At 38.6% G+C, this 57,671-nt stretch carries 40 protein-coding genes, 1 other RNA gene and 1 CRISPR repeat array (1 of these 42 running past the window's edge); of the genes, 20 read left to right on the top strand and 21 right to left on the bottom strand.

Annotated elements, in window-relative coordinates; genetic code table 11:
* Positions 1 to 1,211, top strand: partial view of an ATP-binding cassette domain-containing protein gene (locus HCG49_RS12275; RefSeq protein WP_168469833.1) — the 3' portion only. Its footprint begins 31 nt before the window's first position; 1,211 of the gene's 1,242 nt are visible here — the last part of the coding sequence; the start codon falls outside the window, past its left edge; it ends in the stop codon at positions 1,209 to 1,211.
* Positions 1,212 to 1,270: 59 nt separating this feature from the next.
* On the opposite strand, the gene secDF is transcribed toward HCG49_RS12275, so the two are convergent.
* Both secDF and mdh read right to left on the bottom strand, forming a co-directional pair.
* Positions 1,271 to 4,240, bottom strand: coding sequence for a protein translocase subunit SecDF (secDF, locus tag HCG49_RS12270; protein ID WP_168469832.1), 2,970 nt, complete (start codon positions 4,238 to 4,240; stop codon positions 1,271 to 1,273).
* Positions 4,241 to 4,404: 164 nt separating this feature from the next.
* The gene (gene mdh, locus HCG49_RS12265; RefSeq protein ID WP_168469831.1) at positions 4,405 to 5,331 is read right to left on the bottom strand and encodes a malate dehydrogenase; all 927 of its coding nucleotides are present in this window, start codon (positions 5,329 to 5,331) and stop codon (positions 4,405 to 4,407) included.
* Between the two features lie 248 nt (positions 5,332 to 5,579).
* Here mdh and HCG49_RS12260 point away from each other — a divergent pair, with 248 nt between their 5' ends.
* Positions 5,580 to 5,726 carry a hypothetical protein gene (locus tag HCG49_RS12260; RefSeq protein WP_168469830.1) on the top strand — a complete coding sequence of 49 codons (147 nt, stop codon included), beginning with the start codon at positions 5,580 to 5,582 and terminating at the stop codon, positions 5,724 to 5,726.
* Between the two features lie 314 nt (positions 5,727 to 6,040).
* Here HCG49_RS12260 and HCG49_RS12255 read toward each other — a convergent pair whose 3' ends face one another.
* The 3 genes from HCG49_RS12255 to asnB form a co-directional block, all read right to left on the bottom strand.
* Entirely contained in the window at positions 6,041 to 7,054 is a 1,014-nt protein-coding gene (locus HCG49_RS12255) for a DUF6588 family protein (protein ID WP_168469829.1), read from the bottom strand.
* Between the two features lie 173 nt (positions 7,055 to 7,227).
* Positions 7,228 to 9,174 carry a DNA topoisomerase (ATP-hydrolyzing) subunit B gene (gene gyrB / locus HCG49_RS12250; protein WP_168469828.1) on the bottom strand — a complete coding sequence of 649 codons (1,947 nt, stop codon included), beginning with the start codon at positions 9,172 to 9,174 and terminating at the stop codon, positions 7,228 to 7,230.
* A gap of 810 nt (positions 9,175 to 9,984) precedes the next feature.
* Entirely contained in the window at positions 9,985 to 11,655 is a 1,671-nt protein-coding gene (gene asnB, locus HCG49_RS12245) for an asparagine synthase B (RefSeq protein WP_168469827.1), read from the bottom strand.
* Positions 11,656 to 11,898: 243 nt separating this feature from the next.
* Between asnB and HCG49_RS12240 the strand changes: the two genes are divergently transcribed.
* The 6 genes from HCG49_RS12240 (at position 11,899) to HCG49_RS12215 (ending at position 19,110) form a co-directional block, all read left to right on the top strand.
* A complete protein-coding gene (locus HCG49_RS12240; RefSeq protein WP_168469826.1) occupies positions 11,899 to 12,438 on the top strand; it encodes a DUF2911 domain-containing protein in 540 nt (179 codons plus the stop codon).
* A gap of 350 nt (positions 12,439 to 12,788) precedes the next feature.
* On the top strand, positions 12,789 to 14,945 hold the full coding sequence (locus HCG49_RS12235; RefSeq protein ID WP_240938691.1) for an FUSC family protein: 2,157 nt from the start codon (positions 12,789 to 12,791) through the stop codon (positions 14,943 to 14,945).
* Between the two features lie 328 nt (positions 14,946 to 15,273).
* On the top strand, positions 15,274 to 16,038 hold the full coding sequence (locus HCG49_RS12230) for a DUF3108 domain-containing protein (protein WP_168469824.1): 765 nt from the start codon (positions 15,274 to 15,276) through the stop codon (positions 16,036 to 16,038).
* A 15-nt stretch (positions 16,039 to 16,053) separates the two neighbouring features.
* Entirely contained in the window at positions 16,054 to 16,395 is a 342-nt protein-coding gene (locus HCG49_RS12225) for a hypothetical protein (protein ID WP_168469823.1), read from the top strand.
* Positions 16,396 to 16,668: 273 nt separating this feature from the next.
* Entirely contained in the window at positions 16,669 to 17,382 is a 714-nt protein-coding gene (locus tag HCG49_RS12220; RefSeq protein WP_168469822.1) for a hypothetical protein, read from the top strand.
* A 90-nt stretch (positions 17,383 to 17,472) separates the two neighbouring features.
* Positions 17,473 to 19,110 carry an ABC-F family ATP-binding cassette domain-containing protein gene (locus HCG49_RS12215; RefSeq protein ID WP_168469821.1) on the top strand — a complete coding sequence of 546 codons (1,638 nt, stop codon included), beginning with the start codon at positions 17,473 to 17,475 and terminating at the stop codon, positions 19,108 to 19,110.
* 52 nt (positions 19,111 to 19,162) lie between these two features.
* On the opposite strand, the gene HCG49_RS12210 is transcribed toward HCG49_RS12215, so the two are convergent.
* The 10 genes from HCG49_RS12210 to HCG49_RS12165 form a co-directional block, all read right to left on the bottom strand.
* Positions 19,163 to 19,771, bottom strand: coding sequence for a YkgJ family cysteine cluster protein (locus HCG49_RS12210; RefSeq protein ID WP_168469820.1), 609 nt, complete (start codon positions 19,769 to 19,771; stop codon positions 19,163 to 19,165).
* Positions 19,772 to 19,979: 208 nt separating this feature from the next.
* A complete protein-coding gene (locus tag HCG49_RS12205; protein ID WP_168469819.1) occupies positions 19,980 to 20,300 on the bottom strand; it encodes a hypothetical protein in 321 nt (106 codons plus the stop codon).
* A 474-nt stretch (positions 20,301 to 20,774) separates the two neighbouring features.
* Entirely contained in the window at positions 20,775 to 22,112 is a 1,338-nt protein-coding gene (locus HCG49_RS12200) for a Gfo/Idh/MocA family protein (RefSeq protein WP_168469818.1), read from the bottom strand.
* A 90-nt stretch (positions 22,113 to 22,202) separates the two neighbouring features.
* A complete protein-coding gene (locus tag HCG49_RS12195) occupies positions 22,203 to 22,973 on the bottom strand; it encodes a DUF1080 domain-containing protein (protein WP_168469817.1) in 771 nt (256 codons plus the stop codon).
* A 373-nt stretch (positions 22,974 to 23,346) separates the two neighbouring features.
* Entirely contained in the window at positions 23,347 to 24,357 is a 1,011-nt protein-coding gene (locus HCG49_RS12190; RefSeq protein ID WP_168469816.1) for an NAD(P)-dependent alcohol dehydrogenase, read from the bottom strand.
* 243 nt (positions 24,358 to 24,600) lie between these two features.
* On the bottom strand, positions 24,601 to 25,047 hold the full coding sequence (locus HCG49_RS12185) for an SRPBCC family protein (RefSeq protein WP_168469815.1): 447 nt from the start codon (positions 25,045 to 25,047) through the stop codon (positions 24,601 to 24,603).
* Between the two features lie 546 nt (positions 25,048 to 25,593).
* Complete coding sequence (locus tag HCG49_RS12180; protein WP_168469814.1) at positions 25,594 to 26,409, bottom strand: sulfurtransferase; 816 nt, start codon at positions 26,407 to 26,409, stop codon at positions 25,594 to 25,596.
* 235 nt (positions 26,410 to 26,644) lie between these two features.
* Positions 26,645 to 26,836 carry a cold-shock protein gene (locus tag HCG49_RS12175; RefSeq protein ID WP_168469813.1) on the bottom strand — a complete coding sequence of 64 codons (192 nt, stop codon included), beginning with the start codon at positions 26,834 to 26,836 and terminating at the stop codon, positions 26,645 to 26,647.
* A 379-nt stretch (positions 26,837 to 27,215) separates the two neighbouring features.
* On the bottom strand, positions 27,216 to 28,970 hold the full coding sequence (locus tag HCG49_RS12170) for a TonB-dependent receptor (protein WP_168469812.1): 1,755 nt from the start codon (positions 28,968 to 28,970) through the stop codon (positions 27,216 to 27,218).
* A gap of 25 nt (positions 28,971 to 28,995) precedes the next feature.
* A complete protein-coding gene (locus tag HCG49_RS12165; RefSeq protein ID WP_168469811.1) occupies positions 28,996 to 32,019 on the bottom strand; it encodes a tetratricopeptide repeat protein in 3,024 nt (1,007 codons plus the stop codon).
* A gap of 145 nt (positions 32,020 to 32,164) precedes the next feature.
* On the opposite strand from HCG49_RS12165, the gene HCG49_RS12160 reads away from it, so the two are divergent.
* The 4 genes from HCG49_RS12160 to HCG49_RS12145 all read left to right on the top strand — a co-directional run bounded on the left by HCG49_RS12160 (position 32,165) and on the right by HCG49_RS12145 (position 35,936).
* Complete coding sequence (locus HCG49_RS12160; protein ID WP_168469810.1) at positions 32,165 to 32,848, top strand: cell division ATP-binding protein FtsE; 684 nt, start codon at positions 32,165 to 32,167, stop codon at positions 32,846 to 32,848.
* A gap of 384 nt (positions 32,849 to 33,232) precedes the next feature.
* Positions 33,233 to 33,835, top strand: coding sequence for a hypothetical protein (locus tag HCG49_RS12155; protein WP_168469809.1), 603 nt, complete (start codon positions 33,233 to 33,235; stop codon positions 33,833 to 33,835).
* A 305-nt stretch (positions 33,836 to 34,140) separates the two neighbouring features.
* Positions 34,141 to 35,178: a sensor histidine kinase gene (locus tag HCG49_RS12150; RefSeq protein WP_168469808.1), complete on the top strand. Its 1,038-nt coding sequence runs from the start codon at positions 34,141 to 34,143 to the stop codon at positions 35,176 to 35,178.
* Positions 35,175 to 35,936: a LytR/AlgR family response regulator transcription factor gene (locus tag HCG49_RS12145; RefSeq protein ID WP_168469807.1), complete on the top strand. Its 762-nt coding sequence runs from the start codon at positions 35,175 to 35,177 to the stop codon at positions 35,934 to 35,936. The genes HCG49_RS12150 and HCG49_RS12145 overlap by 4 nt, the downstream gene beginning before the upstream one ends.
* A gap of 142 nt (positions 35,937 to 36,078) precedes the next feature.
* Here HCG49_RS12145 and HCG49_RS12140 read toward each other — a convergent pair whose 3' ends face one another.
* Positions 36,079 to 39,108 (bottom strand): ThuA domain-containing protein, encoded by a 3,030-nt coding sequence (locus HCG49_RS12140; RefSeq protein WP_168469806.1) that lies wholly within the window; start codon positions 39,106 to 39,108, stop codon positions 36,079 to 36,081.
* Positions 39,109 to 40,024: 916 nt separating this feature from the next.
* Here HCG49_RS12140 and HCG49_RS12135 point away from each other — a divergent pair.
* Together HCG49_RS12135 and ppgK are read left to right on the top strand one after the other, a co-directional pair.
* Positions 40,025 to 40,840, top strand: coding sequence for an NUDIX hydrolase (locus HCG49_RS12135; protein WP_168469805.1), 816 nt, complete (start codon positions 40,025 to 40,027; stop codon positions 40,838 to 40,840).
* 68 nt (positions 40,841 to 40,908) lie between these two features.
* Positions 40,909 to 41,643, top strand: a complete 735-nt coding sequence (ppgK, locus tag HCG49_RS12130) for a polyphosphate--glucose phosphotransferase (protein WP_168469804.1) — start codon at positions 40,909 to 40,911, stop codon at positions 41,641 to 41,643.
* 62 nt (positions 41,644 to 41,705) lie between these two features.
* Here ppgK and typA read toward each other — a convergent pair whose 3' ends face one another.
* Together typA and HCG49_RS12120 are read right to left on the bottom strand one after the other, a co-directional pair.
* The gene (typA, locus tag HCG49_RS12125) at positions 41,706 to 43,505 is read right to left on the bottom strand and encodes a translational GTPase TypA (protein ID WP_168469803.1); all 1,800 of its coding nucleotides are present in this window, start codon (positions 43,503 to 43,505) and stop codon (positions 41,706 to 41,708) included.
* Positions 43,506 to 43,735: 230 nt separating this feature from the next.
* On the bottom strand, positions 43,736 to 44,221 hold the full coding sequence (locus tag HCG49_RS12120) for a DinB family protein (protein WP_168469802.1): 486 nt from the start codon (positions 44,219 to 44,221) through the stop codon (positions 43,736 to 43,738).
* Between the two features lie 187 nt (positions 44,222 to 44,408).
* Here HCG49_RS12120 and kdsA point away from each other — a divergent pair, with 187 nt between their 5' ends.
* From kdsA to HCG49_RS12105, 3 genes are all read left to right on the top strand, one after another.
* Entirely contained in the window at positions 44,409 to 45,227 is an 819-nt protein-coding gene (gene kdsA / locus HCG49_RS12115; RefSeq protein ID WP_168469801.1) for a 3-deoxy-8-phosphooctulonate synthase, read from the top strand.
* A 230-nt stretch (positions 45,228 to 45,457) separates the two neighbouring features.
* Positions 45,458 to 47,395 (top strand): TlpA disulfide reductase family protein, encoded by a 1,938-nt coding sequence (locus HCG49_RS12110; protein WP_168469800.1) that lies wholly within the window; start codon positions 45,458 to 45,460, stop codon positions 47,393 to 47,395.
* A 159-nt stretch (positions 47,396 to 47,554) separates the two neighbouring features.
* Positions 47,555 to 49,168, top strand: coding sequence for a sulfatase (locus tag HCG49_RS12105; protein WP_168469799.1), 1,614 nt, complete (start codon positions 47,555 to 47,557; stop codon positions 49,166 to 49,168).
* Between the two features lie 265 nt (positions 49,169 to 49,433).
* On the opposite strand, the gene HCG49_RS12100 is transcribed toward HCG49_RS12105, so the two are convergent.
* A complete protein-coding gene (locus HCG49_RS12100; protein ID WP_168469798.1) occupies positions 49,434 to 50,663 on the bottom strand; it encodes an NAD(P)-dependent oxidoreductase in 1,230 nt (409 codons plus the stop codon).
* A gap of 277 nt (positions 50,664 to 50,940) precedes the next feature.
* Between HCG49_RS12100 and ssrA the strand changes: the two genes are divergently transcribed.
* From ssrA to HCG49_RS12085, 3 genes are all read left to right on the top strand, one after another.
* Positions 50,941 to 51,338, top strand: a transfer-messenger RNA (tmRNA) gene (gene ssrA / locus HCG49_RS12095).
* A gap of 236 nt (positions 51,339 to 51,574) precedes the next feature.
* Positions 51,575 to 52,813, top strand: a complete 1,239-nt coding sequence (locus HCG49_RS12090) for a site-specific integrase (RefSeq protein ID WP_168469797.1) — start codon at positions 51,575 to 51,577, stop codon at positions 52,811 to 52,813.
* A gap of 424 nt (positions 52,814 to 53,237) precedes the next feature.
* Entirely contained in the window at positions 53,238 to 53,867 is a 630-nt protein-coding gene (locus tag HCG49_RS12085) for a hypothetical protein (RefSeq protein ID WP_168469796.1), read from the top strand.
* 219 nt (positions 53,868 to 54,086) lie between these two features.
* On the opposite strand, the gene HCG49_RS12080 is transcribed toward HCG49_RS12085, so the two are convergent.
* Together HCG49_RS12080 and HCG49_RS12075 are read right to left on the bottom strand one after the other, a co-directional pair.
* Complete coding sequence (locus HCG49_RS12080; protein WP_168469795.1) at positions 54,087 to 55,346, bottom strand: DUF6161 domain-containing protein; 1,260 nt, start codon at positions 55,344 to 55,346, stop codon at positions 54,087 to 54,089.
* 234 nt (positions 55,347 to 55,580) lie between these two features.
* On the bottom strand, positions 55,581 to 56,321 hold the full coding sequence (locus HCG49_RS12075; RefSeq protein WP_168469794.1) for an HNH endonuclease: 741 nt from the start codon (positions 56,319 to 56,321) through the stop codon (positions 55,581 to 55,583).
* A 411-nt stretch (positions 56,322 to 56,732) separates the two neighbouring features.
* Positions 56,733 to 57,610: a CRISPR direct-repeat array (repeat unit 46 nt; unit sequence GTTGTGAATTGCTTTCAGTTCTTTAATTTTAGAGATTATTCACAGG).
* Between the last annotated feature and the right edge of the window lie 61 nt (positions 57,611 to 57,671).

Below are 57,671 nucleotides of genomic sequence, written 5' to 3'. Positions count from 1 at the left end.
CGGATAACAGTTCTAAAAAATCTCATTTTATACATCGTATTTTATCAGCTAATTTTCCGGTAGGATTTGAAGCACTTGCCAATCAAAAGGGTCTTTTATTCTCTAAGGCCATCATAGATCGGTATATGGACGAGGAAGATAGGCACGACACTATTCTTATAGATCAAACAGGACAACAATCGCTACGGACCATGTCTAGCGGCGAACAGAAAAAGGCCCTACTACAATTCCTGATCACTAAAACACCTGATTTCTTAATCCTAGACAATCCCTTTGACAATCTCGATACTGATTCCCTAAAAGACCTAAAAGACAATCTAACACAGCTACAGCATAAAATCTCTACCATACAACTGGTCAGCCGAAGAAGTGATGTATTTTCCTTTACTACTTCTACGGTACGCCTAAGGGAGCGGAATATTATTCCTTACAGCGAGAAGGATACGGCCGAGGGGCAAGTTTTGACGGATTCCTTTTTTCCATCTAAGATTCCAGCTCCCTTACACTGTAAAGATTTCCCGACGGAAACCTTAATAGAATGCAGAAATATTTCTGTAGACTACAGCAGCAAACCAATATTACACGCTATTAATTGGACAATCAAGAAAGGTGAATTTTGGCAACTTATTGGAAGGAACGGCAGTGGAAAATCGACGCTACTTTCCATGATCACAGGAGATAACCACAAGGGTTACGGACAAGAGCTTTATCTCTTTGGCAGAAAAAAGGGCAGCGGAGAAAGCGTTTGGGAAATAAAGGAAAACATAGGGTATTATACCCCTGCAATGACCGATAAGTTTTCGGGCTTACATTCTGCACGGAATATGCTCATCTCTGGTTTAAACGACTCTATAGGGCTTTACTTGTATCCTACGGAGAATCAGTTAAACTTGGCTAAACAATGGTTGCAACTATTGGGAATGTGGGAGCTAAGGAACGTTAATTTCTACGAACTCACCCTAGGACAACAACGTCTGATTATGGCAGCAAGAGCCATGATTAAACACCCTCCTCTACTGATATTAGACGAACCCACAGCCGGATTGGACGATCGCAGCGCTGCCTTATTTGTATCCCTGGTCAATAAAATTGCCGAAGAGAGCCAAACCGCCATCATCTTTGTATCGCACCGAAAAGAACCCGGTCTATTACCGCATCACTTCTATCAGCTCAGCATGACCCCTCAGGGGTCAATAGGAGAAATACTATAACAAAAAAAAGAGCCGCTAATCAGCGGCTCTTTTCATATAACATTATAATGTAATCTTATTTATTCTACTGTTTCTCCTTCTTGAACCTTCTTTTTCAAGGTATCGAACATCACTGGAGTTGCGATGAAAATAGAAGAATAAGTACCTACAATTACCCCTATAATCATAGCGAACATAAATCCTCTTAGCGATTCCCCTCCGAAGATGAAAATAGCCAATAATACTACCAAGGTAGTCATAGAGGTATTCAAGGTTCTACTCAAGGTACTGTTTATTGCCAAGTTGGTATTTTGACCAGCACTCCAACCTTTTTCTGCAATGATTTCCCTAATACGGTCAAACACTACCACTGTATCGTTCAAGGAATAACCGATCACCGTTAATATTGCTGCAATAAAGGCCTGATCAATCTCCATGTTAAAAGGCATTATTTTACCTAGCACAGAGAATACTCCCAATACGATTAAAATATCGTGGAATACAGCTACCACAGCTCCTAATGAGAACTGCCATTTACGGAACCTAAGAAGGATATATAGGAATACTACCGCTAGGGAACCGAAAATCGCTAAGAAGGCATTCTTTTTAATATCATCTGCGATGGTTGGACCTACTTTTATAGATTGCATGATACCTACAGATTTCCCAGTGCTTCCTACTGTAAATTCGTCGAAGCTAGTACCGTCTGGCAAATACTTTTGCAGGGAAGTGTATAACTTCTCTTGAATTTCATTATCTACTTCAATACCTTCTACATCTACCTTATAAGGTGTTGTAATTTTAATTTGATTTGCATCACCAAATGTTTTCACATTGGTTCCACTACCAAATACAGTATTTAATTCCGAAGCAATTTCAGAAGGACTCACTACCTTCTCGAATCGGACCGTGTAAGAACGTCCCCCTACAAAATCGACCCCTTGCTGTAAACCTGGTCCAAAAAACAAGGAGAACAATCCGATAGTCACAAAAATAGAAGAAACGATATAAGCGATCTTTCTTTTTCCTAGGAAGTTAATATTAATGTTCTTAAACAAACTTTTAGTGATGTTTGTAGAGAAGTCCAAACTTTTCCCCTTACCAGAAACATACCAATCTACGATCAGTCTAGTAATGAAAATAGCCGTGAACAACGAAGTTACAATACCTATAAGTAAGGTAGTAGCAAATCCTTTTATTGGTCCAGATCCAAATACGAATAATATTAATGCCGTAAGACCTGTTGTGATGTTAGCATCCATAATTGAAGAAAGAGCGTTTCCAAAACCGTCAGCAATCGCCTGGCTTTGTCCTTTTCCTTTCGCCAATTCTTCTTTAATACGTTCAAAGATAAGTACGTTAGCATCTACCGACATACCAATAGTTAAAACAATACCTGCAATTCCCGGCAATGTCAACACAGCATTTAAGCTCACCAACACCCCAAATATTAATAGGATATTCAACAATAGCGCAACATCAGCAGCTATACCAGCTTTCCCGTAATAAAACACCATCCATACCAAAACAATCATCATGGCAATCATAAAGGAAGTAAAACCACTATCGATAGCTTCTTGTCCTAATGACGGTCCAACAATTTCTGATTGAATAATATCTGCAGAGGCAGGTAATTTACCAGCTCTTAAAACATTGGAGATATCTTTAGTTTCGTTAATAGTAAAGTTTCCAGTAATCTCAGAACGTCCTCCTGAAATTGGACCTGAAGAAACTCCCGGTGCGGTATATACCTTATTATCTAAAACAATAGCAATACCCGTTTGGTTATTAAAAGCATCACCTGTTAATTTTTCCCATTCTTTAGCCCCTTTTGTATTCATGGTCATAGAAACCGCAGGCTTATTAAACTGGTCAAAAGTATCGGTAGCATCCGAAACAACATCACCACTAATTCTAGGAGTATTGTCTCTATTAGATTTTAATGCATATAGGTCTACGATCTCTGCCCCTTCACTTGGACGTTCCCAAACGAATTTCACAAATTGGATATCTGCAGGGATCAAACGACGAATTTCTTTCATTCTTAGGTACTCACCAATTTTGGCAGTATCTTTAATAGCAGCACTTACCAATGCATTTCCGTTAGGATTTGTAGGTAGCAACAAGCTAAACAAAGGGTTCGCCTCTTGTGAGAAATCTAGTGAATCCTGAGACACATCGGACAATAAAGAATCTAATTCAGATTCTGGCTTAGCGTTAACCTCTGGTTTCTCTACTGTAACGATTGTTTTTAATTTTTCGTTAGCAGCTTGTAAAAAAGCACCTAAGCTTGGGTTGCTTTGTTTATAAGTTTCCCAAAACTCCAATTGTGCAGTACTCGATAACAAATCCTGTGCTCTAGCGATATCTCTTGCCCCTGGCAATTCTACTAAGATACGACCAGAATTTCCTTCTCTTTGGATGTTAGGCTGTGTAACTCCAAAACCATCGATACGCTCGCGCAATACTTCGAAAGCAGAGACAATAGATTGGTCTATCTTGGTTTTCAAGATAGGCTTCACCTGCTCATCGGTCATTTGGAAGTTAATTACATCACTTAGGCCTTTATTGGCGAAAATGTCTGGAGAAGCTAATTTAGTGTCCCCTTTAATTTTATCAAAGGCTTCAAAAAACAAATCAATATAAGTAGCATCACTACTTTTTGAAGCTACATCTGCATCAGCCAAGGCCTTATTGAAGACGGCATTTTTGGTATTCCCAGCCAAACCTTTTAAAATATCCTTTACAGATATCTGTAGGGTTACGTTGATTCCACCTTTTAAATCCAGTCCTTTGTTAAGTTCCTTCTTTTTAGCTTCGTGATAAGTGGTATATCCTAGAATAGAGTTATTTCCTATGGAATCCAAATACCTGGCTTCCAATTCCTCTCTTTTTTCGATATAATTTTCTTCTGATTCTGGAATATTGTTGGTAGCAAAGACAGTAGCTTCCTTTTCAACCTTATTCGTAATAAAAGTGTAGGATAGCTGATAAATACTAACTAGCCCAAACAAGAAAGCAAAAAGCTTTATAAGTCCTTTATTCTGCATTGGTTATATTAATTTATAAATGGTTTTCGTGAATAGCGTGCAAATATATTATTTCCCTAAGGAACTAACAATTATATTTTTTTCAAAACCAAGGCACCCGTCCCAAGCTGATTTTCATCAGTGGCTATGGTGACGGATGCCTTAAATTTCAATCTCATTAAAGCTTATAATTCCAAAAGAGCATTCGTTTTTCTTACTCCTTCTGCACTTTGTTGCATTTTGTTTTTCTCATCTTCGGTCAATTCGATATTGACAATTTTCTCGATGCCATTTTTCCCTAAAATTACAGGAACACCAATACAAATATCATTTAAACCGTATTCTCCTTCCAACAATACAGAGCAAGGGAACATTTTTTGCTGATCGCAAGCAATAGCATGTACTAGTGAAGACACGGCTGCACCTGGGGCATACCATGCACTAGTACCCAATAACTTAGTTAGGGTAGCACCTCCTACTTTAGTATCTTCTGCTACTTGAGACAATCTTTCTTCTGACAAGAATTCGGATACCTTAATACTATTTCTAGTAGCATGGGCCGTTAAAGGAACCATCCCTGTATCGCTGTGACCTCCGATAACCATACCGTCGACATCAGAAATAGGGGCCTCTAAAGCCTCTGCCAGCCTATATTTAAAACGGGCACTATCCAAAGCTCCACCCATTCCTATAATTCTATTTTTAGGCAAACCTGTAGTTTTGTGTACCAAATAGGTCATAGTATCCATAGGGTTACTTACAACTATCAGGGTCACATTTGGTGAATGCTCTAATAAATTAGCAGAAACTGTTTTTACGATCCCAGCATTTATCCCAATCAATTCTTCACGGGTCATACCTGGCTTACGTGGAATACCAGAGGTGATAACCGCAATATCGCTTCCTGCTGTTTTGCTATAGTCATTAGTAATTCCTGTGATTTTGGTATCAAAACCATTCAAGGAAGCCGTTTGCATTAAGTCCATGGCCTTCCCTTCAGCAAAACCTTCCTTAATATCTAATATTACTACTTCCGATGCAAAATTCTTTATAGCGATGTATTCTGCGCAACTTGCACCTACAGCACCTGCTCCAACTACGGTAACTTTCATTATAATGTTAGTTTAAAATTATTTTTAATCTCCCAAAAATACAGATTTTTGATAGAACAATATCGACTTTAAATAAAGTAAAAACAAAAAAACCATAAATAAAGGGTCTAAAATCCTTCTTTATAATGGTATTCCTTACATTTTTCCGACTAAGCCATAATTATAGGCCCCTTTTGACCGGTTTATTATAATAATCCTTGGTCCTAAAACGTTAAACATATAAGATCCATTCATAAAACAACTTCAATATGAAAAGATTATATTGTTTCTTAGTCATTATGGTTATTCTATTAGGGAGTAAATACACCAGAACAACAGAAAGCCATGAGACCGTTAGTGAAGCACATTTTAAAAGCTCAAATTCCGCCACTGCGATCTTAAAATACGACCCGTAGAAAATTTAAGATTATCAGTCCTATAACCTTAATAAAACAGTACTACACAGGCTATCTACTTCCTGTATTTCAAAAAAAACACCTCCAAACCCCCACCCTTTACATCTTTATTCGTTTCAGAATTGGCACATTGCCTTTAAAATCAATAAAGGCACCAATTTCATTAAGATTCTTATAACTAAAAAATCCGTCTTGAATTGAAAAACCAAAGCTTTTCAGGAACGAAAAGGCTTTAAGTCGTTGAATCCAAGGCGGAATATTTAAGTACTTCTTTAGAACAGCAACTTTCTTATGATGCTATTATAAGGTGAGATTTATCTAAATCCAAAATTAACACCAACGGTAAGGTTGTTAAAGTCTGCAATGGCATAATCGACATTTAGCCTAAAAAAGCCTAGTTTCAATTTAGCCCCAATGGTAGCATTCATCCCTTTGGCGTCCTTTTTCATAGAAAACGGATCGACATAGGTTTGTTGAAAAGGCCCGCTTTTCACGGTATAGGTTCCCAACACATCGGTATTAGACTTACCGGAAATATACCCTAGCCCACCATAAAAGTTAATTATTTTCAACCTAGTGGAGGCCACCGCCTGAAAAGACCATACGTTCATATCTATTTCTACCCTTTGGTTTTCACCATCTACAATAATAGAATTGGTAAAATCATAGGTTGCATCTAAATGCGTAAACCCGACAACTCCGGAAATAGCCACTGGCAAAACATCCTCTGCCGGTAAAAGGGACGTAAAATCGTACTGCAATCCAGCGCCATACAAGCCTAAAGCCACTTCTTCGGTGTCTATTTTCGGTAAAAACCTGGCCTTTATCTCCATTCCTTTAACAAGTCCAAAACTTAGCTGCAAAAAGGCCGTTGGGATAAAGTTTATCCCTTCGGAAGCGATTCCGGTAGGCAACTCAAATTCTTCCTTAGTATTAACTCCAGGCACCACTTCGCCCTCCACATAGACTCCGATTCCCTCTATATCTCCCAGCGCGGTAGACACGAATTTAGAGGCACTTCCATCTTGAAATTTCAGGTTTTTATAGTCGGCCGTATCTAGATTGAATTCCATTTTATCTCTCTTATTCTTAAAAGAGGTCATGTTTCCTATCAAAGAAATTTCGAATCCGCCTAAAGGTTTCGTCTGAGCAGAATTATACCACCCATTAGAGAGCCCATAGATAGCCGCTTCCGAAACTGGCGAAAAATAACTGTTTGAAAATTTCTCCGTATCCTCAATCCCGGCAGCAAACACCTCGTTAATATTGGACTGGGAATACAGCACAGGTCCACAAACTAAAAAAACAAAAGCAATTACATTTTTCATAGAATGGTTATTTATATTTAGTAGTTATCTTTTTTCTTCTCCATTTATTTACTTAGCCTTGCACTAGCAAAGGATACAAATGTGACGCAACAAGATAAGGAATCCCTATATGATCTAAAAACAAAAAACCCGCACCAAGGGTACGGGTTTTTTGTTGTTTTTACTATTATTTCCTATGCATCAATATTTGCATAGACTGCATTTTTCTCAATAAATTCTCTACGAGGTGGTACTTCATCTCCCATTAACATAGAAAATACCCTATCGGTTTCTGTGGCATTATCTATGGTAATTTGCCTTAAGGTTCTAAAATCAGGGTTCATTGTTGTATCCCACAACTGCTCGGCGTTCATTTCTCCAAGACCCTTATAACGTTGAATAGAAACACTACCGTTAAAAGTAGCCGCAATTTCATCGCGTTCCTTATCGGACCAGGCATATCTTTTTTTAGTTCCTTTTTTCACCAAGTAAAGTGGCGGTGTAGCAATATACACGTGACCTCCTTCAATAAGTTCTCGCATATATCTGAAGAAGAATGTCAATATTAAGGTTTCGATGTGACTACCGTCAACATCGGCATCACACATAATAACTACCTTGTGATACCTCAACTTATCTAAGTTCAGCGCTTTGCTATCTTCTTCCGTCCCAATGGTTACCCCTAGTGCGGTATATATATTTTTAATCTCCTCATTTTCAAAAACCTTGTGTTGCATGGCTTTTTCCACGTTCAGGATCTTACCTCGCAGGGGTAGAATTGCCTGAAAGGCTCTATCTCTACCTTGCTTTGCGGTACCACCCGCCGAATCACCCTCGACAAGGAACACTTCACAAAGTGCAGGATCTTGTTCTGAGCAATCGGAAAGTTTTCCTGGCAATCCGCCCAAGCTCATCACGGTTTTACGCTGTACCATTTCACGGGCCTTTGTAGCGGCGTGACGGGCCTGCGCTGCTAAAATCACTTTTTGTACAATGATTTTGGCATCATCTGGATTCTCTTCCAAATAATTCGTCAACATTTCTGAAACGGCCTGACTTACTGCGGCAGAAACTTCCCTGTTTCCTAATTTGGTTTTTGTTTGTCCTTCAAATTGAGGCTCTCCTACTTTTACGGATATAATAGCAGTTAAACCTTCTCTAAAGTCATCTCCTTGAACTTCGAACTTTAATTTGTCCAACATTCCAGAGGCATCGGCATACTTCTTTAAAGTAGTGGTTAACCCCCTTCTGAATCCGGATAAATGCGTACCCCCTTCATGGGTGTTGATATTATTTACGTAGGAGTGTAAGTTTTCGGTATACGAAGTATTGTAGACCATGGCTACTTCTACAGGGATATCGTTCTTCTCCCCTTCCATGGCAATTACGCTGCGTATAAGCGGCTCTCTGTTTCCGTCCAAGAATTTTATAAATTCCTTTAATCCTTCTTCAGAAAAGAACCTTTCACTTACGAAACCACTTTCACTATTCTCGTCCTTTTGTCTTCTGTCGGTAAGTACGATCTCTAGCCCTTTATTTAAAAAGGCAAGTTCGCGCATTCTATTGGACAAAGTTTCGTAACTATACTCTACTGTTTGGGTAAAAATAGTGTCGTCTGGAGTAAAGGTAACGATCGTTCCTCTATAATCTGTTTCTCCTATTTGTTTTACAGGATATAGCGCCTTACCCTTGCTATATTCTTGTTCCCATATTTTACCATCTTTATGAACGGTAGCTCTAAGATGCGAAGACAAAGCATTTACACAAGAAACACCAACACCGTGCAATCCTCCGGAAACTTTATAAGAATCTTTATCGAACTTTCCTCCAGCACCAATCTTGGTCATTACTACCTGCAAGGCAGAAACACCTTCTTTCTTATGGATATCTACCGGTATTCCCCTACCGTTATCTTTCGTGGTAACAGAATTATCTTCATTGATTGTTACTTCAATAGCATCACAATGACCACCCATTGCCTCATCGATAGAGTTATCGACCACCTCATAAACTAAATGATGCAATCCACGTACTCCAACATCCCCAATATACATGGATGGACGCATGCGCACATGCTCCATTCCCTCTAGTGCCTGAATACTATCGGCAGAATAATTATATTTTTTTGCTTCTTCGCTCATAAACTTATACTTGTTTCATTATAATTTTAGCAATCCTACAAATATAAGCAATACCCTATAAAATAAGGGATTGATGTACACTAAAGTTATGAAGTTATCAACAACTTATTTAAAAAATACGGAAACTCCCCTAAAAAGACCCTATTATCTTAGAATCGCCTTATTTCCACTAGGTTAAATTTCTAAAGTTTAACCATTGTTTAGAGCAAATAATAACTACCAATCCTTACTTCTAGAAAACATTTTATTGATAAAAGGACCACCCGATAATGGCTATTGACCATATTAGGCCCCTTCCTAAAACATCAAAATAAACGCGTATAGCAAGAAAGAATAAAAATCGACATACCTATGCCACCAACAGGATTATCCTTCATAGGATCTGCTAATAAGAAGCATTACCTCGCTTTCCCAAGACAGTCCTTATGCTCTTCTACCGTAGACCCATTATTCTTATAGTTTCTTTACCAAACCTGCCTAGAGCAGCAATAGGCTTATTTTTTGCGTTAGGGATGGCGGCGGCATCCCCGCAGCAACGCAAGGGATATAGCCAAGAGCCCGACCGCCCTAGGCGGGAACGCCCAAATTAATATCCTAGGGGTTTTAAAAACCTAAACGCCACCACGGCCCTTCCCTACATTGCACCTACAGCAAATTCAATTCTATTTTATGACCCGAAACCTCCTTGTTTACAAACCAAAAGAAGCACCCCAGTACCGAAATTGCTTCGATACCCGTGGGTGCTTCTTTAAGACTAATTTAACTAAAAACTGAATAAACAGCATTTTTTGTTTCCGAATGCTATCGGAATTATTTTACGTATGCATCCGAGTGCACTTTAGACACGGCCCTACCAGATGGATCGTTCATGTTTTTGAAAGCCTCATCCCATTCCAAGGCAATCTGGGTACTACAGGCCACAGAAGGCTCTTGAGGCACGCACAAGGCAGCGGCATCTGAAGGGAAATGTTCTTCAAAAATTGAACGGTAATAAAACTCTTCTTTAGAAGTTGGGGTTTGCAACGGAAATCTATATTTGGCATTTGCCAATTGCTCGCTAGTCACCTCTTTATCGACCACTTCTTTTAAGGTATCGATCCAGCTATACCCAACACCGTCAGAAAATTGCTCTTTTTGTCTCCAGGCAACACTCTCTGGCAACATATCTTCGAAGGCTTTACGTACCACCCATTTCTCCATTCGCTCCCCGTTGATCATTTTATCCTGAGGGTTAATACGCATGGCCACGTCCATAAACTCCTTATCCAAAAACGGCACTCTACCTTCAATACCCCAAGCTGCCAAAGATTTGTTGGCTCTTAAACAGTCGTACATATGGAGCTTACTAAGTTTACGTACGGTTTCCTCGTGGAATTCCTGAGCGTTCGGCGCTTTATGGAAGTATAAATACCCTCCAAACAACTCATCTGCACCTTCGCCGGACAACACCATTTTAATACCCATAGACTTAATTACCCTTGCCATAAGATACATAGGCGTAGAAGCCCTTACGGTAGTAATATCATAGGTTTCCAAGTTGTATATTACATCTTTGATAGCATCCAATCCTTCTTGGATGGTAAATTTTATTTCGTGGTGAATGGTACCGATATGATCTGCTACTTTCTGAGCTGCGGCAAGATCTGGAGACCCTTCCAACCCTACAGAGAAAGAGTGCAATTGTGGCCACCATGCATCGGTAGTATCGTCTGATTCTATTCTTTTTTGGGCATATTTTTTAGCAATTGCCGAAGTTACCGAAGAATCCAATCCTCCCGAAAGCAATACCCCATAAGGAACATCGGACATTAGCTGACGGTGTACCGCTGCCTCCAACGCTTCTTTTATTTCCTGGATACTAGTTTCGTTTTCCTTTACAGCATCGTACTCCATCCAATCGCGGGAATACCATTTCTTGAATTCGCCATCTTTGCTTTCCATATAATGTCCCGGAGGAAACAACTGAATTTTTGTACACGTTCCTTCCAAGGCCTTTAGCTCAGAGGCTACATAAAAGGTACCATTGATGTCCCAACCTATATATAAAGGAATAATCCCCATATGGTCCCTAGCAATAAAATACGCGTCTTTTTCGGTATCATAGATAGCAAATCCGAAAATACCGTTCATGTCATCTAAAAAGTCAGCCCCTTTTTCTTTATAAAGCGCTAAAATCACCTCACAATCAGACTCTGTTTGGAAATTATATTTTCCTTCGAACTGTTTTCTAAGTTCTCTATGGTTGTAAATCTCACCGTTCGCGGCCAAGACCAATTTTTTATCTTCACTAAATAAAGGTTGCTTTCCAGATGCAGGATCTACAATCGCTAAACGCTCATGGGCCATAATAGCCTTTTCATTCGCGAAAATACCACTCCAATCCGGACCTCTATGTCTAATTTTTTTGGACATTTCTAATAATTGAGGTCTTAAAACCTCTGTACTTTCCTTAACGTCAAAGGCACAAACTATTCCACACATACCATCGTTTTTATATCAATTACAAGGCAAAGATGCGATTAATGTTTCAATTATAAAACACATATAGCTTTATAGATTACAGTTTAAAACCCAATATAAACATATTGTTATATACTAACACTTTTACACTAAATATCCTGCTTCAAATCTGTCATTATGTAAGTAGCAATAAATTATAGTGTCTTTATATAAGGAAATCTAGAAATACTATCTAAATTTGACATTTAGAAAAACACACAAAACATGAAAAATTTATTTACCACTACTCTAATGATCATTGCTTTGGCATTCACAAGCACGGTACACGCCCAAAAATTCAGCGGTCTAGATAAGAGTCCGGCCGACATTGCTTCCTACCCTTCTGACTATAAGGTTTCACAAAAATCTATGCGTGTTACCTACAGTAGGCCACAATTAAAAGGAAGATCTATTTCTGAGCTTGCCCCTGCCGGTAAGGTTTGGAGAACAGGAGCCAACGAAGCCCCAGAAATTGTATTCTACAAAGATGCAACCATCGGAGGAAAAGTAATCCCAGCAGGTTCTTATGCTCTTTTTAGTATCCCAGGCGAAAAAGAATGGACTATTATTTTCAATAAAAACTTAAACCAATGGGGAGCTTACTCCTATGATGATACTGCCGATGTATTGAGAGTACCTGCCAAGGTAAGCCAGGCACCGGAATCTTTAGATGCTTTTTCTATAGCTTATAAGGAAGTTGAAAAAGGAGCACATATGGTGATAGGTTGGGGCAACACTAGAGTGTCCTTACCAATTTCCTTTTAAACATTCCCAGAATTTTATAAAAGCCGAAATCATAGATTTCGGCTTTTTTTATATCCCTTTGCCATTTTCCGCGGCCCTATTTCCCAACTTCTCCGAGCCGTCAACAGCCATTTTTCTCTTCCGCCGAAACCATTACATCCCGGTCGGCACCTATGTAAACTCTTAAATAGCAAAGAATTTTCTTTTAAAACCAATTCTGTAAGAAATTCTAGTCTTATAATTATATTAGGGACCAATAATGAATGTATTTTTGTAGCATGCTAAAGGAACGAATCAACTCACTCTATCTGTTTTTTAAAAGCTCCAACTTTTTTCGAGGATTAATCGTCACCATAGCTATTTTAATTCCTTTGACCACACTAATCCCGATGGGCCATTCGGACTACGCCATCTCCATTGCGATAGGAATCTTATTGAACGCTCCAAGTGATATTCCCGGGAGTTTAAAACGAAAGATCAATAGTATTTTAATAAGCATTGCCCTCACCATGGTGGTGACCTTTATTGTTGCAATAAGTCACCCCTATTTTTGGGTATTGCTAGCTGTCATAGCTGTGCTCTCCTTTGGCATATCGCTTTTATCAGTGTATGGCTTTCGTGGCTCTTTAGTTTCCTTTTCTGGACTAATGGCCATGGTGTTAGGTTTGACCACTAAAATTTCGGACACCCCTTTATGGATTCATATTCTATGTATTGCTATTGGCGGGCTATTCTATCTCTGTATCTCGCTTGTCTCTCATTGGATATTGCCTAAAAAGGACGAGGACCAATTATTGGCCGACACCCTTGATTTAACCGGCGACTACCTTATTGCCCGCGGAAAGCTGATTACCCAAAAAAATGCTAGGGAAGAGAACTTTAAAAATGTATTTCAGCTACAGACCCAGATCAGTGAAAAACACGAGCTACTTCGGGAGCTTTTGTTAATGGCGCGAACAAAATCGGGAAGAACACATTTTGATGAAAAACGCCTACTGATATTTATATCCTTAGTAGATATTTTAGAATTGTCCTTGGCAAACAATTTGGAATACAATAAAATTGACACCCTGTTTAAGGATCACTCTCAACACCTACAAAAATTCATCGATGTCAATTTCGTTTTTGGAAACCACTTAAAAGAATTGGCAGAAACCATCCTAAAAAAGGACAAAATCCACAGCAAGGATAGCTTACTACTTGTTCTGGATGCGGCCAATAATGCCATTGCAGAATATGTAGCAATAGTTACCCTACCCAAAGCACGGGAAGGTGCTATAATTTTAAAAAACCTCTATGACTATTTAGAGCTTCAGCTGCAAAAGATCAGGGCCATACGACGGGTATTGTCCAATTCTGAACTCGCTTCGAGAACAACTTTAAAAAGTAGTGAGGCCCAGCAGTTTATTACTACCCAAGACTACAGTTCCAGAATTATTTTGGAAAACCTAAGTTTTAACTCACCTATTTTCCGGCATTCCTTACGCTTTGCGGTAACGGCAACCATTACCTATTTCTTTGGTACCCTTTTAGAAATTAAAAACACTTACTGGATTATTCTAACCTTATTGGTGATAATGCGACCAAATTACGGGCTTACCAAGGGACGCTCTATCAATAGAATAGCGGGTACTTTAATTGGTGCCGTTATTGCTGCCGTCATTATATTTATGACCCAAAGCACAGCTGTTTATTCAATATTGGCAGCCATTTCATTAACCTTTGCCCTTTCATTAACACAACAGAACTATCGTTGGGCGGCCGTATTTTTTACTACCACCATCATTTTTTCCTATTCCCTTCTTACCCCCAATGCTTTTGAAATAATACAATATAGAGTATTAGATACCGCCATTGGAGCCTTACTGGCCGTAGTGGCCAACTACTTGCTATGGCCCAGTTGGGAGTTTATGAATCTAGAACGATTCTTGGTGGCTGCCATCCGTTGCAACACGGACTATTTATTGTCGATAAAAAAGTTTTACCGAACCAAGGAGGTGATGGACGTTTCCTATAAGGTAACCCGTAAACACGCATTTTTAGCCATTAGCAATTTAAATGCTGCTTTTCAACGTATGACCCAAGACCCTGCATCTAAACGAAAGGCTTGGGAACCGGTCTACGAGATGGTCACCCTAAACAATACCATCCTTTCTACCTTGGCATCTCTTGGCTCTTTTATTCAACACCACAAAACCACCGAAGCCTCTGATAATTTTATTACGGTAGTAGACCATATTGAAAATACCCTATTGGAAACCCTAAAACTATTGGATCAAAAAAAAGAAATATGTCCTCCCCAACAAGAAGGGCTTATCCTTGCCCAAGAAAAATTAAAGAACTCCTATGAACTTTTGGTCGAAGAACGCGAGAAAGAATTAAATTTAGGACACAGCCCAATTAGGGAGGAAATGCTGCTTAACCTTCAGGAAGCACATTTAATATACAATCAACTAATATGGTTAAAGAATTTGGTCGAGAATTTAAAATCGACCACCCAAAAATACAGCTCGCATGTTACCGAATAACAAATTGATGTCCTAGTTGCTTTTCATATAAAGCAAGTAATTTTATTTGTAAACAAATCAGATCAACACGCCAAATTTAAGACTGACACTTCCTTTCCTAGAGAGTTTTTAGACCCGCACACAGTCCCTATTATACCTTCTTTCCCCTACTTTTAAAATCGAAAAATAATATTTCACAACCAATCCTTTTTAATAATACATTTGTCGGCGAAAATCGGCTCATACTTACTACCATGTTAAGAATTGGGCATAACCAAAAACTGGTCGTAAAATGTATTTAGCTATACTGAATTACATAGGACCTTTAAAAACCAATAAATAGCGACCTATGAAATTACGACTATCAACACTTTTATTCTTCTGTTATATTCTTGGGATTTCACAAGAAAACACCACTATTAAAAGCGGCGAAAAACTAGTGTACGCTGCCTCTTATAATATCAGCGGCCTACTAACCCAACTGGCCCAAGTAACTATGGAGGCCCAGGAAGTAAAAACTTCTAAAAGCACCATGTTGCATTTAAAATGCACTGCTGCGACCTTTGAGAAATGGGATAGTTTCTTTAAGATCCGCGATTTATACGAGGCTTACGTAAACCCTAAAACCTTAAAACCCGTACTGTATAAGCGCGATGTTTATGAAGGGGGCTATATTAAAAAAGAAAAATACATTTTCAACTATACTAAACGCACTGTAAAAAGTAGTGTCTCCAAAAAAAACGGCATTGTAAAAGAAACTATAGTACCCATAGATTACAATACCAACGATGTTATATCCACGCTGTACCAATTGCGAAACATGGATATATCTAAGGCCAAGCCAGGCGACAAATTATCGTTAAAAGTAATATTCGATAATACCGAAAAAAACGTGGCCGTTAAATATATAGGCAAAGAAGATATTGTTCTAAAAGATTTGGGTAAAACAAGCTGTTATAAAATTTTGCTCTTGACCCAGGAAGCAAAACTAAAAGGCAAAGGGGAAAACATTATTTATCTAACCGCCGATGCTAAAAAGCTACCTGCCCTAATAAAATTCAGCATTCCCGTGGGGAGTGGACAATTAACCTTGATTTCTTCGAAAGGAATCTAAAAACCATTACTTATTATGAGAAGCATTTTTATTACTGTAGCCTGTGCCGCTACTATCTTAGCCATTGTTTTTTTAATTCTCCCTTTGGGAAGTCTCCTTATGATCCCTGCCATAGCAGCGCTATTATTTGGCTACTTAGCCTACAGAAGTTCTGATGAATCCAAAAAGAAATTTCCAAAATATATTTTGATTGCCACGGCATTAATTTGTCTGGCCGGAATTACAAAGCTGTTTGTTATAAAAGATAAGGTAGTAAACGATACCAACTTTGAAAACCGCATAGAGACGTCCAAAGAAGATGCTATTAAGGAGCTTGATGATATCGAAAGCGAATTGGAAGAAGATTTAGATTTTTAAGATCTAGATTTAACCATATCGACTACGGATAGCCAAAGCAAAATAAAAAAGCTGTATCATACCACAATACCAGATCGGACTGTGTAAAATACGGCGACCCGATTCAAAAAAATACGGCTCTAACAGCTGTATTTTTTTTTATCTTATAAAATCATTTTATATTAAAGGATCTAAACATATCCGTTCGTACATTTTCCAACAGCCAACATTGCCTAAGGGAACACCCCTTAATTTCGTTTTTTGGACTGTTGTTTCCGATAGTTTTTTTGACTCATGAACCACGAAAAGCTCCCCAGTATTCCAGCTTCCGATCCATCTCTTTTACAAGGGAAGATTGATAAACTTACCGTAGAATTGCGGGAGGTATTACAAAAGGTTGCTGCCTTTGAAAATATCCTCCGTGCCTATGTTGCAGATGAGATTATAGCCGAACAAGAGCTGAGCTTACTTTACAAGCAACAAAAGAAAGCGAAGAAGGAAAAGCGTTTATCACAAAAAAAACGCGGTAAAAATTTTTCGGCTCCCCAGGGGCTTCAACCTTCCAAACATACGAAGCCTATCCAAAAGAATCCTGAAGAGCAAAAAGAGAAAAAACGATTGTACCGAGAAGCGATGCTTTATGTGCATCCGGACAAATTTTCCATGCAAGAAGAAAAATTAGACTTGGCCACAGAGGTTACCTCTAAACTTATCGACATTTACCAATCTGGCGATTTGGCTACCCTGCAGGCGTATCACGCCCATATATTTAGTGGTCATGCCCTTATTGCTTCTGAGCCTTTATTAAAGCCTACTGCTATGGACGGTAATGCCTATTTAGAAATGGAATTACAAGCATTACAATCGCAATTGGCAGAGGTCAAAGGCAGGTATACCTATAAAGTGCTCACCACCTATGCCAACCCCATGAGTTTTAAGGAAGAATTAAAAGCTTACTACACAGACCGACTTGCCAAATTAAGAAAGCGCACCCGCACAAAAGCATAAAAACAAAACATGGAAGTCTTGGTTAAATTATAATAATCCTACTTGGTACGTTCCTTTTATTTAGTTTTGCACTTTTAAAATATAAGCGGTATGATTTCAGTAGATGCAATTGCAGTAGAGTTTAGTGGCGATACATTGTTTAGCGATGTTTCCTTTGTCATCAATGAAAATGATAAAATTGCCCTCATGGGTAAAAATGGAGCAGGAAAATCCACGATGATGAAGATCATCGCTGGGGAGCAAAAACCTACTCGAGGGCACATCCGTTTCCCTAAAGATGCGGTCATTGCCTATTTACCCCAGCATTTATTGACCGATGACAATTGTACTGTCTTTGAGGAAGCCTCCAAGGCTTTTCAGGAAATATTTACGATGCGCGATGAAATAGCGCGTTTAAACAAGGAATTGGAAACCCGAACAGATTACGAGTCCGATGCCTACATGAAAATCATAGAAAAGGTATCTGATTTAGGTGAAAAATTTTATGCCTTGGATGATATCAACTATGAGGCCGAGGTAGAAAAGGCCCTTGGTGGTCTTGGCTTTAAACGGGAAGATTTTAATAGACCTACCAGCGAATTTAGCGGGGGTTGGCGAATGCGAATCGAACTGGCTAAAATTCTTTTACAAAAACCAGATCTTATTCTTTTAGATGAGCCTACCAACCACGTGGATATAGAATCTGTAATATGGCTGGAAGACTTTTTATTGAACAAGGCAAAGGCTGTGGTCGTTATCTCACACGACAAAACCTTTATTGACAATATCACCAACCGCACCATCGAAGTAACCATGGGCAAGATCTATGATTACAAGGCCAATTATACTCATTACCTACAATTGCGCGAAGATAGAAGAAGCCACCAGATAAAGGCCTTCCAAGAGCAGCAAAAATTTATTGCGGACAACCAAGCCTTTATCGATCGCTTTAAGGGTACCTATTCCAAAACTAACCAAGTAACCTCGCGGGAACGGATGTTGGAAAAATTACAGATCATAGAGATCGATGAAATAGATACTAGCGCCTTAAAACTGCGCTTTCCACCGGCAGTACGATCTGGAGATTATCCGGTAACCGCAGAATCTTTGTCCAAATCCTACGGCGATCATGTAGTCTTTAAAGATGCCAACCTTTCTATTTCCAGGGGCGAGAAAGTTTCTTTCGTAGGTCGGAACGGAGAGGGAAAATCTACCATGATCAAAGCGATTATGGGCGAACTGGACTTTGAGGGTACATGCGAACTAGGTCACAATGTAAAGGTGGGCTATTTCGCACAAAACCAAGCTTCCCTATTAGATCCGGAACTCACCATATTCCAAACTGTAGACGAAGTAGCTCAAGGTGATATACGTACACAGATAAAAAATATTTTGGGCAGGTTTATGTTCAGTGGTGATATGTTGGACAAAAAGGTCAGTGTGCTTTCTGGAGGAGAAAAGACCCGTCTTGCAATGGTCAAATTGTTGTTAGAACCTGTAAACCTTTTAATCCTCGATGAGCCTACCAACCATTTGGACCTTAAATCCAAAGACGTGCTTAAAGAAGCCTTGTTAGCTTTTGACGGTACCCTTATCCTAGTATCTCACGACCGTGACTTTTTACAAGGACTATCGGAAAAGGTTTTTGAGTTTAAGGACAAACGTGTCATTGAGCACTTTGAAACTATTGACGCCTTTTTAAAGCGCAATAGAATCGAAAATTTAAAAGAAATCGATTTAAAATCCTAAGGGGTAATAGACTTCTATAGGGGCAGAATGCCCCTATAGAAATTCTTTTATTTTAAGCTGTAGTTTTATGGCCTTCTGGCAACGGTCGGTACGCATAATAATGCAATACTTCTTCGATCGCTATTTTCATAGCTTTGTTAATAGGCACAATGGTATTCCCTAATCTAAAGTCTATTTGATTAAGATGCATGTAATAATCGGTAAAAATAGGCACATAGAGACCTTTCTTCATCGCTTCAACTGTTTTTTCAAAGCTCTCTTTCTGATTTTCTTTGATAATTTTACAAGTCACCAACCGCAGTTCTCCCAATTTATCCCTACTGGCACCATACCCAAAAAGGCGACAAATTAATCCACGATATTTATATTCACTGCAACTGCCATTTTCCTTCTCTATTACGGAAACAGGCTTATAAAGATGGCAGACCGCAGATTTCCCTGCATTTAATTCTTCCAACACTGCTAGGGGATCTCCGTTTAAAAAGAGATGGAATGCCCAAGGCAAAAATTCTAATGGGGACGCATTTATTTCAGGATGGTTACAGCATTTGCCACAACCTGCTTTACAAGATAGGGAGGATTCTGACTGAAAGGTCGCAATATCTTCCTCTAAGCGACCAAATAAACGTTCTATTTCTTTAACTTTACGTTCTATAGACATTAATTTTTTTACGAAGGTACGTCAAAAAAAAATATGCTTTTTTAATTAATTTTAACAAATTATAGCAGCTTCACTTTTTCCTAGTTTACTTCTTTTATTCTTACAAGAAATTGTTATTAAAAGACTTATAACTAATTTAGCTGTTAAGACTGCATCCAACGAAGGTTCTATCGGCTCCTTCCCATGTTCTTTTTATGGTATTAAATCTTTAAAGAACGACTAGACGCTTCTGTACCGTTTCCATATGGCGTATAAAATTTCTCAGTTCCTTTTCCTTAACCATTATTTTTTGGGACAACTCCCGGATACTTCGGGCTACCCTATGAAGTTGAATGGCGCAGGATTGTTTTTGTCTGTCCTGAGTATGCACAGCGGTCGTGGAGATCGCTTTAGCCGTGTTCCACTTAAATTCATCCATTTTTTTCAGCAGCCTAACTTCTTCCAACTGTTCTCTGGACAATTCGTTATTTAAATCGGAAAGCTCATTTTCCGTCCTTATTATTTTTGATCGCAACGCTACTTTTTCCATTTTACACCTTTTTATTTTTAAACAATTAAGGCGGCACAACCTCTCAATCTACCGTCTCCCCATATCTTTTTCACCATAACTTCAGCTACTACAATATAAAAAAATAAAACGAGATTTTTCCGATTTTTTAAGGTCACTTACTTACATAATTGAAGTATTGATAATCGGCATAAAGTAACGTCTATGCCTAATTTTTATAGGTATAGAAAAAATAACTTGGGCGTTCCCTCCTGCGTCGGTCGGGCCCTTTGCTATATCCCTTGCGCTGCTGCGGGGATGCCGCTTCGGTCCCTAACGCAAAATACACACACATGGAGCGTAGCGGTAGCAGTTCATCTACTAGGCATGGATTCATCAAAGCCCCGTTCTGCCCCGATTCCATAAAAAAACCCTTGCCTTCCACGGTATTATCCGTGGACAGGCAAGGGTTTCACTTTATCTTGATACTTATTTTCTGAACCGGGCAATGGCTGTTTAGAAATCCCTATACGGGGCATCTAAAAACTTATTGGCTTCCGGCTCTAAAAACTGAGCGGTTTTATTGTCCCAGTGCAATGTTTTATTCGGGAAACGACCGGCAATTACCCCTAAGAGAATTGTTTCTGTCAGTCTGGCCGAATAAGAGAATGGCGCGCTGCACTCATCCTTGCCCAAACAGCTATCTACAAACTGATGGTAGTGCATTTTTCCTTCCTTGTCGTAATCTCTCAAAGGAGCCCCGATTTTCCCACTGCGTTCTAATTCGGTCACATCGAGCTCTTGGTATTTCCCATCGACAATATGCCTTGGCAATTCCATAAAGTGAGGCAGTAACAAGCGTCCCTTTTCACCTATAAACATGGCTCCTTGTTCTGGCAGCTTTTCATTGTTGGGCAGTTTTAAATCTTTATGCTTTAAAGGCGCATTCTTTCCGTCGTACCAAACCCATTTTAAAGTTTCTGCGGTATACTTGGTTCCCGGGAACTCGTAGGTTACGACGTTCTCTTCCGGGAATCCAAAGCCTGTTGGTTGTCTACAGCTATTTTTTATGGTTCTAGGCACATCCAAGGCTAGGGCATTGTAGGGGGTATCAAAAATATGCACTCCCATATCCCCTAAAGTTCCACAACCATAGTCTAATACTTTTCGCCAATTTCCAGGATGGTATGCCCCTTCTTTATAAGGTCTTTCTGCCGATGTTCCCAACCACAGGTTCCAGTCTAGATGTTCCGGAACCGGATCCGATCCTTGAGGTGCTGGTCCGTCGTAGCCCCAGTTCTTTGGCGACCATGCCCTTACTGTTTTTACTTTTCCAATGATCCCGGACTGTATCAGCAAGGTGGCCAATTTATAGTCGTAAAAAGAATGTACCTGAATCCCCATTTGGGTCACTAAGTTTTTCTCTGCCGCCAATTTCCTCATGGCCCTAGCCTCGGAAACGTGATGGGTCAGCGGTTTTTGACAGTAGACAGCTTTTCCCATATCCATAGCCATCATAGAGGCCGGGGCATGGGTATGATCTGGTGTAGAAACCACTACAGCATCGATATCACTGCCCATTTCACTAAAAAGAAGCCTGTAATCGGCATATGTTTTTGCATTTGGATGCAACTTTTTGGCGGCTGCCAATGCATTGGAATCTACATCGCAAAGTGCCACAATATCTACAAGCTCATGAGAGGAAATAGCCTCTAAATCGGCAGCCCCCATACTGGAAACCCCTATTTGTACAACCCTAAGGCGTTTATTATTGGTCATTGACCACACAGACCCTGGTAATAAGGCTACCGTCGCCAATGCAGCGGTACTTTTAAGAAAATCTCTTTTTTTCATCTGGTTATTAGGTATTTTATATTCGTATGTTTTTTAAAACCTAGGCGCTGTTGTATATGGTGTCGAAAAACCGCTACCCCTAGCCTTCCTTTAATTTTTTATTCTTCTTATTTTAATATTTCTAAACCATATAGGGCTAGAGTGGTCTTGGAAGCCAATATACCCGGTTTTAAAGCGGCCATAGTCGGGGGCATTCTTCCATTTCCCAAAATTCTTTTTCTCATACCAATCCTTGGACCATGGCACAAACTCCAATACTTTTCTCCCATTTAACCAATGCTCTACCCGCTCTGGTGTAAATACGATTTTAGTGGTATTCCACTCCCCTACCGGGTGTAGAACTTTTTCCTTAGGATCTGCCGTATGCATGGCATAATCGGAGGCTGTTTGTTGTAAAGGCTGTAATTCTTCTGGATTTTCGGTATTCCCAAGACTTAGATTGTAGTCGGTAAGGTCGTGTATTTTGGCATAGTTGGCGTCGTCAATAAGCTGGTATTCTGGCGAAATCCTCGACGGTGGGGTATTGGGTATCCCCTCCTTTAAATGGTAAAAAATTCCACTATTTCCACCCTTTGGCAGTTTCCATTCTACGTAAAATTCAAAATTATCAAATTCTTCAAGGCCGTAAATAATGTCTTTCCCTCCCTTGTAATTTTGCTCTAGTCCTAATTCCGTATCAAAAGTTAAGACCCCATCCTTGGCTACCCATCCTGGTGGCAAGGCATCTCCATTGTAGGCGCGCCAGCCTTCGGTAGTACGTCCATCAAACAAATAGGTCCAGTCGTCCGTTGTGGTTTTAGAATTGGATTTACACCCGTAGAAAAGGGTGGAAAGCAGCAAAATTGTAAAGATTTTTTTCATCTATCGTTAAAAATTTTAAGGTACTTACAAAAACAATGGGTCAGGCCTAATAGTTTTTTTTGACCAGTAGTTACATATACTTCAATAACAAGGGTAAAATATACGTATAACTATCGATTTTTTATGAAGTTTTAAGGATTTTTATCAAGTATTGCCAAAAAGGATAGAAACTTAACAGAAGGAAAAATGACAAGACAGGGCTACAATAGCGACCTGATATGACTTTTTTTTAGAATTTTAAAGAGAGCACTAGCAGCCCATAACCATTCTGAAAATATTTATTTTCATTGGTAGCTATTTTTGCTTTGTAGCGGTCATATCTAATTCACCTAGTTGAATGCATAAATGGGAACAGTTATCGGTCATACTCATTTCATTTTACTTTTAAAACTATCCGAAACCTCGCCTTTCCCTTTTCCAAATGCTCCATAGCCTCATTTACCTGCGATAATGGAAATTCTTCTACAATGGGGTATATATCATGACGGGTACAGAATTCTAACATCTTCCGAATGGCTGCCGGACTTCCTGTGGGACTCCCAGTAACCGATTTTTCGCCCATGATCAGGGAAAAAGCGGGTATGGCCATGGGCTCCAATACTGCCCCAACCGTATATAAGGTCCCTTTGGGGGCCAAGCTTGTTAAATACGAATTCCAGTCTAAACTTACATTGGTGGTATTTAATATAAAATCTAGACTTCCTGCAATCCCCTCCAATTCCTTAGGATCTGTAGAATTGATTACTTGGGTGGCTCCCATGGCCAAGATCTCCTTCTTTTTTTTAGGATTAGAACTAAAGGCGATCACCTCGCACCCCCATTTATTCAAGAATTTTAAGGCCATATGTCCCAAGCCTCCTATCCCAATGACCCCTACCCGATCCGTGGCCTTCACGCCGGCCAAAAGAATAGGGTTAAAAACGGTAATCCCCCCACATAAAAGCGGTCCTGCTTTTTTTAAATCAATTCCCTTAGGCAATTGTATCGCCCAAGACCAATGTGTCCTTATATAATCGGAAAAACCGCCATGCCTCCCTACTATGGTCCCTTCAACGGTAGTACATAGATGGTGATCACCTCCCATACATTGATTACAATGCATACAGGAATTGGCATTCCAGCCCACCCCTACTAAATCTCCGACAGCTAAATTATTTACGGCCCCACCAATAGCCATGACCTCGCCGATAACCTCATGGCCAGGAACCAATGGATATTGAGACATTCCCCAATCATTATTGACCATACTTAAATCTGAATGACAAATTCCGCAATAATGAACCTTTATATCTACTTGGTCAGCCTCTATTTTGGGAAGTTCATAGGTGAAAGGACTAAGTTTTCCGCCAGCTTCACTGGCTGCATAGGCATGTACTGTTTTCATATTCTGATTTTTAGACAGTATGTAGCCCACACTCTAGCTCCATAAGGGAATATAGGCTTACAGACTGTTGTTCATAAAAGAGGGAAGTACTCTAAGGTAAGAAATAATAGGGGTTTTTTAATCTCAAAAGAAAGTCTTTTTGCGCTTTCTATTAAAATTAGATTACGGAACAACAATTATTTAACAACTGATTATTGTTAGAATTGGTAAAGATAAAAAGATGAGGAAGCGTAAAAGTTAAGCCTAGTTACTGTTCGTCGTTTCTAAGAATTCTTTGAGCCTGCCTTTTATAAAATATTCCCATCCAGCAATACCACTCTCTCTAGTAAATTGGGGAATCGCCGATGGAAAACTTTCAATACCGTAATGAGTGAGTTTTAATTTGGTTTTGTCTTGTTGCTGAAATAATTCGAAGCTTACCACCGAATCCCCCGGATAACCCCCGTATTGCCAGTTACAAACCAGCTTTTTCATAGGAACTACTTCGAGTATTTCCCACAGATGCAAAAACACCTTTTGATCTGACACTACCTCAAACTGAGTTTTAAATCCAACTTCTGGTGTAAAGGCGGGAATGTTTTCAAAAAACCATAGGGACATTTTATCTAATGCTGTTATAGCCTGCCATACCTTGTCTATAGAGGCATGGTAGACTTCTTCGACAATTACCGGTTGGCCTTGATCTATCATCTTGTTTATTTTTAGTTCTATATTACGACATATCACTTCATTTGCCTATATAACACATGAATCCTGTATTTAAAGAAGTATAAACTATTGAAAAAAACTTCGTTTTACGTATAAAAGTTAAGATTTGCCATTTCGATGCTACCATAAAACACCTATAAATGAGGTGTCCATGAGTTTCTTTGTTAATCAAATGCACTGGCGTTCTAAAAAAGTTGTCCCTTAAGGAAAATATAGACAACTTATAACCCTCCGGGTTTTTAGCTAGAAATCAACACCATATCCGAATAAAGATAAAGTAATGCGATGGCTACCACCAAGAGAGAAAGTAATATAAACACCCCGATAACTTTTAAAACATTCTTCATAATTGTGAATTTAAGTTCAGTTTATGATACTAAATGTCATTAACTTTTTAACGCTGTAGGTGGGGTTAAAAAAGTGATGTTCTATAAGTTATAAAATATTTTCCAATCTTAATAATTTTTCAGATTTAGGGAGTATTTTAGCTATAAACCGATTCATACAACGGATATTTTTAAACTCTTTTTAGTTTTCTAACTGGGCCCATTCTGTCCATGAACCATCATAGACCGATTTCTTATTTTCCTGAATTAGTTCGCTTGCCAAAAGCACTATACAGGCTGTTATTCCAGATCCGCAACTAAAAACCAAGGGTTGATCGTTGATATTTCTTTCCTGAAACAATTTCTGCAATGCTTTTTTAGATTTATACTTCCCCTCTTCCAACACTTCCTCATAGGGTATATTCACGGAATTTGGAATACTACCACTTCTGAGGTCTTTTCTAGGTTCAGGTGCCGTTCCATTAAACCGGCCACTAGACCGTGCATCGATCACCAGGGCATTATTATCCACAATATTGGCTTTAACAAACTGAAAGTCCTTCACCATTTCTGGTCGTATCCTGGCCTTAAAATTCCCATCTAGAGAAGGGTGATCTATTTTTTCTTCCGTCTCATATCCATCTTGGCTCCATTGGGGAAGACCTCCATCGAGCACAAAAACGGCATCGTGCCCCATAGTTTTAAACATCCACCAGACTCTAGGACTGGTATACACCCCAAGGTTATCGTATACCACTATAATACTATCCGAATTGATGCCTAATTTTCTGCTTTCTGCTTGGAACTGTTCCTCGCTTGGCAACATATTGGGATATGGACTGTTCTTATCGCTAAAACTATTCTTTAAATCAAAAAACCGAGCTCCTTTAATTTGTAGGGAATCGAAATCGGATGTTATACCTCCTATATTGGTTGGTTGACTCGCATCTAAAATAACCAAATTTGGATTGTTTAACTCTTCTTTAAGCCAATGGGAAGACACTATGGGATCCTTCATTTTTTAAGGGTTTAGTTTTTATGAATACGGTAAGACCTCTATAAATCTCTAATTAGATATCGTAAGCCCTACCTTGTTTTGAATCGGCCGAATTGTTTTTAAATACTTAAAAATAGCATTTAAAAGAGATAGATACTAAGCTTGTAAAATATTTGTAGCTTTTAAGAATAGACCAAAAAAAACAAGACCGCCTTTGTAGACGGTCTTAATTCTTAAGTTTTTAAAAGGTATTTATTTAGATAACTCTTACGTTAACTGCATTTAATCCTTTTTTACCGTCCTGTAGTTCAAATTCAACGACATCGCCTTCACGAATTTCGTCTATTAAACCAGAGATGTGCACAAAATGCTCTTTACTTGATCCTTCTTCTACGATAAATCCAAACCCTTTGGCGTCGTTGAAAAATTTTACTGTTCCTTTACCCATTACTAAAATTTAAAATTAATTACTCGTTATTACTCAAAGATAGCCCAAAAGTTTGAATTACAATACCATATTACCCTACAAATTTTTAACACTTTTTATCATAATGAAATCATAATAAAATAAGGCCTTAGCGCCTGTTTTCATTCGACAACCAGAATTAATCACATCGAATTTTTATAGTATTGTCCCTAAAATCCAACACATTAAAGCTTCGATCAAGGGTCGTACAAGGAAGAAATGACATCTTAGAAAACCGAGTATCCTACCATTGCACCAGTAATATTAGTGCCATAAAACCGGGAGCCTTCTCATGGGCAAAAAAAAATCCCCGAAACCCCTTCTTCAGCAAGGTTTCGGGGATATAAGCAGTATAATGGGATTAAAGATCGAATTTAAAAGTAGCCCCGGCCAACACCTGAAATCCTTGCACCTGGTAGTTGTCCCAACGCATATAAGTGTTATTGGTAATATTATTGGCTTTTGCAAAAACCGACAGTTGATTATTGATACGGTATCCCAAATGCGCATTCACATCAATATACCCGTCCAAGGTCACTGCTGTAGTAGCAAATTCTTCTACTGTTGCACCAGCAGCCGCCACCGTATATAAGTCGTCTCGTTCGCCTACATAAAAGATATTGGCTCCCATAAACCATTGCTCCCCTATTTGGTAATCCATAAACAAGGAAGCGGTAAGGCTAGGCAAGTTCCATGCCGGGTTATCGGTTTCTGTATCGTAATCGTACACCTCGGCATTGACGCCCAAGGTAAAATTATTATTAACCGCTAGATGCATTTCCCCAAAGAGACCTAAGGTTTTTACATCGTCATAAAACAATTGGAAGGTATTCCCATAGTAATAACTCTTGTCGTCATTTCTAGCCGTGTTTTCCGCATTGTGAATAAACAAAGGCTTTCTATTTTCTGCCATATAGGACCCCTTGATATTATAACTAAAGTTTGGCGATAATTGCCCTTTAAGGCCAATATAAGCATCGTATTGTTGATCGGTAGGCTGAATGGACAAGGTTGGGGAAACATAAGGGTTTTCGGCTACAAAGCCATGAAATGAGTTCTGTTTCAGATCGCCCTCTATACCTCCATAAGCAATGGCCATTTCTTCCATCAATTTATAGGAAGCCGTCACCGTTGGATAAATATAAAAATTGTTCTCACTAAGCTCCATATCCAAGCCATAGACCACATTTAACCCTAAATTCAAACTAAATTGATCGTCCGAAATTTTAAGGCTCGGATTAATTCCTGCCTGTAAAAAGGAATAATCGATTTGGCCATCATTGGTTTCAGAACTTACGGTTTCATTTTTAAAACTACCCCCTACATAATCGGCCTTTACTTTAAAGGTCAACACTTCCTCGGACACCGGGATTTCGAAAACGGGCTTAAACACGGCTCTGTTTTCGCCAGAATTGGTAGCATCCCAAAAACGTCTTACCAATACATCGGCACGTTTAAAGAAATTATTTTCCATGGACAGGTACCCGCCTGCTTCCACATTAAAGTAGTTTTGTTTCACATCCATACTATTAACCGTCTCTTCGGTATAATAGCCGTTTTTAATGCCGTACCAATGATATAACTGATGCTGTGCCGCTATATTGGCTCCCCATTTAAAATCTCTTCCAACTTTAGAATAATCGGCGTTTAACTTGGTGTTGTAAAAATCATTGTCCAAGGCGGTACCTTTTATATTTCCGCGAGACGAAAAGTGGTTTAATCCAACATCTAATCGTTCGTCCCTATTGAAGGCATTACTAGCAAAGAACTCTGCCAAGGCATTGTTATAATTCCCTAGGCCTATTGTTGCCGAGGAATTAAACAATTTTGGGGCCGGTGTCCTTTTTACCGCCGTTGCCTTCCCTTTACTAGGCGTAAAAGTAGAAGCAACCGGTACGGAGAAAATGCTATAGGTAATCGGTTTTTTCTGTAGTGCCAAGGAATCGTTTAAACTTGGAACAGACTTTATCTTAAAAGCATCGGAAATAGTAGGCGCATAGGCCTTTACTACGGTTACAGTTTCTGTACCGATACCTTTTTTTTCGTCCTCTTGGGCCAAACCGACCTGCAGAAAACCAACAATAGAAAATAGGGTTATTTTTATGTGCTTGTGCATATACTGTTCTTTTTACTGGGAATTTTTAATTTCCTTGAGGATTTACGGAAGAATTGCGTTTTGCTTCTTTGGCCTTCATAACGGACGACTCTCGTTTAGCTTCTTCTACAATTTTAGGAAATTCTGAAAAATTAGAAATCACACTATCCAAAATATAGGTTGCTTGAAAAGCGTCACCAAGGGCATAAAAGTTTTTGGCCATCAGTATTAATCCTTTGGCACTCCACTCCTTATAGCCTGCATAATCTTTGGCCAATTTCTGCACGGCGAGGTTAGACCCCTCGTAATCCCCTGCTTTATTTTTAAAATAGCCATCGTAATACAATGCTTCTGCCGCCAAGGCCCCTTTTGCTATTTTTAACACCTCACCATAAGCCTTTTGGGCTTTTGGCTCGTTATTGGTTTTAATAGCCGATCTGGCAATCATTATATGAGCGTCGCTCTTAATACGATCATCAATTTTGGAAGTCGCTAATACCTTTCCGGCATATTCAATAGTCTTATCGTAATTCGACTGCTCGTAATACCCTTTCATTAAATTTGATTGGGCAAAGGTAACGTTCTGTTGTATTTCTGCTTTGGCTTCCAAAAGCTTCAAATATGGGATAGCCGTCAGATAATCGTCCTTACCCACATATATTTCGCAAACCCTTGTCAGTGCCTGTTCTGTATATTCATTTCCGGCATTATCGGCCACCTTCTTAAAGTATGGCAATGCCCTATCTTTATCGTTTTTACCAAAATATAATTGCGCCAAGTTAAAATTAGCTTTCAAGGTATTCAGCCCATTGGGGAATTCCTTAAGATAGCTTTCATAACCTTTGATAGCAGCGTCATTTTTACCTTCCATGAATTGCTTTTCTGCCGATTCAAAGGTCGCGTTATCCAATTCTACATCGGTAACAGCTACAAAATCTAATCCTTGTACCCATTGGGCATATTCGTTCACCCTTCCAAGGTCTACATAAATAAGTTTGGCGGTAGTCACCGCCTGTAGTGCTTCTTGGGTATTGGCATAATCGCGAACCACAGTCTTAAATTTTGCCAAGGCCTGCTCATTCCTGTTGGCATTATAATGTACTAAGCCTTGACGCAACATCGCCTGGGGCACCAAAGAGCTCCCCTTGTAATTCTGGATTAGTTTGTCATAGCTTTGCAGCCCCTTTTCTATATTGTTTTCGCGCACATAGGAATTACCTAGCTCAAACAATACATCGTCATTTAGCTTAGAATTGGGATATCTGGAAATAAACTTTTCGAGTTCCTCAATTTTTGTTGCTCCCCTATCTATAAATCCATAACAAAGCGCCTTCTGAAAAGCAGCGTAATCTTTTTCCGGACCGTTTGCTGCAATGACCTTGTTATAGGTTTCCAATGCCGGCCAATATTTACTGCTTACAAAATAGCTATCCCCTAAACGCAAATAGGAATCCTGAAGTTTAGCGGCATCGGTAGCCGTAGACTCGCCATAACGATTAAAATAGGTAATGGCGTTGTTGTAATCCCTCAATTTAAAATAGGTATAGGCTAAATTATAATCGAGGTCCTTATATTCAGAGGTTGTTTTGGCCGCAGCATTTTGTTTAAATTCTAGATATGCCGCCAAGGCATCTTCATAGCGGTTATTGGCATAGTCCGCTTCGGCCTTCCAATAACTTGCCCTTGCTTTAAAGGAAGCATTTTCGGCATTGTCCAACGATTTTTCAAAAACCTCGGAAGCCGCTTCAAAATTGTTGTCAATATAAAGTTCTACCCCTCTGTAATAAGCAACCTTTTGATAGGTAGCTTTACTGGCATAATTTCTATTTTTTTCTAAAAGTTCTAAGGCTCCCTTGAAATTTTTGGACGTAATATAGGAGTCTACCAAAAGCGCCTGCATTTCTTCCTTATTTTTATCGTTCGGATATTTTTCCAAATAATCTGTCAACACCTTTGGAACACTTTCGTAGGCATTTCCTATTTCATAACTAAGGCGAGCATAATTAAGGTTGGCGTCCTTTTGTATGTCAGCACTAAAATCCATTTGGGAAGCATTCCTAAAGGCATTTAAGGCTTCTTGCTTTTTATCTATTTTAAGATAGCATTCTGCCAAATGGTAGTAGGCATTTTGAGAAACACTGCTGTTCCCATCAATTATTTTATTGAATTGCTGTACCGCCTTGGCATATTCCCCTTGTTGGTAATGGCTATATCCCAATAAATAATAATCGGTATTGTTCCATTTTCCCTTTTTCCCTTTGTACTCCTCCAAATAAGGGATGGCATTCCCATATTGTTTTAGGTTGAAATAGCTTTCCCCAATAATTTTATTGAGTTCGGAAAGTTCCGTTCGGTCTGCTTTGGCCAGTTGTTTTTTAGCCAAGGCAATGGCTTCATAAAAATTGCCCAGTTTAAAATTCATATCGGCCTGATAGTAAGAAAGTTTTTCTTCCAAAATATCTTGGTCTATGATCTGATCGAAACGTTGGGTAGCCCCGGCAAAATCGTCTTGTTCATAAGCGATATAGCCCATATAATATTTGGCTTGTGCCCCATAAGCTACTGAGGTAGTCACCAGATTAAAATATTGCTCTGCTTCTTTTGGCTTCTTGGTAGAAAACAAACAGTAACCCATATTAAAATTAAAACGCTCGGTTTCCTTTCTGGACAGGGCTCCCTTTTCTACTTTAGAATACCATTTTAAAGCGTTGGGATATTTCCCGGTCTCAAAATAATAATCGGCCACATCCATATAGGCCGTATTTCGTTTGGTAGAGGTAGGATGTCCCTCTACAAAATCTTCCATAAGCCTATCGGCCCCTAGCTGATTGAGCCTAATGGCAGCATTGGCGGCATAGTAAGCACTGTTGGCTTGCATCTCCATATCCCTGGAGTTGTTCTTTACCTTTTCAAAAATAGTCTGAGCTGCTTGATACTGGTGATTATTGTACAACGCCACTGCCTTTTGATAATCCTTTTGGTCGTGGGTGTAAATTTTGGATTCTTGAGCCCTACCGTAAAATATAGACCCAACAACACACAGCATTACAGCGGTTTTTTTTCTTAGCATAATGTTCTCTAATAGTTAAGAATTCCCCTAATAAACCCAAGAACGATAAAAATGGTTCTCAAGTATGTGTAAAGTAAAAGAATTATTCAGTAGAATTCTTTTATTTCAGCAGGAACTTATTACATTTATATCAACATTTAAAATTATGAGCGAAAACATTTTGCAACTCACGGATGTAGCCGTATTTCAGGGAGAAAATTTAGTACTTAACGACATAAGCCTGGAGATAAAAAAGGGTGAATTTGTATATCTTATCGGGAAAACTGGTAGCGGAAAGAGCAGCTTAATGAAAACCTTATATGGCGACCTTCCATTACGGGAAGGCAGTGGGAATATTGTAGACTTTGACCTTAAAACACTTAGGGAAAAAGACATCCCTTATTTACGAAGAAAACTAGGCGTCGTCTTCCAAGATTTCAAATTACTTCCAGACCGTAATGTGAACAACAACCTGCTCTTTGTACTAAAGGCGACCGGGTGGAAAGACACCAGCCTGATGACCGCTAAAATAGAAGAGGTTCTGGACAAGGTAGGCATGAAAACCAAGGGTTTTAAATTCCCTCATGAACTTTCTGGTGGTGAACAACAGCGAATTGCTATTGCCCGGGCCCTTCTAAACGATCCAGATTTAATTTTAGCCGACGAACCCACTGGGAACTTAGACCCACAGACCAGTGTAGAAATCATGAAAGTACTCCAAGACATCAATCAAAATGGAAGAACCATTCTTATGGCCACCCATGACTACGCCTTAATTTTAAAATACCCGTCCAAAACACTGAAATGCGACGGCAATAAGGTTTTTGAAGTAGTCCAAAGAGCCATTTAATACCATATACATTAATATAAAATAACGCTAGTGGGCGTTCCTTGTTTTTAACATAAAAACGAACCAACAGGATCGCCTATGCCCCTAATCCACCCCATCAACTTCTTGTCCCGGAACGTTTTCCCACAGGAACCTCTACACCAACCCTTATCACTAGATATCAGACAATTAAAACACTATCACATCTTAGATATCGAGACTTACTAGACCAAAAACCCTCTTTTTTTCCTTTCCTTATAATCCCCAAATACAGTTCAACTTTTTCCTAGTACGTTTCACTTGCGTTTATGCACGGTTCACCCAAATACTCCCCAAAATACCCGATTCCCATAATATCTTTGTACCTGAAACAAATACTAAGAATCAGATTAAATAATAAAGGACATGAAAAAAATAAATCTAATACTCGGAGCTGGGATAGTTTCTTTTCTATTACTATCCTTTAACGTAACAAATAATTGTGAAAATACAGATGGCCCTTGCCCTACTTTATTGACACCAACAGAAACCTATAGTCTTTTTGAAGATGCATTATTAAAAGATGAGGCTATTAGAAGTCTTTCCCTTAATGAAATTAATGTAATTGAGGAAGAGGAAGAAGTTGTTTTGGATTTTGACACAACAAAATACCTTCCACTAGGTTTTAACCCTTATACCTCCTCGAAACTTAATCTTAACGACATAGTTCTAGTAGAAATAGAAGAGGAAATTGTGCTGGATTTTGACACTACAAAATATCTTCCAATAGGTTTTAATCCTTATGCGAAACCACAACTTGATCTTAATACCATAGTGCTAGTGGAAATAGAAGAGGAAATTGTGCTGGATTTTGATACATCAAAATACCTTCCCATAGGTTTTAACCCTTATTCGAAACCGCAACTTGATCTTAACGATATCAAAGTAGAAGAACTGGAAGAAGAAATTGACCTTGGTTTTGACGTCCTTCACTACCTTCCTAAAGGATTTGACCCTTACACCAAGTAATGATTAGTTAATAGGTTAGTTAATTTTGTTAGGCCTTTGGCAATTTGCCAGGGGCTTTACTTTTTTTTAGCGCTCTATAGAATCCTACCGAAGACTCCTAATAGACCGACAACTTCCGAGAACATGGAACTAAAATACACTGTTGCCCCATTCCATTGCTATTGGTTAAAGACACTCCTATTTCGGGATTATCAAAACCAGAAAACCTAACATTTTACAATTCCTTTCAATAAGAATGTAAACGAAGTTACAGATCACCCAAATTTTACTTTAAAACGGTATCTTTAAAAAATTATAATATAAATATGCAGCGATTAAAACAGGTTAAATTACAGGAAATTTCCAAGATTGCGATTCTCATATCCGTATTGATAACGCTACCCTTGACCCTCTCCCTATTTAAGTCTGTTTGGTTGTCCGATGAACTTTTCTCCAGAGACCTCTTTAACGATCTAGTTTTAAAACTATTGTTTTTCTTCCTTTTCTCATGGACCGCGTTACAATTTAACACTAATTGGATATATAACATCCGAAGTAAGAAGAAGTGGATTGATTTGGGCATACGGTTTTTGGTTAATTTGACTATACTCATCACATCAGCCTCCATTTTTAGTTATATATATCCCTATTTTGTAGAAAAGACAATTTCCGACAGAGAAGCGGGATTTGTGATTTTTATTTTTATCATAGTCCACATCATCATTTTGTTTATTTCTAGAATCCTACGCCTCCAAATCATACAGCGCGAAAATATTTTAGAAAACGAATATTTAAAACAACAAAACCTTGAAAATGAACTTACGGCTCTAAAAAATCAGATAAATCCCCACTTTCTTTTCAATTCTCTAAATTCGCTCAATTACCTTATCCGTGACAATAAGGAGGCCACCATGTTCGTAAAAAAGTTGTCCTTCATGTACCGTTATATATTACAGAGCGGAGATCGGGACCTGGTCCAGCTAAAAGACGAGCTTAAATTTTTAGAAAGCTATATTTATTTAATAAAAACAAGGTATAGAGACCGTTTTCAAACAGAAATAAATATTGACGAAAAATATTTAGAGCGGAAAATTCCTCCCTTGGCACTGCAGTTATTGGTAGAGAACGCCGTAAAACACAACGAGATTTCGGAGACCAATCCATTAAAGGTCATTATTTACTCTAAGAACGAATCTATCTATGTAGAAAACAAGGTCAGGATAAGGACCACTTTGGCCGAAGGTACCGGAAACGGTCTTTTAAATTTATACAAACGCTATTACATGATTAGAAAGCAACAAATTGTAATAGACAGAAAGAATGAATTTTTCCGTGTAAAACTCCCACTGAACAAAATGCTATGAAGGTTGTAATTGTAGAAGACGAATTAGCGGCAAGTGAAAACCTTGCCTTTTTGCTAAAAAATTTAGAAGATTCCATTGAGATATTGGCCGTTTTAGATTCGGTAAAGGCTTCGATTGCCTATTTTTCTAAAAACCATGAGGCAGACCTAGTTTTTATGGATATTCATTTGGCCGATGGTCTTTCATTTGAAATTTTCGATTCCATCAAAATAGAAGCGCCAATAATCTTTACTACTGCTTATGATCAATACTCCCTACAGGCCTTTAAGGTAAATAGTATTGACTACCTATTAAAACCTATAGACGAGGACGAACTGGCATCTAGCCTGGAACAATACAAGGGCCAATTTAAAGGAAAAGGCCTGTACAACGACCAGGTAACCGGACTTTTAAATTTAATGAACACCAAAAAAACGACCTATAAATCCATGTATTTGGTACCGCATAGGGATGAGTTAATTCCGTTAAAAACAGAAAACATTGCCTATCTGTACATTGATACCGGTATTGTTAAAGCGGTCACCAATGACAATCAGACCTATATCATGGAGCAAAATCTGGAGGATTTGGAAAGCGATCTGAACCCCTCGGAGTTCTTTAGGCTAAACCGTCAGTTTATCGTAAAAAGGGATACCATTAGCGGGATAAAGCAATATTTTAACGGCAAGCTTATCGTCAACGTTAATCCACCGTCCCCAGAAAAAATTGTAGTCAGCAGGGCAAAATCGCCAGAATTTAAAAATTGGATGAACCAATAGATTCTTGGTTCCACCCCAAAAGCTACTTTTCCTAATATAAACGACCGACCCAATGAACTATAACAGTTCCTGGATCGGTCGTTTTTTTCTTCAACAAAACACACCTCAACTACTTCATATTTTTAACAACTGCCTTGGTTGCCTATTTAGAAGCATCAGATTTTTTTCCGTTTAACACTACCGAGGCTGTTCCCGTTAATGGTTTTACATTGTTCTCTCCCTGATCGGTATAGGAGGCTGTGATTACCATAACGTTTCCTTTATGCGCTGCCGAGGGCACTATTGTTCCTTTCGCCGGCAAGGATTTTTGTTTTACGCCAGTATCTGCCAAAGATTGGATATAGGCCGTAATCTGCCTAGCCTCATCCTGGGTCATTTTAGGATGGGCAGGCATGGTTACCTCTCCCCATACACCACTACCACCAGAAATAATCTTTCCCTGAAGGTATGCAGCCGCCTGTTTATCCATTTTATATTTTTCTGCAATCTCTTTGTACATTGGGCCTATAGATTTCTCAAGCTCCTTATGACAGGTTCTACAGTCCAAGGCCTGGGTAAGTGCTTTACCTGTTACGGCAGCTGACACCTCTTGATGACCGAGGGAAAGGGACGCCTCATCCATACTTTCCAAATAATCTACAGAAACAAAAATATTCTCCGCTTTAATCGGCGAACCGTCAGGGTCGCTCACCGTAACCTGATACTTTACCGGTACACCAGGCCTAAAAAAAGAAGCATCGCCACCCTTTAAGTCGATGCTTACCAAGGGTCTAGAATTCCCCGCCACTACGGAAACAGCATTGCTCTTAGCGGAGGCATTATTACTGTCCTTCACTTCCACAGAAATAAAGTAATCTCCCGCCTCCTCAAAGACATAGGATATTTCCGGTACGGTAGTTTCTTTAGTCTCTCCGTTGCCAAGATCCCACAAATAAGTCATCTTATCATTCTCACGATCTCCGGCGGTTACCGATGCCTTTATGGCAAGAGGCAATTTGCCAGAGGTAATATCTACTGTCATATTATCTACCAACGGAGCACGGTTCCCTCCATTATAGTTGATAAAACTAAGAGCCGAATTATCATTTTTAGAGAACCATCCGCTACCGTATTCCAAAAGGTATATCCTTCCGTCTGGTGCCACTTCCATATCTATAAGGTTGTTTAATTTGATTTGGTCGGCAAAGGGCTCCATTTTGTTAAAATCCCCATTTGGAAATAAGCTAACGGCTTTCATCCAGCCCCTTATCCAGTCGTATACAAAAATCTTCCCGTCATAATATTCGGGCAATGCATTTTCTCCAGAATAGTTATCGGAATAATAAGTGGGCCCCGCCATGGCATTTCTTCCCCCTGTGCCCAGTTGTGGAAATTCCGGAGATTCTACATAAGGGTAATAAGCATAAGCCGGCATGGCCTTGGGAAGTTCCCTAAGCCCTGTGTTGTTTTTAGAATCGTTGATCGGATTCTCGGGGTCAAATGCCGCTCCGCTTTTTCCTGTAGCATAATCGTAGCCACGATATGGCTGGTTATCGGCAATAAAATAGGGCCATCCGTAATTCCCAGCTTCCTTCGCCTGATTTAATTCATCGTATCCCCTTGGCCCCCTGGTCTGCAAGCTATCATTTCTGGCATCGGGACCTACCTCGCCCCAATACAAATAACCGTTCTTGGGATCTACAGAGATCCTATAGGGATTTCGGTGCCCCATGGTATAAATTTCTGGCCTGGTCTTTTCAGTACCCTCAGCAAACAAATTCCCTTCAGGAATGCTATAGGAGCCATCTTCATTTACTTTAATCCTCAATATCTTTCCTCGTAGGTCATTGGTATTCCCTGAAGATCGTTGGGCATCGTATTGTTCGCGTCCAGGAAGATCGTTCAATGGGGCAAACCCACTGCTTATATATTTGGCATCCTTCTCGTTAAAGGGAGTTGCATTATCCCCTGTGGACAGATATAACAAATTATCGGGTCCAAAAGCTATGGATCCTCCAGTATGGCAGCAGATTTCGCGCTGGCTATCCACTTCTAAGATAATCTGTTCGGTATCCATTTGAAGGAGATCCTTTTCAAATTTAAATCGAGAAAGCCTATTGACCCATTTATCCCCAGACGGACTATAAAAGAGGTATATCCATTTGTTATTGGCAAAGTCGGGATCTTTTTGGATTCCCATTAACCCCTCTTCCGCGTTTACTCCTGGCGTGTTCAATGTTTTATGGTACACATCTAAAAATCCTACTTGGCGCAATTCCCCAGTAGCATCTTTGTACAACATCACCTCTCCCCTTCTTTGGGCTACCAGCACATCCATATTAGGAAGTATGGTCATTTCCGTAGGCTCAAAAAAGCCGCCTACACTTAAAGGCTCCTTGGTAAAACGATCGGCATCTGGCGGAATCTGTGAAGTAGCCTTCTCATAAGTAAGCTTTTCATTCTTCCCAATAGCATATTGTATGCCACCCAATAGGTGCTTTAAAAACAATTCTTCAGAAAAACTAGCTTCCGAATGACCCATCCCGGTGTAGAAAGCACGGCCGCCATCATACTCATGGTACCAGCTCATAGGGTGATGGGATCCGTTTTCACCACCTTTGTAACTCTTTTCATCAACCGTCATCACCACATGGACATCGGAATTTATTTTCTTATAATTATATAACTCATCGGCACGTCTCCATATAGAATCGGCAAACATATTGGTTGCTATAAACCCAGGGTCTTTGATTATAAAATCGGCTTCCGGTGTCCCTGGGGGGTGACTTTGAAAATAAGCACCCACCAATTTTCCGTACCAATTCCAATCGTACTCGGTATCTGCAGCGGCATGTACACCAACAAAACCACCACCAGCTTGAATATACCGTTCAAAAGCAGCTTCTTGTTTGGCATCCAAAATATTTCCGGTAGTACTCAAAAATATAATGGCAGAATATTTTTTTAGTTCCTCATCGGTGAATAAATCCGCATTTTTGGTGGTATCGACCACAAACTGGTTTTCGCTGCCCAATTTTTGAATGGCAGCAATTCCGGCAGGAATAGAGGCGTGTTTATACCCCATGGTTTTAGAAAACACCAATATTCGCGGTTCCCCCTCCCGCTTCTTACTGTCGCATCCTACAAATAAAATAAAGGACAGGCATAGAAGAAAGGCAAAATAGTTTTTCATTTATAAAATATTAAAATGGTTATTTACTAGGTTTTTGTTTCTATTATACTCCCAAACGGGATTGGCATATTAATGTAAAATCATTGTGAAATATATCATTAAAACCACCAAAAATCATGGTTTTCACATAAAACCATTCAAATGTAGCTATTTATTGTTTTTTAACGATCATATGTAAGTGGCATAACTGAATTCATATATGCCAGCAGTTCCCGATCATGTTCATTTTATATATAGATTTAATTATAAAAATTTGATCTGCGAGGTACTGTATTCTGATAGGATCAATCTTTAGGCGTCTAGAAATATTCTAGCAAATTATAACTCTCATTACTCCTCCTTACCATAGACCAAAATAATATATTGTTACTTAGGATAGCTCAAGATTTCCATCAACATCGAAAACCGCTCCAAGGATAGCCACTTTTACTTAAACACGCTCTCCTTGCCGGGCACACTCGTTTCATCTATCGTATTATTTCTCATAAATCATCTATTACGAATTAAAAAAAATTAGAAATAACGTTCTAGAAAACTTCGAGCCTATCATACATAAAACCTTATCATGTAACCTTAGTTAGACCCCTAGCGAATATATAGATATATTTATAGCATCCATCAATTTCAACAAGAAGCGAAGAATTAAGAAACACTTACTAGAATTCTTAACACACGACTAAAGACCTGACTTAAAACCACATAACAACATCAAACTAAAAATTTAAAGATCACGAAAGCGTTTTCGCAAAATCTATGTAAAAGGTCGATTGCTTAACAAGCCTTTCCCGTGTTCATCCCATAAGCTTATGTAATCAGCATTTAATACACCTACTCTTTTCACTATTTAAATGAATGTAGATTAAACAAAACCCTGTACTTTAATCAACAATAATAGTATTACTTAAAACGTACACCTATGATCCTTAAAAAACAAGTTTTTATAGCAGACAAAAAGGTCAATCCCTTAATAGGGATGCTATTATTCCTCATTTCCGTGGTTTTATTCATAGCTACGGTGCCCCTAGGTTTTGTCTATGGACTACTTCAATCCCTGTATAAAAAAGGCATCATAGGCATTGGAGAATACTTATTACAAATGGCTATTTCTATAGATCAATTAGGTAATGTAGCCATGCAGCATTTATTAAATATTCTTTGGATAAAACCCAGCGGATACAAATTTGGCAACAGGGACGAAACTATTTCCAGTGCCTTGGGAAGGAACCACAAACTAGGCACCTTAACAGGCTTTGGAAAGCTTATTGACAACTTTCTGAATAGAATCGATAAGAACCACTCTTTAAATTCTATTGACTACTATATAGAGCCTACCCCCGAAATATTGGATCTATTATGCTGGATACACATAAAGGACTTTAAGGTGCTCGTTTTCTTTGATAAGAATAAAGGCACCTATAGCCTTCCCGCTACAAAAAAGATCAAAGGGGAACCAGACGCCGAGGGGCTTTATAAATATCTTATGAAAACACTAAATATTGTCCTTGAGTTTCCCAGTTTTGATTTCCTAGGAATTTTTGAGGCACAGACCGGTTCACAAAAACCAATAATTATAGATCGAAAAACCTGTTACACCTCTAGGTATACCGGAAGTATCACCTCAGATGCAGCAAATGAAGAAGCCATATGGCTAGACTATGGCGACAGAGAGAAATTAAATAAGGTAGACCAGTTAATTTTTAATTACCTTATGGATAGTGATTATATACGTTAACAAGGAAGCTTATTGCGCAACAAAAGGTTTTTTTTGTTACTTTGTCTACAAATACTATAATCTTATACATGGAAATTTTAGGAATTGATATTGGAGGATCGGGTATTAAAGGAGCCTTGGTTAATATGGAAACAGGTGAAATGACTACGGAAAGGTTTAGGATACCTACTCCGAAATCGCGAAAACCGAAGGCTATGGCAAAAGTAGTTGCCGAAATTGTAGCGCATTTTAACTACAAAGGCCCTATCGGTTGTGGCTTTCCTACGGTCATTAAAAATGGGGTTTGCAAAACCCCTGGCAATCTTCACAAAAAATGGAAGGGCGTAAAAGTGGACGAACTCTTTAGTGAAGCTACCGGATTACCGGTAACCGTAGTAAACGATGCCGATGCTGCCACTCATGCCAGTATGAAATTTGGCGTTGGAAAGGATAAAGATGGCTTTGTAGTCATGATTACCATTGGAACCGGATTGGGGAGTGGTGCTTTTTTAGACGGCAAATTAATTCCCAATATGGAACTAGGACAGCTTCCCTACAAGAAATACGATAAAATAGAATTGTGGGCAGCCGCTTCTGCCAAGGAAAGGGAAAACCTCAGCTACAAAAAGTGGGGCAAACGTTTTAATGTATTTTTGGAATACATAGAACTCATAGTATCTCCCGATCTAATAATCCTAGGAGGGGGCACCTCTAAAGACTGGGATTCCTTTAAAGAATATATAACTATCGAAACCCCTGTAATTCCGGCCACCTTACAAAACAATGCCGGTATCATTGGTGCTGCCGCAGCATGTAAACTATAAATTACTCCAAAAAAAAAATCCCCAAACTGCTGTTTGGGGATTTTTACTTTTATAAGCTAGGCTTAAGCGATTTTATTACGCTTACGCTCATTTTCTGTCAAGTAAATCTTTCTTAGACGTAAATGCTTAGGTGTCACCTCTACATACTCATCTTTCTGAATGTATTCCAAAGCTTCTTCCAAAGAGAATTTAATAGCCGGAACTATCTTCGCTTTATCATCGGCACCTGAAGAACGTACGTTAGAAAGTTTCTTCGTTTTGGTAATGTTCACGGTCATATCATCTCCTCTAGAGTTTTCACCGATCACCTGTCCTTCGTAAATATCTTCACCCGGATCAACAAAGAATTTACCTCTATCCTGTAATTTATCGATAGAATAAGGAATAGCTTTTCCTGTTTCCATAGATACCAAAGAACCATTTTGTCTTTGAGGAATATCACCTTTCATCGGCTGGTACTCCAAGAATCTGTGAGCCATAATAGCTTCACCTGCAGTAGCAGTCAACAATTGGTTTCTAAGTCCGATAATCCCACGAGAAGGAATCAAGAATTCACACAACATACGGTCACCTTTAGCTTCCATAGTGGTCATTTCTCCTTTTCTCATAGATACCATTTCAACAGCTCTACCAGAAACTTCTTCAGGAAGGTCAATCGTTAAATGTTCAATTGGCTCACATTTAACACCATCAATTTCCTTAATGATTACCTGTGGCTGTCCAATTTGTAATTCGTATCCTTCGCGACGCATAGTTTCTATTAATACCGAAAGGTGCAATACCCCACGACCAAAAACTAAAAACTTATCAGCACTATCAGTTTCGTTTACCCTAAGGGCCAAGTTCTTCTCTAGTTCACGCTTTAAACGGTCATTGATATGTCTAGAAGTTACAAATTTACCATCCTTACCAAAGAAAGGACTATCGTTAATGGTAAACAACATACTCATAGTAGGCTCATCGATAGCAATCGTTTTTAATTGCTCTGGATTTTCGATATCAGCAACAGTATCACCAATTTCAAATCCTTCCAATCCAACGATAGCACAGATATCACCAACAGCAACTTCTGTAACCCTTAATCGTCCCAGACCTTCAAAAACATATAATTCCTTGATCTTGGATTTTACGATAGAACCATCTCTTTTTACCAAAGAAACTTGCTGTCCTTCTTTCAATCCACCTCTTTGAAGTCTACCAATTGCGATCCTTCCTGTAAAAGAAGAATAATCCAAAGAAGTAATCAACATTTGCGTATTACCTTCTTTAGGCTCAAATGTAGGAATGTGCTCAATCACCATATCCAATAACGGCTCTAGGCTTTCTGTTTGCACTTTCCAATCTTCACTCATCCAGTTGTTCTTTGCAGAACCGTAAACAGTTGGGAAATCTAACTGCCATTCTTCGGCTCCCAATTCGAACATTAGATCGAATACTTTTTCATGTACTTCTTCTGGAGTACAGTTTTCTTTATCAACCTTATTAACAACCACACAAGGCTTTAAACCAAGGTCGATTGCTTTTTGCAAAACAAAACGTGTTTGCGGCATTGGTCCTTCAAAAGCATCGACCAATAGCAATACGCCGTCTGCCATGTTCAATACTCGCTCTACTTCACCACCAAAATCGGCGTGACCAGGAGTATCGATAATGTTAATCTTTGTTTCTTTGTAGATTACGGAAACGTTTTTAGAAGTAATGGTAATACCTCTTTCACGCTCTAGGTCGTTATTGTCCAAGATTAAATCTCCAGTGTTTTGATTCTCTCTAAATAACTGACAATGGTACATAATTTTGTCAACCAAAGTGGTTTTACCGTGGTCAACGTGGGCGATAATAGCTATATTTTTTGTTGCTGCCATAAATGATTTTTATTTGCACTTAAGTAACTTAAACGCGGGCGCAAAGATACTCATTTTTTTTACGCCAACTAGAAAAGCTTTATTTTTCTTATCTAATTGATACTGAATATGTTTAAGACACTTTATATACTGGTTTAAGGCCAGTACCCCTCTAAAACCAGCCTACACAAATAAAGATAACACTCTGTTTTACAGCAACTTAAAAGCTTAGGAATTATTTAACAAAAATACTATTGTTCATCTGCCGAAGGTCCGTAAGTAGCAGGAACCGATTCGCCCAACAAGCGCAGATAGACCCCCAATTGTGCTCTATGGTGTGGAAATTGATTCAGGACCATACCTCGTAAAACCCGATATTTAGGCATTTCCATCACCGTTTTTCCTCCTTGGAGCATCTTCCAGTTTTTATCGAATTCCTTATTGGCTACATGAAGCGATTTTTTGGCCTCTTCAGCGCTCTTTTTCAAGGTATCGACCATTTCTTGGACACTTTCATTGATAGGCGGCTTATACGCGTCCATGCTCATTTCGTCCTGGACCATGGTGCCCGTGACCCAGCTTGGTATTTCGGCCAAATGGCTGCCCAGCTGCTTTATAGACATTGATTTAGGATGGGGACGCCAGTCTAGTTTATCTTTGGGAATACGTTTTAAAAACTTTTCGGTGAGCGCTACTTCATGCTCCAATTCGGGAATTAACATTTCTTGAATATCCATGACTTTTTGTTTTAAAATTTCTCCCTTTAATGTACGATTTTCTAAGACATAAAACACTGATTTACAGCATTGATATCTTCATATAACATCATAAAAAACAATAGCTCTACTGCCTTGGCCCAATAATTTATAGGGAGACTGAATTCTTCTTGTAAAACCATTATCTTTGCACGATAAATATCAAGTAATGAAGCTAGACCTTATACCCCAAATAAAACACGCCGATAGCAATAACTTCTTTTTACTTTGTGGCCCCTGTGCCATCGAAGGCGAAGATATGGCCATGCGCATTGCCGAAAAAGTTGTTAGCATCACCGATAAATTAGGGATCCCTTATGTATTTAAAGGGAGTTTTAAAAAGGCCAACCGTAGCCGTGTAGATTCTTTTACGGGGATTGGCGATGAAAAAGCCCTAAAAATCCTAAGAAAGGTTTCCGAAACCTTTAAAGTTCCTACCGTTACCGATATCCATGAGATAGAAGATGCTTATAAAGCCGCAGAATATGTAGATGTATTACAGATTCCGGCCTTTTTAGTAAGACAAACAGACTTAGTTGTAGCCGCTGCTTCGACCGGAAAAGTAGTCAACCTAAAAAAAGGACAGTTTATGAGTCCAGAAAGCATGAAACATGCGGTGCAAAAAGTGATGGATTCCAATAACGAGCAAGTAATGGTTACCGATAGAGGTACTATGTTTGGCTATCAGGATATGATCGTAGACTTCAGAGGTATCCCTACCATGAAACAATATGCCCCTGTTGTCCTAGATGTTACCCATTCCCTGCAGCAACCTAACCAGGCTTCTGGCGTTACTGGTGGTAGACCAGACATGATAGAAACTATTGCCCGTGCCGGAATAGCAACAGGAGCAGACGGAATTTTTATAGAAACCCATTTCGATCCGGCAAATGCCAAAAGTGATGGCGCTAATATGCTACACTTAGATTATTTGGAAAAATTATTGACCAACCTAGTAGCCATACGTAAAACTGTAAATAGTTTATAATTTACAATTAATCGTTAAAGCGTTTTCTTTAATACATTAAAAAATGCCATGCAATCTTGTATGGCATTTTTTTATAACCAACACCCTCTTAAGCACTTGTTTTTTACCGATCTTTCCTATGCTTTCAACCTTAGAAAAAAGGATTTAGTTTTAAAAACCACCGCAGTAGTATTTCACTTACATATTTTTTCATATATTTAGAAGACTAATAATCAATATTCTATAATATTATGAAAAAAACAGCCTCTGTTCTAGTGGCAGGTTTTGCCATGTGCTTTATCTCCTGCAAAAACACTACTTCCAACGCAGACACCTCCAAAACGATGGGGCTACTGCAACTTTCGAATGGCACCCCTACCCCTGGAGACTCCCTGCTAATAAAGTATAGTTCCGACACCAAAATGGCCGATATAGAAGCGTTATTTTACTATATGGTACAGGATAAACCGTACCCAGAAGACATTCACTTTAAAGACAACAAAACCGATTTGGAAGCCACCATCCATATTCCAGATTCGGCCACGGCCTTGACTTTTCTCTTTAAGAACGACAATAAAATAGATGATAATAAGGAAGCGGGCTATGTATTGCCATTATATACGGAAGACCAACAAAGGGTGGTTGGAAGTGGGGCTAGTATGGGATTATTCTATTTACAGAGAGCAAAAGCTCATGGTATTACGACCGTAGCAAAAGATTCGGCCCTGACTTTAATACAAAAAGACCTCGAGGAGCATCCCGAGCTAAACAATGAATGGGAGCAAACCTATGTTAGGTACTTAGAGCCCCACAACCAGGAGAAGGCTAAAAAATATATGGAAGCGCGAATTGCCCATTACAATAGTATAAGCACCCCTACCGAAAAAGAATACAATTCCTTGGTAAGGCTACACCGCTTAAATAGGGACAAAACAATCCAAGACTCCCTAATATCCGTGGTGGTTTCTAAATTTCCCATGGGCACTTTGGCAAAACAAGAAGCCAATTATGCTTTTTATAAAACCAAGGAGTTAGACGAAAAAAAGGATATATTGAAAGCCTATGAAGCTTCTTTTGGCAAAGAAATCAGGGAACGCGATTATATGATGATCGGTTTGGCGCAAGAAGCCATAAAAGAAAAGGACTACGAGACCGCTTTGGCCTATTTTAACGATTTAAACGATCCTTCCAAGGCTGTGGGTACCCTCAATAATGTTGCCTGGGAATTGGTCGAAAAAGGAGAAAAGCTCGATTTTGCCGAAAAACTCTCCAAAAGATCGCTGGATTTGATCTCCGAAAATTTACACCATTTGGACAAAAAACCCACCTACCTCTCTCGCAACCAATATAAAAACTCTTTAGAAGCCAATTACAGGATATATGCCGATACCTACGCCCTAATCCTATTTAAGCAAGGCAAGGTAAAAGAGGCCATATCCTATCAAACAAAGGCTATAGGCGATGGTAAAAGTACCGATGTAAACGAACGATATCTCGATTTCCTTATGGCAGACGAACAATACAACACTGTGGTGCAGAAGGCCAGCGAATTTGTAAAAAACAATGCGGCCACGGAAAAAATCAAAGAAGCTCTACGCCAATCCTATATGCAGATAAACAAAGAAGACAAGGCGGCTAAGGCCAACTTTGCCACGCTTCTTACTAACTTGGAAGCTGCTGCAAGAGCCACTACCCTTTCCGAAATCAAGGCTAAACTGATAAACGAAGAGGCTTATAATTTTAGTTTGCAAAATTTGGACGGCAAAGAAGTATCCTTGGCGTCACTGAAAGGAAAAACCGTCATCTTAGATTTTTGGGCCATTTGGTGTGGTCCATGTAAGGCTTCCTTCCCGGGAATGCAACAAGCAGTAGATAACTTTAAAGACAATTCGGACGTGGTCTTTTTATTTGTAAATACCATGGAAAATGGCTCCTTTGACCAAAGAAAGGACAAGGCCGACAAGTTTATAAAAGACAACAACTACACTTTTAACGTACTTATTGACCAGCCCGATGCTGAAGGAAGTAGAAACTTTATCACCTCAAAAAACTACGATATCAGCGGTATCCCTACCAAAATTATTATTGGTCCCAATGGAAAAATAAGGTACAAGTCTGTGGGGTACCATGGCAACAATGCTAAACTGGTGCAAGAACTAGAATTGTTAGTGGAGGTGTTAAAAAGTTAAACGTAGGAGTAGCACTGATAAGATTAAAAATCCTAATTGCCTTTCACAACAAAGCAATTAGGATTTGTTTTTTTGAATACACCCCTCCTAATTTCCTTGTAATTCATTTTTCTTATTGTCTATATTTGGTAATAAAAAAATAAAGCAAAGAAAAGTAGTATGAAAATTGTCCGAAATTCAATGGTCCTATTAGGGTGTATCTCCCTACTATTTACCGCCTGTAAATCAAATCTCAAAAAGGAAATTGAGAAGAAAAAGCCCAATATTATTTTTATCATGTCAGACGATCATGCCTATCAGGCCATCAGTGCGTATGACGATAAGCTAATTCAGACCCCTAATATAGATAGGATCGCCAAGGAAGGAATGCTATTTACCAATGCTAGTGTTACCAATTCTATTTGTGCCCCTTCACGTGCCGTGATCCTTACCGGGAAGCACAGTCATATTAACGGAAAAATAGACAACCTTTCACCTTTTGATACGACCAATATTACCTTTCCTCAAATCCTTCAAAAAGCAGGTTACCAAACGGCTATGTTTGGAAAATTACATTTTGGGAACAACCCAAAAGGATTTGACGAGTTTAAAATTCTACCTGGACAAGGAGATTACTACAATCCTAAATTCATCACCCAAAAAGGAGACACTACCATTACAGGCTACGTAACCGACATTATTACGGACCTTACCCTAGATTGGTTCAAAAACAGAAGGGATACCGAAAAACCTTTTATGTTGATGTATTTACACAAGGCCCCACATAGGTCTTGGCTACCGGCAGAACGCCATTACACCGAATTTACGAATAAAACCTTCCCAGTTCCGGCTACCTTATTCGAAGATTACAAAGGCAGGGAAGACATCGCAGGGAGTGCAGAAATGAATATCCTTAAACATATGGGACTGCAGTACGACACCAAGGTGTATCCTGAGGTTATTGAAGAATTAGGGATCAAAGACCTTAACTACTACAACCCTATTGGACGTATGAACCCAGAACAACGGGCTAGCTGGGACAAGGTATACCAACCTATCAACGACGATTTTAAACAGCGATATCCACAAATGAACGATTCTACCTTAATGCTGTGGAAATACCAACGCTATATGCAAGACTACTTGGGTACCATTGCTGCCGTTGACGAAAATGTGGGGCGCGTTTTAGATTATTTGGACGAGGAAGGCCTGGCCGAAAATACGATGGTAATATACACCTCTGACCAAGGGTTCTACCTAGGGGAACACGGCTGGTTCGACAAGCGTTTTATGTACGAGGAATCTTTTAAAACCCCTTTGTTGATCAAATGGCCTAATGTTATCACGCCTGGAACTACCGAAGAAGAAATGGTTCAAAACTTAGATTTTGCCCAAACATTTCTAGAAATTGCTGGAGTAACAGCTCCGGAAGATATGCAAGGAGAAAGTTTGGTCCCTCTTTTAAAGGGAGAAAAAGAGAAATGGGATCGCGATGCCGTGTACTACCATTACTATGAATATCCGGCAGAACACGCGGTAAAACGTCATTACGGTATTGCAACCAAAGAATATAAATTAATCCATTTTTATTACGATGTGGACAAATGGGAATTGTACGATCGATTAAAAGATCCGCAAGAATTGAACAATGTTATCGACGACCCAAAATACGCTGGCGTACTTTCGGAAATGCAAGAAAAAATGAAGGCGGTACGGTTAAAATATAAAGACTCAGATTCCTTAAGCAACGGTTACATCAACCTATACAAGGAAAAAGGATGGATCAAGGAATAATACCGCTCCAACCACATAGCACCACAAGCAAGAAGGCTGTCATTTTAGACAGCCTTCTCTATTTATACCCCCCTTAGGTTTTTCGTTCGATACATTGTCGCATTCTAATTTGGGCGTTCCCTCCTTCGTCGGTCGGGCACTCCGCTATATCCCTTGCCTTGCTGCGGGGATGCCGCTGCGGTCCCTAACGCAAAAAACACTCGGTTTGTAGCGTATAGTTTCGGATAGCGATACATTATATATATGCTATGCCCATGGTCCTTTCCTAGCTTTCCAGATGTGGCAAATACTTTTCTTTTCCGTCAACATAGTCCTGTAAATAGGCAAATCTAGAGGTCAGTTTTCCGTTTTTAGTCATCCTTGCCCTTTGTAACACACCATTTTTATCACCATCGAAAAAGGCAGGAATCACATGTTTTAAGAAGGCCTCCCCAAAACCGGTGCTGGCATCCCGTGGTAATTCACAAGGTAAGTTGTCTACTGCCATCACCGCTATAGCCTTGGGATCCATAAAATCTGTTTCCGATTCCGACAACGGATCATAGCCATAAATAGGATCGGCAATGGTGCTGGGTCTTATGGTAGTAGCCACAGGTCCGTCAATATCGCAACTGACATCGGCAACTACCTTTATGTTAAAATCTGCCGCTTTGGCATCGTCCCTGGTAAATAAATAAGGAGCCCCATCACCATAAAAATGTCCCGCTATATAAAAATCGGTCACTTTGGCAAAACGAAGAAAATCCGTTTCGTATGCTTCGGGCTGATTTATAAAATGGACCATATTTCCATCCTTCTTGTCTTTCCGCTTATTGTAATCCATAGGATCTATCTGGCAATACACCGGATAGTCAAAATGTTCGCCCAAATACTCCGCGACGCTCACTTCGCGTATATCCATGGCATCTAGCATTTCCTTGGCACCGTTGGCCACCCTTCCGTTGCCGGTCAATACAATTTTAATGTTGGGGACTTCTATAGTATTAAGTTCGTTTATCAGGGCATGCTGGTCTTTTAAGGTTTCTGCCTTTGGGAGCTGGAACAGATTAAATTTCAGCCCATAGGCTCTAAACCCGTTATAGGCGCCCACAATCCCGGCATACCTTCCAAAAGCCACAAGGCGCTGTCCCTTGATATCGGTGATCACTTCGTGATCGTAGAGCTCAATGTTCTTGGCTAAGACAGCTTTCAACAGTTCGCGGTTATAGGACTGTTTTTTAATGGTATGGGAGAAAAAGAAATATTGTTTATTGGGAATCAAATCGGCTATAGGCACTTCTTTGACCCCTATAAGCACATCGCAACTATCCATTTCCGAGGCAACCCTTACCCCTTTTTCCACATATTCGGCATCCTTATAAACCCGTATTGGCGAAGGTTCTACAATTACTTGTGCCGATGCAAAAGTATCCAACAGTTGTTTACATGCTTCCGGACGTAACACAACCCGTCTGTCTGGTGGATTTTTTCGTTCTCTGATGATTCCGAACTTCATATTCAATGTATTTTTATAACTTTGTTTAGTGGTATCGTTGTAAATGTAACATTTGATAAGAAGACACGCAAAACTTTTTTTGGAATACTTTTTGCAGTACCTTTGCTGTCGCGTTTGAGTAAAGAGTGGCCTCATTGTCCCTCGATATTCTTGGAGACTTAAGGACTTTAAAAACCCTTAAAACCCAAACAACAAACGCCTTTACCACTTATAATGGTAATAGATCTTTGAAAAAAATCATTGAGTAGAGAAATCCTGGATTTCCTATTTTATTGAAGGGGCCGACTGGTTTTGACAGCGAGATCAATTGGAATGTAAGCATGCCGAGCGCTGGGCTACAGCTCGTAAATCTCATTTTCCACACTTTTTAATTGGCGAAAATAACTACGCTCTTGCCGCTTAATCTGAATCATAGTAAGATTAGCCTCGTCCCTACAAGGTAGGGAAGCGAGATGTTTCTGGGATGCCCTTGTTGACGGCGACCCAATCAGAAGCACCAGAAAAGTCGACATAAGGATGTTGTTTCTTTGCCAACATCACGAAAACTTAAAAAGATAAGGATGCATTAGGCCGTTTCTGGTCAGGTGTGTTTCGAAAATCAAGCAGAAACTAAGCATGTAGAAAGCATTGTAATTGCTTGTTTGGACGAGGGTTCGAATCCCTCCGGCTCCACTTGTTGACTATCAAATTAACACAAAAACCCTGTAAACCCCTAGTTTACAGGGTTTTTTGTTTTATTCAATATCATCAAATATCATATAATACCACCTAAAAAGTGACCTATTCGGTGAGTGTTTCAAATCTCCAAAAACACTCACCGAATGGCTTGTAAAAGCCTGATTTTAGGGGGTTTGTGATTTTTTTTTCTTTTCTTTTTTGTATCTTTATTTAGGTATTTAAAGACATAAATAATGGGGCATTCTTTTTCACAGCTATTTTACTTGAAAGGAAAACACTTCCAAAAAGACGTGAAAGTCCCGATATACTTGCGTTTCACGGTAAATGGACAAAGAAGCGAACTAAGTATTTCACGCAAGGTTGACCCTGAAAAATGGAGTCCTCGATCCGGAAAAATGGAGGGAAACAACCTAGAAGCGAATGAATTAAATTCGTATTTGGACGCTATTCGAAACAAAATAAATAAGATCCATGCTCGACTTGTGGACGAGAACAAACCTTTTACTTCTGGGGACATCAAAAACTTGTACATAGGGAAAGGCGAAAAACCTAAAATGCTGATCCACCTCTTTGACGAACACAATCAGCAGATGAAAAAACTGGTCGGGATCGAATTTGCCTTGGGCACCTACAAACGATACCATACTAGCCGAAACCATGTCGCAGAATTCATCAAGTCCGAATATGGCAGAACGGATATTCCCCTAAGGGATGTCAATCTAAAATTTATTAAAGGATTGGAGTACTTCTTAAAAGTCACCAAGGAATGCAATCATAATTCGGCCCTTAAATACGTCAACAACTTTAAAAAGATAATTCGCATGGCCGTTGCCAACGAATGGATCTCCAAAGACCCGTTTTACAATTACAAGGTAAAATTTAAGACGGTTGAGCGAGAGTTTCTTAGCAAGGAGGAGCTACAGCGTTTAAAAGACAAAGAAATCGAAGGAGAGCGCTTAGGAGTTGTCCGGGATATGTTTGTCCTCTGCTGCTATACCGGTTTGGCCTATATAGATGTTCAGACCTTAACTCCCGATGAAATTTATCAGAATAAGAATGGTAGCTACTACATAAAATCTAAACGCTCTAAAACGGACACCAACTTTACCATTCCCCTGTTGCCCACGGCATTGGCCATCATCGAAAAATACAAGGACCATCCCAAAGTAATACACAAGAATTGTGTCATTCCGGTGCTGAGCAATCAAAAGTCAAACGCCTATCTTAAAGAAATTGCCGATCGCTGTGATATCAAAAAGAACCTGACCACCCATTTAGCACGACACACCTTTGCCACCACCGTTACCCTAACCAATGGCGTACCTATTGAAACCGTAGGGAAAATGCTAGGCCATAAAAATCTACGTACTACCCAACATTACGCCAAAATAATCGATTCCAAAGTAGAAGAAGATATGGCGATATTAAAAGAAAAATTGGCAGAGATGGCTTCTAAAAAGGAAAAGGATTAAGCTTATTGGAATTGGTAAGCGCTAGAATTGGGCCCGTTCTAATTAAAGTCCCACCTTGAGATGAGTAATATTAGCTCAAAATTGTACGCTTTCCGGGAACTGATAAAAATAAACCCCTCAAACCTCATAAAAACTAAAGCACAAGTCTTGGTGGAGTACTCCAAACCCTAGTACCAAACACTCTTAAAGCTGCAGTGGTCATAGCCAATCCCTATGAACCGGGCATTAACTGTAGTATAGAGGAATTTTGATCTTTATCAATTTTCTTATTCACCTCATTAATCCACCTATATTATCACCAAACGTCCTGATATTTAGTAAGTTTTCAACAAAACATTTGCTTGTTTGAAAAACAAAAAATAAATTTACGAAAAGCCTTACAACGATAAATCGTTTAATTCCTCTAATTTTAAATAGAAAAACAATGTTTAGAAGACTATATATTTTAACAGTTTTGGTTATTATCAATCTCGGATGTAACGGAGAAAAATCTGCAAATCAGAAGTCCTATGAATGGTATGAAAATTATGCTAATGAGGAGATTAAACGATTGGGTTTAAATAAGGATGAACCGTTTAGAAAAACAACCTTTGATTTCAATAAATTCCGTCAGATATCCAAAAATATGGAACATGATAGTATTATAAAGACTATCCATGCCTCATTAATGGAAATACAACAGATCCGACAATTTACAGATAAAGAGACCCTTAAAAAGGCCCTCGTACTCATCAAAATTATTGAAGAACATGGTTTAATGGAGAAAGAGACTTTTTATAAAGATTTGATAAATGCCCAAAATGATAATGAAAGGTTATCTCTATATCAAAAAGAAGAATATAAAAGGGTGCAATATATTAGGGATATTTCCAATAAATCAATATCTCAAGAAGCGTTTGACAACATTTTATATCTTCCAGAAGAAGTAAGTATGGAAAGTAATATTAAGTCAACTAATAAACCACTAATAATCCCTAAGTACGATATTTCTGTTCCTGAAGAAAAGGTTGTTAAATTGCACAAAGAAGTTGACGCTTATTTGAAAGAGCGTTAAATTATATTCAGTTCAATGAACTGGGGAATCATCATCAAATAGATCTTCTTTTTTCATAAAGTGCAAAAATTAAAATTAAACAAAAAATAACGGGGGTCATGACCCCCGTTATTTTTTGTTTACACACTTTATAAGATAGTCCCTCGTAAATACGACCACGCCTTTGTTTAAGCTCCATTCCGCCCTGTATTTTTTATACATTGTTACCTGCTGGCTTTTTTATTTACTCATAAATTTCCCAACAATATCATTAGGCATTGTTGGAGAGGAATCATCTTTTAAAAGTCCCGTTTCAGCTCTACTAAATAATGCTTGCATAATTAGCTGTTTATCTTCTTTATCTACTGTGGAATCTTTTAATAATGACAAATAGAAATAAGTCAGAGTATGTCTCTCTTCACAGTCTCGAGCCAAATGAAATGAACTAAACATAACTTTTGTTACTGCTCTAATTGCAAAAGCCATAAATGAAATAAACGTAACGTAAATTATAGACCACCGTATTGCAGCACTTTTATCTCCGTGAAAAAATGATTCATAAATTTGTTCTGGTGTTGTCCAAAGTAATTTTCCTAAAGAGATTACCACAATGAGTACAAGACCTACTAAAACAGCTAATGCAATCCATCCTTGTTTTTTAAGTTTTACCGCTCTTTCTGACCAATATTTTGCTGGTTCTTCAAGCTTTAACTTCTCTTTATATGTGTTTTCAAGTTCCTCTAAACGATTGTCCGATTTATTACTGAAATTCTCAAAATCTCCTTTTGTATTTATAAACCAATCTGAATATGTTTTTTCTTTGTCTTCTTTAAAGGCATCTATAGCTTTTAAATATTCCTCATATTTTTCTGTACTGTTTTTTAGATGTTCGACTAATTCACTTTCTAACTTCGGTAGGCTATTTTCAAAGTTTGTTCGAAGTCTTGAAAGAGATGATTTTTCTTTATTTCTTCTTTCAGTGATTATCGTTGAATCTTTTAGAGTGAATTCATACGCCAATAAGTAACCGTTGAAATTATCTTTAACGTTTATGTTTTGGTTTAGATTACCTGTTAAATAAGTATACGCTCCAATGAAAGACTCCGAATGGTTTTTATATACTTCTATTAAAAATTCTGTTTCAGGGCAATCATAAGTGAAGGTTGTGCCTGTTTTGTTTTGGATTTGACTTTTTGGGTTTCTAAAGTAACTTTCTAAATTAGATTCATTTTCTTGTGAACCGTAAGAATCGATAAAGCTAATTAATTGGTTTTCTATAGATTCAAAGTATTTTTTTGAAGCAAGAAGTTCGTTAGGTAAATTCTCAGTCAAATTATCCCAACCTTTTATTTGTTGATTTACAAACTTATGTAAATGTCCAAATCCCTTAAATTCATAACTCAAATTTAGATGGGTATACCTCAAATTAAATTCAACTGAGTTAAACCAATCGGTATTTTTCGTTTTAGATAGTTTTTTTCTAAATTCAGTTTGCGTCATAATTTCTCAGCTTGCAGGTAACGTTCTCGTATAAGGCCAGTAAGTTTCTTTCAGGTAACTGTAATATTATTTACTGGTAATAAAACAAGCTGTTTTTTTCAAACTGCTTGTGGCTTCTAGCTAAGAAATAGTGGGCGAACCGAGCCGCAAACTAACTGAGCCCTCTATTTCCTGGAATGCCCCTTAATGGTTTATAAACTTATTGGCCTTATACATTGTTGGCATTAGTAATTATTAGTTCATAATTTGTTTAAGTTCCTCAATCGAATATGCAGGTTTCTTTTTATGAAGCATGGAATGACAATTCGGACAAACAGGTACTAAGTCAGTTAATGGATTCACAGAATATTCATTTTCCATTGTTGCCATATCTTTGATATGATGAACATGAATAAAATCTTCTCCTAATTCACCAAACTGTTCTTTGAAATTAAAGTCACAAACTTGACAGTTTAATCCATAATGTTCTATACATTTTTTTCTCGCTATTGGATTTCGTTCATAACTGTTAACTAATACTTTTTTAGTTTTTCCTTCTACATATTCTATTTCAGAATCTACTTCGTCTGGATAAATTATCTTTTCTGGATTTCGGTTAATAAGTTTTAAATGCCTTATAAATAATAGCTGATAAATTAACTCAATATCTTCAAAAGTTTTTAGTTCAATTGTAATTTCCCCATGTGAATTTGGTGGGTTTAATCTGTCCTTGAAAAATACCTTAATACTATCTGTAATAAACTCCTGTGGTTTAATTCTAAAATAGAATAATAAATGATGATGATTAGTTATAAATGAAAATATATTTAAAGTTCTTTTCGAGATCTTAAATCTAGTTCTGATTTCTGTAGACGTAAGTTGAAATTTAGTGCTTAATTTTCCAGAGTCAGTTGTTAATAGATTAAATTCTGTTGAGTTTTTAAAATATGATTTGAACTGATTTTGTAATTGAATTCCAGAAATTTTGTTTTCCATTTAGATTTTTTGTTAATCAATTTTATCTATTCTAGTTCCTAGTAATTAATGCCAACTATGTTATATCCATTTAACCTACAACTGTTTATCGACTTATTACTTTGGATAAAAGTAATAATACGGTACAGTTATCTGGTTATAAACGACAGGAGCAATATTAAAATTTAGGTAGGTAAATTACAAATAAATTAGAAAGAAAAAACAACAACTTATGCAAGGAGTAAAATAGAAATTAATATAACTGTTGTTGTCTTACGAGGGCTTGCCACAACTTTAGCTGTTGTGAATTGCTTTATCTCATCTCATGCTTATTTCCTTAGGAATACGATGAATCACCAAAAAATCGAATTCAGTTTCTTAATTTTAAGGATTATTCACAGGTCCATGTGAGTAGTGCCAATTAGATTATCGGTTGTGAATTGCTTTCAGTTCTTTAATTTTAGAGATTATTCACAGGTTCTACATTGTCGGGCAGTTCGTCAAAATAGTTGTGAATTGCTTTCAGTTCTTTAATTTTAGAGATTATTCACAGGACGGCTTTTTTTGGTTGTAGTCATTAGCTAGTTGTGAATTGCTTTCAGTTCTTTAATTTTAGAGATTATTCACAGGACTTGTTTGATTATAATTTTGACGGTGTAGGTTGTGAATTGCTTTCAGTTCTTTAATTTTAGAGATTATTCACAGGGCTTATTGGCCTATATTGGCAGATCTTTAGTTGTGAATTGCTTTCAGTTCTTTAATTTTAGAGATTATTCACAGGGGCACGGGCCGCGATGGGGACCTGTACGTGTTGTGAATTGCTTTCAGTTCTTTAATTTTAGAGATTATTCACAGGGGGAAAATCAATATACCTTGCTTATCATCGGTTGTGAATTGCTTTCAGTTCTTTAATTTTAGAGATTATTCACAGGGTTGACAACTGAAAATTCATATCCTTTATAGTTGTGAATTGCTTTCAGTTCTTTAATTTTAGAGATTATTCACAGGTCATCATCGGATTTGTCTGGCCGGCAACTTGTTGTGAATTGCTTTCAGTTCTTTAATTTTAGAGATTATTCACAGGCTACCGACAACAGAAACAGAATCTGCTAAGTTGTGAATTGCTTTCAGTTCTTTAATTTTAGAGATTATTCACAGGAGAAGCCTTGGTACAGAATGCAGCTTCTTTGTTGTGAATTGCTTTCAGTTCTTTAATTTTAGAGATTATTCACAGGCATTGCGTTGTAATAGTGCCACGTCTATAGTTGTGAATTGCTTTCAGTTCTTTAATTTTAGAGATTATTCACAGGGTACCTAACGGGCAACATCTTAGTAGGTATGTTGTGAATTGCTTTCAGTTCTTTAATTTTA

It is taken from the genome of Arenibacter sp. 6A1 (assembly GCF_012272855.1).
Taxonomy (GTDB): domain Bacteria; phylum Bacteroidota; class Bacteroidia; order Flavobacteriales; family Flavobacteriaceae; genus Arenibacter.
Note: the sequence above shows the minus strand (reverse complement) of the source record. Positions and strands in the feature narration are given on the sequence as shown.

Excerpts from the sequence above, each read along its gene's own strand:
- secDF (WP_168469832.1), bottom strand. The coding sequence starts at position 4,240 with ATGCAGAATAAAGGACTTATAAAGCTTTTTGCTTTCTTGTTTGGGCTA.
- mdh (WP_168469831.1), bottom strand. The coding sequence starts at position 5,331 with ATGAAAGTTACCGTAGTTGGAGCAGGTGCTGTAGGTGCAAGTTGCGCA.
- HCG49_RS12260 (WP_168469830.1), top strand. The coding sequence starts at position 5,580 with ATGAAAAGATTATATTGTTTCTTAGTCATTATGGTTATTCTATTAGGG.
- HCG49_RS12255 (WP_168469829.1), bottom strand. The coding sequence starts at position 7,054 with ATGAAAAATGTAATTGCTTTTGTTTTTTTAGTTTGTGGACCTGTGCTG.
- gyrB (WP_168469828.1), bottom strand. The coding sequence starts at position 9,174 with ATGAGCGAAGAAGCAAAAAAATATAATTATTCTGCCGATAGTATTCAG.
- asnB (WP_168469827.1), bottom strand. The coding sequence starts at position 11,655 with ATGTGTGGAATAGTTTGTGCCTTTGACGTTAAGGAAAGTACAGAGGTT.
- HCG49_RS12240 (WP_168469826.1), top strand. The coding sequence starts at position 11,899 with ATGAAAAATTTATTTACCACTACTCTAATGATCATTGCTTTGGCATTC.
- HCG49_RS12230 (WP_168469824.1), top strand. The coding sequence starts at position 15,274 with ATGAAATTACGACTATCAACACTTTTATTCTTCTGTTATATTCTTGGG.
- HCG49_RS12225 (WP_168469823.1), top strand. The coding sequence starts at position 16,054 with ATGAGAAGCATTTTTATTACTGTAGCCTGTGCCGCTACTATCTTAGCC.
- HCG49_RS12220 (WP_168469822.1), top strand. The coding sequence starts at position 16,669 with ATGAACCACGAAAAGCTCCCCAGTATTCCAGCTTCCGATCCATCTCTT.
- HCG49_RS12215 (WP_168469821.1), top strand. The coding sequence starts at position 17,473 with ATGATTTCAGTAGATGCAATTGCAGTAGAGTTTAGTGGCGATACATTG.
- HCG49_RS12210 (WP_168469820.1), bottom strand. The coding sequence starts at position 19,771 with ATGTCTATAGAACGTAAAGTTAAAGAAATAGAACGTTTATTTGGTCGC.
- HCG49_RS12205 (WP_168469819.1), bottom strand. The coding sequence starts at position 20,300 with ATGGAAAAAGTAGCGTTGCGATCAAAAATAATAAGGACGGAAAATGAG.
- HCG49_RS12200 (WP_168469818.1), bottom strand. The coding sequence starts at position 22,112 with ATGAAAAAAAGAGATTTTCTTAAAAGTACCGCTGCATTGGCGACGGTA.
- HCG49_RS12195 (WP_168469817.1), bottom strand. The coding sequence starts at position 22,973 with ATGAAAAAAATCTTTACAATTTTGCTGCTTTCCACCCTTTTCTACGGG.
- HCG49_RS12190 (WP_168469816.1), bottom strand. The coding sequence starts at position 24,357 with ATGAAAACAGTACATGCCTATGCAGCCAGTGAAGCTGGCGGAAAACTT.
- HCG49_RS12185 (WP_168469815.1), bottom strand. The coding sequence starts at position 25,047 with ATGATAGATCAAGGCCAACCGGTAATTGTCGAAGAAGTCTACCATGCC.
- HCG49_RS12180 (WP_168469814.1), bottom strand. The coding sequence starts at position 26,409 with ATGAAGGATCCCATAGTGTCTTCCCATTGGCTTAAAGAAGAGTTAAAC.
- HCG49_RS12175 (WP_168469813.1), bottom strand. The coding sequence starts at position 26,836 with ATGGGTAAAGGAACAGTAAAATTTTTCAACGACGCCAAAGGGTTTGGA.
- HCG49_RS12170 (WP_168469812.1), bottom strand. The coding sequence starts at position 28,970 with ATGCACAAGCACATAAAAATAACCCTATTTTCTATTGTTGGTTTTCTG.
- HCG49_RS12165 (WP_168469811.1), bottom strand. The coding sequence starts at position 32,019 with ATGCTAAGAAAAAAAACCGCTGTAATGCTGTGTGTTGTTGGGTCTATA.
- HCG49_RS12160 (WP_168469810.1), top strand. The coding sequence starts at position 32,165 with ATGAGCGAAAACATTTTGCAACTCACGGATGTAGCCGTATTTCAGGGA.
- HCG49_RS12155 (WP_168469809.1), top strand. The coding sequence starts at position 33,233 with ATGAAAAAAATAAATCTAATACTCGGAGCTGGGATAGTTTCTTTTCTA.
- HCG49_RS12150 (WP_168469808.1), top strand. The coding sequence starts at position 34,141 with ATGCAGCGATTAAAACAGGTTAAATTACAGGAAATTTCCAAGATTGCG.
- HCG49_RS12145 (WP_168469807.1), top strand. The coding sequence starts at position 35,175 with ATGAAGGTTGTAATTGTAGAAGACGAATTAGCGGCAAGTGAAAACCTT.
- HCG49_RS12140 (WP_168469806.1), bottom strand. The coding sequence starts at position 39,108 with ATGAAAAACTATTTTGCCTTTCTTCTATGCCTGTCCTTTATTTTATTT.
- HCG49_RS12135 (WP_168469805.1), top strand. The coding sequence starts at position 40,025 with ATGATCCTTAAAAAACAAGTTTTTATAGCAGACAAAAAGGTCAATCCC.
- ppgK (WP_168469804.1), top strand. The coding sequence starts at position 40,909 with ATGGAAATTTTAGGAATTGATATTGGAGGATCGGGTATTAAAGGAGCC.
- typA (WP_168469803.1), bottom strand. The coding sequence starts at position 43,505 with ATGGCAGCAACAAAAAATATAGCTATTATCGCCCACGTTGACCACGGT.
- HCG49_RS12120 (WP_168469802.1), bottom strand. The coding sequence starts at position 44,221 with ATGGATATTCAAGAAATGTTAATTCCCGAATTGGAGCATGAAGTAGCG.
- kdsA (WP_168469801.1), top strand. The coding sequence starts at position 44,409 with ATGAAGCTAGACCTTATACCCCAAATAAAACACGCCGATAGCAATAAC.
- HCG49_RS12110 (WP_168469800.1), top strand. The coding sequence starts at position 45,458 with ATGAAAAAAACAGCCTCTGTTCTAGTGGCAGGTTTTGCCATGTGCTTT.
- HCG49_RS12105 (WP_168469799.1), top strand. The coding sequence starts at position 47,555 with ATGAAAATTGTCCGAAATTCAATGGTCCTATTAGGGTGTATCTCCCTA.
- HCG49_RS12100 (WP_168469798.1), bottom strand. The coding sequence starts at position 50,663 with ATGAAGTTCGGAATCATCAGAGAACGAAAAAATCCACCAGACAGACGG.
- HCG49_RS12090 (WP_168469797.1), top strand. The coding sequence starts at position 51,575 with ATGGGGCATTCTTTTTCACAGCTATTTTACTTGAAAGGAAAACACTTC.
- HCG49_RS12085 (WP_168469796.1), top strand. The coding sequence starts at position 53,238 with ATGTTTAGAAGACTATATATTTTAACAGTTTTGGTTATTATCAATCTC.
- HCG49_RS12080 (WP_168469795.1), bottom strand. The coding sequence starts at position 55,346 with ATGACGCAAACTGAATTTAGAAAAAAACTATCTAAAACGAAAAATACC.
- HCG49_RS12075 (WP_168469794.1), bottom strand. The coding sequence starts at position 56,321 with ATGGAAAACAAAATTTCTGGAATTCAATTACAAAATCAGTTCAAATCA.